This window comes from uncultured Microscilla sp. (genome assembly GCF_947493425.1).
Classification (GTDB): domain Bacteria; phylum Bacteroidota; class Bacteroidia; order Cytophagales; family Microscillaceae; genus Microscilla.
Genome location: NZ_CANLRP010000015.1, coordinates 1 through 57,671, shown reverse-complemented (window position 1 = coordinate 57,671; position 57,671 = coordinate 1). Strand labels below are relative to the sequence as shown.

47 protein-coding genes (1 of these 47 running past the window's edge) are annotated in these 57,671 nt (G+C 40.5%); 28 read left to right on the top strand and 19 right to left on the bottom strand.

Annotated elements, in window-relative coordinates:
• Together Q0954_RS06600 and Q0954_RS06595 are read left to right on the top strand one after the other, a co-directional pair.
• A protein-coding gene (locus Q0954_RS06600) for a GEVED domain-containing protein (protein WP_299455215.1) crosses the window boundary here: on the top strand, nt 1–893 show its 3' end. The gene continues 3,190 nt to the left of window position 1, outside the view; the window shows 893 of its 4,083 coding nt (coding positions 3,191–4,083); its start codon lies beyond the left edge, outside the window; its stop codon occupies nt 891–893.
• A gap of 206 nt (nt 894–1,099) precedes the next feature.
• On the top strand, nt 1,100–1,546 hold the full coding sequence (locus Q0954_RS06595; protein ID WP_299455213.1) for an SRPBCC family protein: 447 nt from the start codon (nt 1,100–1,102) through the stop codon (nt 1,544–1,546).
• Nucleotides 1,547–1,687: 141 nt separating this feature from the next.
• On the opposite strand, the gene Q0954_RS06590 is transcribed toward Q0954_RS06595, so the two are convergent.
• From Q0954_RS06590 to Q0954_RS06575, 4 genes are all read right to left on the bottom strand, one after another.
• Nucleotides 1,688–3,994: a T9SS type A sorting domain-containing protein gene (locus Q0954_RS06590; RefSeq protein ID WP_299455211.1), complete on the bottom strand. Its 2,307-nt coding sequence runs from the start codon at nt 3,992–3,994 to the stop codon at nt 1,688–1,690.
• Between the two features lie 759 nt (nt 3,995–4,753).
• Nucleotides 4,754–5,743, bottom strand: a complete 990-nt coding sequence (locus Q0954_RS06585; protein ID WP_299455209.1) for an OmpA family protein — start codon at nt 5,741–5,743, stop codon at nt 4,754–4,756.
• Nucleotides 5,744–5,747: 4 nt separating this feature from the next.
• Nucleotides 5,748–6,479, bottom strand: coding sequence for a hypothetical protein (locus tag Q0954_RS06580; RefSeq protein WP_299455206.1), 732 nt, complete (start codon nt 6,477–6,479; stop codon nt 5,748–5,750).
• 3 nt (nt 6,480–6,482) lie between these two features.
• Nucleotides 6,483–7,298, bottom strand: a complete 816-nt coding sequence (locus Q0954_RS06575; protein ID WP_299455203.1) for a DUF5683 domain-containing protein — start codon at nt 7,296–7,298, stop codon at nt 6,483–6,485.
• Nucleotides 7,299–7,504: 206 nt separating this feature from the next.
• On the opposite strand from Q0954_RS06575, the gene Q0954_RS06570 reads away from it, so the two are divergent.
• The 4 genes from Q0954_RS06570 (at nt 7,505) to pfkA (ending at nt 11,958) form a co-directional block, all read left to right on the top strand.
• Nucleotides 7,505–8,407, top strand: coding sequence for a DUF5777 family beta-barrel protein (locus Q0954_RS06570; protein ID WP_299455201.1), 903 nt, complete (start codon nt 7,505–7,507; stop codon nt 8,405–8,407).
• Between the two features lie 55 nt (nt 8,408–8,462).
• A complete protein-coding gene (locus tag Q0954_RS06565) occupies nt 8,463–9,020 on the top strand; it encodes a YceI family protein (protein WP_299455199.1) in 558 nt (185 codons plus the stop codon).
• A 458-nt stretch (nt 9,021–9,478) separates the two neighbouring features.
• Complete coding sequence (locus Q0954_RS06560; RefSeq protein ID WP_299455196.1) at nt 9,479–10,117, top strand: DUF6515 family protein; 639 nt, start codon at nt 9,479–9,481, stop codon at nt 10,115–10,117.
• Nucleotides 10,118–10,986: 869 nt separating this feature from the next.
• Nucleotides 10,987–11,958 carry a 6-phosphofructokinase gene (gene pfkA, locus Q0954_RS06555; protein ID WP_299455194.1) on the top strand — a complete coding sequence of 324 codons (972 nt, stop codon included), beginning with the start codon at nt 10,987–10,989 and terminating at the stop codon, nt 11,956–11,958.
• A gap of 214 nt (nt 11,959–12,172) precedes the next feature.
• On the opposite strand, the gene Q0954_RS06550 is transcribed toward pfkA, so the two are convergent.
• Complete coding sequence (locus Q0954_RS06550) at nt 12,173–12,556, bottom strand: hypothetical protein (RefSeq protein ID WP_299455191.1); 384 nt, start codon at nt 12,554–12,556, stop codon at nt 12,173–12,175.
• Between the two features lie 179 nt (nt 12,557–12,735).
• On the opposite strand from Q0954_RS06550, the gene Q0954_RS06545 reads away from it, so the two are divergent.
• From Q0954_RS06545 to Q0954_RS06520, 6 genes are all read left to right on the top strand, one after another.
• Complete coding sequence (locus Q0954_RS06545) at nt 12,736–13,632, top strand: archaemetzincin (RefSeq protein WP_299455188.1); 897 nt, start codon at nt 12,736–12,738, stop codon at nt 13,630–13,632.
• A gap of 313 nt (nt 13,633–13,945) precedes the next feature.
• Nucleotides 13,946–14,101 (top strand): hypothetical protein, encoded by a 156-nt coding sequence (locus Q0954_RS06540; protein ID WP_299455186.1) that lies wholly within the window; start codon nt 13,946–13,948, stop codon nt 14,099–14,101.
• 963 nt (nt 14,102–15,064) lie between these two features.
• Nucleotides 15,065–17,899: an SBBP repeat-containing protein gene (locus Q0954_RS06535; RefSeq protein WP_299455184.1), complete on the top strand. Its 2,835-nt coding sequence runs from the start codon at nt 15,065–15,067 to the stop codon at nt 17,897–17,899.
• 96 nt (nt 17,900–17,995) lie between these two features.
• Nucleotides 17,996–18,520, top strand: coding sequence for a helix-turn-helix domain-containing protein (locus Q0954_RS06530; protein ID WP_299455182.1), 525 nt, complete (start codon nt 17,996–17,998; stop codon nt 18,518–18,520).
• 32 nt (nt 18,521–18,552) lie between these two features.
• A complete protein-coding gene (locus Q0954_RS06525; RefSeq protein ID WP_299455179.1) occupies nt 18,553–19,050 on the top strand; it encodes a transposase in 498 nt (165 codons plus the stop codon).
• The gene (locus tag Q0954_RS06520; protein ID WP_366916718.1) at nt 19,011–19,265 is read left to right on the top strand and encodes a transposase; all 255 of its coding nucleotides are present in this window, start codon (nt 19,011–19,013) and stop codon (nt 19,263–19,265) included. Before Q0954_RS06525 ends, Q0954_RS06520 begins: the two co-directional genes overlap by 40 nt.
• Here the strand turns inward: Q0954_RS06520 and ettA are convergent.
• Nucleotides 19,262–20,932, bottom strand: a complete 1,671-nt coding sequence (ettA, locus tag Q0954_RS06515) for an energy-dependent translational throttle protein EttA (protein ID WP_299455177.1) — start codon at nt 20,930–20,932, stop codon at nt 19,262–19,264. The genes Q0954_RS06520 and ettA overlap by 4 nt on opposite strands.
• Nucleotides 20,933–21,075: 143 nt before the next feature.
• On the opposite strand from ettA, the gene Q0954_RS06510 reads away from it, so the two are divergent.
• From Q0954_RS06510 to Q0954_RS06485, 6 genes are all read left to right on the top strand, one after another.
• Nucleotides 21,076–22,884: a DUF349 domain-containing protein gene (locus Q0954_RS06510; protein ID WP_299455174.1), complete on the top strand. Its 1,809-nt coding sequence runs from the start codon at nt 21,076–21,078 to the stop codon at nt 22,882–22,884.
• A gap of 173 nt (nt 22,885–23,057) precedes the next feature.
• Nucleotides 23,058–23,279, top strand: coding sequence for a DUF2795 domain-containing protein (locus Q0954_RS06505; RefSeq protein ID WP_045113568.1), 222 nt, complete (start codon nt 23,058–23,060; stop codon nt 23,277–23,279).
• A gap of 88 nt (nt 23,280–23,367) precedes the next feature.
• Nucleotides 23,368–24,294, top strand: coding sequence for a glycoside hydrolase family 75 protein (locus Q0954_RS06500; protein ID WP_299455170.1), 927 nt, complete (start codon nt 23,368–23,370; stop codon nt 24,292–24,294).
• A 190-nt stretch (nt 24,295–24,484) separates the two neighbouring features.
• Nucleotides 24,485–25,261, top strand: coding sequence for a prohibitin family protein (locus tag Q0954_RS06495; RefSeq protein WP_299455168.1), 777 nt, complete (start codon nt 24,485–24,487; stop codon nt 25,259–25,261).
• 667 nt (nt 25,262–25,928) lie between these two features.
• A complete protein-coding gene (locus Q0954_RS06490) occupies nt 25,929–26,144 on the top strand; it encodes a hypothetical protein (RefSeq protein ID WP_299455166.1) in 216 nt (71 codons plus the stop codon).
• A gap of 438 nt (nt 26,145–26,582) precedes the next feature.
• Nucleotides 26,583–26,804, top strand: a complete 222-nt coding sequence (locus Q0954_RS06485) for a hypothetical protein (protein WP_299455163.1) — start codon at nt 26,583–26,585, stop codon at nt 26,802–26,804.
• 208 nt (nt 26,805–27,012) lie between these two features.
• On the opposite strand, the gene phbB is transcribed toward Q0954_RS06485, so the two are convergent.
• From phbB to Q0954_RS06470, 3 genes are all read right to left on the bottom strand, one after another.
• The gene (gene phbB / locus Q0954_RS06480) at nt 27,013–27,759 is read right to left on the bottom strand and encodes an acetoacetyl-CoA reductase (protein WP_002697155.1); all 747 of its coding nucleotides are present in this window, start codon (nt 27,757–27,759) and stop codon (nt 27,013–27,015) included.
• A gap of 252 nt (nt 27,760–28,011) precedes the next feature.
• On the bottom strand, nt 28,012–29,664 hold the full coding sequence (locus Q0954_RS06475) for an ABC transporter substrate-binding protein (protein WP_299455157.1): 1,653 nt from the start codon (nt 29,662–29,664) through the stop codon (nt 28,012–28,014).
• Between the two features lie 112 nt (nt 29,665–29,776).
• Nucleotides 29,777–30,736, bottom strand: a complete 960-nt coding sequence (locus tag Q0954_RS06470; RefSeq protein WP_299455154.1) for a CAP domain-containing protein — start codon at nt 30,734–30,736, stop codon at nt 29,777–29,779.
• Nucleotides 30,737–31,106: 370 nt separating this feature from the next.
• Between Q0954_RS06470 and Q0954_RS06465 the strand changes: the two genes are divergently transcribed.
• Together Q0954_RS06465 and Q0954_RS06460 are read left to right on the top strand one after the other, a co-directional pair.
• Nucleotides 31,107–32,054, top strand: coding sequence for an acetyl-CoA carboxylase carboxyltransferase subunit alpha (locus tag Q0954_RS06465; protein ID WP_299455152.1), 948 nt, complete (start codon nt 31,107–31,109; stop codon nt 32,052–32,054).
• Nucleotides 32,055–32,230: 176 nt separating this feature from the next.
• Complete coding sequence (locus tag Q0954_RS06460; RefSeq protein ID WP_299455149.1) at nt 32,231–32,989, top strand: patatin-like phospholipase family protein; 759 nt, start codon at nt 32,231–32,233, stop codon at nt 32,987–32,989.
• A gap of 189 nt (nt 32,990–33,178) precedes the next feature.
• On the opposite strand, the gene Q0954_RS06455 is transcribed toward Q0954_RS06460, so the two are convergent.
• On the bottom strand, nt 33,179–34,702 hold the full coding sequence (locus tag Q0954_RS06455) for an AAA family ATPase (protein WP_299455148.1): 1,524 nt from the start codon (nt 34,700–34,702) through the stop codon (nt 33,179–33,181).
• A gap of 127 nt (nt 34,703–34,829) precedes the next feature.
• Here Q0954_RS06455 and Q0954_RS06450 point away from each other — a divergent pair, with 127 nt between their 5' ends.
• Complete coding sequence (locus Q0954_RS06450; RefSeq protein WP_299455145.1) at nt 34,830–35,714, top strand: hypothetical protein; 885 nt, start codon at nt 34,830–34,832, stop codon at nt 35,712–35,714.
• On the top strand, nt 35,692–36,249 hold the full coding sequence (locus Q0954_RS06445; protein ID WP_299455143.1) for a hypothetical protein: 558 nt from the start codon (nt 35,692–35,694) through the stop codon (nt 36,247–36,249). Before Q0954_RS06450 ends, Q0954_RS06445 begins: the two co-directional genes overlap by 23 nt.
• Before the next feature lie 36 nt (nt 36,250–36,285).
• On the opposite strand, the gene Q0954_RS06440 is transcribed toward Q0954_RS06445, so the two are convergent.
• Nucleotides 36,286–37,014: a glycosyltransferase family 2 protein gene (locus tag Q0954_RS06440; RefSeq protein ID WP_299455140.1), complete on the bottom strand. Its 729-nt coding sequence runs from the start codon at nt 37,012–37,014 to the stop codon at nt 36,286–36,288.
• Nucleotides 37,015–37,126: 112 nt separating this feature from the next.
• Entirely contained in the window at nt 37,127–37,879 is a 753-nt protein-coding gene (locus Q0954_RS06435) for an ABC transporter ATP-binding protein (RefSeq protein WP_299455137.1), read from the bottom strand.
• Between the two features lie 346 nt (nt 37,880–38,225).
• Between Q0954_RS06435 and Q0954_RS06430 the strand changes: the two genes are divergently transcribed.
• The 3 genes from Q0954_RS06430 to dnaJ all read left to right on the top strand — a co-directional run bounded on the left by Q0954_RS06430 (nt 38,226) and on the right by dnaJ (nt 42,784).
• Nucleotides 38,226–40,448, top strand: a complete 2,223-nt coding sequence (locus Q0954_RS06430; RefSeq protein ID WP_299455135.1) for a LysM peptidoglycan-binding domain-containing protein — start codon at nt 38,226–38,228, stop codon at nt 40,446–40,448.
• Nucleotides 40,449–40,998: 550 nt separating this feature from the next.
• Nucleotides 40,999–41,604: a nucleotide exchange factor GrpE gene (locus Q0954_RS06425; RefSeq protein ID WP_299455134.1), complete on the top strand. Its 606-nt coding sequence runs from the start codon at nt 40,999–41,001 to the stop codon at nt 41,602–41,604.
• A gap of 16 nt (nt 41,605–41,620) precedes the next feature.
• Nucleotides 41,621–42,784 (top strand): molecular chaperone DnaJ, encoded by a 1,164-nt coding sequence (gene dnaJ, locus Q0954_RS06420; RefSeq protein ID WP_299455131.1) that lies wholly within the window; start codon nt 41,621–41,623, stop codon nt 42,782–42,784.
• A 78-nt stretch (nt 42,785–42,862) separates the two neighbouring features.
• Here the strand turns inward: dnaJ and Q0954_RS06415 are convergent, their stop codons facing one another.
• From Q0954_RS06415 to Q0954_RS06385, 7 genes are all read right to left on the bottom strand, one after another.
• On the bottom strand, nt 42,863–43,726 hold the full coding sequence (locus Q0954_RS06415) for an NAD(P)H-binding protein (protein ID WP_299455128.1): 864 nt from the start codon (nt 43,724–43,726) through the stop codon (nt 42,863–42,865).
• A gap of 368 nt (nt 43,727–44,094) precedes the next feature.
• Complete coding sequence (locus Q0954_RS06410; RefSeq protein WP_299455246.1) at nt 44,095–44,859, bottom strand: helix-turn-helix transcriptional regulator; 765 nt, start codon at nt 44,857–44,859, stop codon at nt 44,095–44,097.
• A 134-nt stretch (nt 44,860–44,993) separates the two neighbouring features.
• Nucleotides 44,994–46,460 (bottom strand): DUF4350 domain-containing protein, encoded by a 1,467-nt coding sequence (locus tag Q0954_RS06405; protein ID WP_299455126.1) that lies wholly within the window; start codon nt 46,458–46,460, stop codon nt 44,994–44,996.
• Nucleotides 46,461–46,465: 5 nt separating this feature from the next.
• Nucleotides 46,466–47,203: a DUF4129 domain-containing protein gene (locus tag Q0954_RS06400; protein ID WP_299455124.1), complete on the bottom strand. Its 738-nt coding sequence runs from the start codon at nt 47,201–47,203 to the stop codon at nt 46,466–46,468.
• Between the two features lie 70 nt (nt 47,204–47,273).
• The gene (locus tag Q0954_RS06395; RefSeq protein WP_299455121.1) at nt 47,274–48,230 is read right to left on the bottom strand and encodes a WG repeat-containing protein; all 957 of its coding nucleotides are present in this window, start codon (nt 48,228–48,230) and stop codon (nt 47,274–47,276) included.
• A 157-nt stretch (nt 48,231–48,387) separates the two neighbouring features.
• Entirely contained in the window at nt 48,388–53,604 is a 5,217-nt protein-coding gene (locus tag Q0954_RS06390) for a gliding motility-associated C-terminal domain-containing protein (RefSeq protein WP_299455120.1), read from the bottom strand.
• A 378-nt stretch (nt 53,605–53,982) separates the two neighbouring features.
• Nucleotides 53,983–55,692 (bottom strand): AMP-binding protein, encoded by a 1,710-nt coding sequence (locus tag Q0954_RS06385; RefSeq protein WP_299455119.1) that lies wholly within the window; start codon nt 55,690–55,692, stop codon nt 53,983–53,985.
• A gap of 449 nt (nt 55,693–56,141) precedes the next feature.
• Between Q0954_RS06385 and Q0954_RS06380 the strand changes: the two genes are divergently transcribed.
• The 3 genes from Q0954_RS06380 to Q0954_RS06370 form a co-directional block, all read left to right on the top strand.
• Entirely contained in the window at nt 56,142–56,384 is a 243-nt protein-coding gene (locus Q0954_RS06380; RefSeq protein WP_299455117.1) for a hypothetical protein, read from the top strand.
• A gap of 256 nt (nt 56,385–56,640) precedes the next feature.
• On the top strand, nt 56,641–57,114 hold the full coding sequence (locus Q0954_RS06375) for a nuclear transport factor 2 family protein (RefSeq protein WP_299455115.1): 474 nt from the start codon (nt 56,641–56,643) through the stop codon (nt 57,112–57,114).
• A 158-nt stretch (nt 57,115–57,272) separates the two neighbouring features.
• The coding region (locus tag Q0954_RS06370; protein WP_299455113.1) for a helix-turn-helix domain-containing protein at nt 57,273–57,671 on the top strand (399 nt) is incomplete at its 3' end.

The following is a 57,671-nucleotide window of genomic DNA, read 5'->3' as shown; positions in this document are numbered from 1 at the left end:
TATACACCTCAGGTGGTACTCAAACTACAGTGATCGCAAACATTGCCATTGCTGCCGGAATAAACAGAACTACCCGTATGCGGATTGCCATGAAATATAATGGAGCAGCAAATAGTCCTTGTGGAAGCTTTCCTGACGGTGAGGTAGAAGACTACACCGTAAATATTAGTGAAATTATTGATATTCCTGCTCCGGATTATTGCACGGCTTCTGCTCAGCAAACCGATTCAGAACATATCACTCAGGTACAGCTAGGCAGTATCAACAATACTTCTGCGTCAAGTGGGTACGCTGACTATACTACACAGTCTACTACAATGACCCCTGGCCAATCTTATGCCTTGACAGTAACCCCAAGTGCGAGCTGGTCAAGCAGTAAATTGAGCGTATGGGTAGATTGGAACCGTGACGGTGATTTTGACGACAGTGGAGAGGCTACTGTGATTAACGGAAGCGGTCCTTACAACATCAACTTAAATGCCCCTGTTGGAGCCGCCTCAGGCGACGTCCGCATGCGTATCCGCTTATCTTATGGCACCTCATTGAGCACTGCTTGTGGTGATGGCTGGACTGGTGAAGTAGAAGATTATACCATCAATATTTCGGGAGCAAGTGGCGCACAGGCTGGAACACACCAAGGATTTACCATTGGACAAGGTGCACAGGCTTATCCTAACCCAAGCATCAATGGAAACTATACTGTGGCCATACCTGTCAATGCTCAGGAGAAGTCATTGATTAGAGTATTTAATATGAGAGGCAAGTTGGTGAAAACCAAAAGCATTGAGCATAAACAAGCCAATCTTAGTTTACAAGGTTTGCCCAAAGGATTGTATCAAATGCAGATTACCAACGGAACAAGTGTGTATACTAAAACATTGATTTATCAATAATCTTTGTCAGGTACAAGCACATAGTAGCTTGTATCTGTTTTTATAAAACCTTACCTCAATAGTACTCACACGATTTTTACCATCGATAACAACAGGTTGTTGACCATTGTCAGCAACCTGTTTTTTTGGTAACAAATAAGATTTACCTCCTGCTTGCACCTTGCTTGCCTAATTGTTTAGTTTGCAATAGCTAAACCCTAAAAAACATGAAATACAATACTGAAATAGACATCAATTTACCTTTAGACAAGGTAGTAGCCCTGTTTGACAATCCCGATTGCCTCAAAAAATGGCAGCCTACTTTGCTTAGCTTTAGCCTGATAAGTGGTGAACTAGGGCAACCTGGGTCTCAGGTGAAGCTAGTCTATAAGCGAGGTAAAAAAGGGCGGATGGCAATGATTGAAACCCTGATCAAGCACGATTTGCCAGAAGAACTATTGGCCACTTATGAAGCCCCCGGAGTACTGAACCATCAAAAAAACACCTTTATTGATTTGGGCAACGGCAAAACCCGGTGGCAGTCAGCTACTGAGTTTAAGTTTTCGGGAATGATGAAAGTTGTTGCGTTTTTATTAGGTAAGAAAGGTTTTCAAAAAGAAACCATGAAGTTTCATCAATTATTCAAAGACTTTGCAGAAAGCAACCCCGAATAGGAGAGGTTGTTATAAACAAAAACCCCTGAAATAATACATCTCAGAGGTTTTTACTCAAGTATTGTAATCTGATTTACATAAACGTTACCAACTTTTTGTGTGAATGGTTGCCTATGTATAAAAATAGCTTTATTTGCGATACTATTTTTTGATCAGTTGTTCTTGATAAACTTGCCCATTATGGTGTACCTTAAGCAAGTAACTACCCGCAGGCAAATGCCCTAATTCAAACGATGCCTTGGTTTTTCGGCTAAATTTCTGAGCATAGACTACCTTGCCATGCAGGTCTGTCACCTTAAGGTGAGTATTGCCTGCGGCAGCGCTCTTTAGTTGTAAAGTAAATCGATTTTTGAAAGGGTTAGGAAATACCTTGACCATTCCCACACTGTTTAAATCAAGTGCTTGCTTGCCAGTAATACCTGGGTTTGTTGTGGTGTGGCGAGTAGTATTGGTGGTAGCCCTCAGTGGAATAGTAGCTACTTCGCCTTGTACCCATACACTATAGCTACGGGCGGGCAAATCTACATAAATACGGTTTTGACCATCTACCACCGCATAAGGATAAGCCGAACGCCCCAATACATCAGTAAAACGAGTGCCTTGTGCCATGGGCTTTATCTGGTGATCTACCCTGAGTGGTTGGTCAGAAAAATTGATTGCTACAATAACTTCTTTCCCTGCTTTGCCACCACTTAGTTGATAAATCATCGTTTTATTTGCTGTTCCCGAAAAGTAATTTACTTGGGTATAAGGCGAGCCGAAACGATTGAGGTATTCTACCTTGTTTGCCCCAAAAATATAGCTTTTATGCACCTTAATCAGTTGGTTTATACGAGCTTTCATAGGCGCCACGCCCGTTGGGTGGTAGTTAAATTTACCGGGTTGATAGCCATAATAATCGGGATAAAAAATAGTAGGTACACCCAACTGGTTATTACTCAATACAAAAGTATACGCCAACATCGGGTCGTTTTTAATCAACATATTAAAGTTGGTATTGGCAGCATCAATCGGGCTACGGAAATCGTGGTTGTTTACAAAAGTTACAATATTAAAACCACTCAACCCCTTGGCCTGTAGGTTCTCATTGTATAGTTGGCGCACGTCATAATCGGGTAAATCACATGCCTGACGCAAATGATCGCGAAGCAAAAAGTCAAAAATTTTGGGTTGGATAGCGCTCTTGGTGTCTTTATCCATACTATTGAGTACATTGTTTATCCAGCCCTTCAGCTCATCAGGGTTGGTACCATACCACTCGCCCACCACCATACCAGGGTCAATGCCATTGTCATGCAAATAGTCTAGCAAATCGCCCACAAAAGCAGGCGTAAAATGTTTAATAGCATCCATACGCAAACCACGAATACCTACCTTTTTCCAGTTCCATTTAGTCCAACGAAACAATTTACGTTGAGTAGCAGGCACAAATTGGTCGTAGTCATAAAAGAAATACATTGCATCCCAATCACCGCGCAAATCGGTAGGCGTACCATTAGGTTTAAAATGCCTCCAGCGCATACCACCTCTGCCACTGGGCAAATTGGTAAAATCGGTATAGGTTTGGTAGCGCATATTTTTCTCAATGTCCTTATTACGTGCCGTGTTCCACACCTCATAAATATAATGGTCGGTATAGTCGCCATTGGGGTTGCTCATATAAATATACAAAGTGTCCCCATCACAATGAAAATCATCTTGGTTGATAGTGAGCACAAACTCATCTGCTTGGCATCCGCCTGCATCTAATGTAGCAAACATATCTCGCCCCAGTTCTATAGTGTCTGCCGCCCCAGTGCCTGGGCAATTATTTTCCGACTCGTTGAGTCCATTCAAGCCTCCATAGCCTTTTTTATTGGTTTGCATATACAGCTTATAGGGCTTGTTATGAAACCTGGGTGCACCAGTTTTTGATGAAATCTTAAAATAATAAGTACCCGCTCTGTTTTTAGATTTCCCCCCCAATGGAATGATACAACGGTAACGATCAGACGGGAAAGGGTTGTTTTGATTGGGGTTGCTGTAGCGCTTAATATACTGTGCTACTGCCCGGTTGTTTTCAGGACGTCCCCCGTCACGATGATTGTAAATCATATCGCCCACCGGGTTGATACCATAACGACGTAACACCGCAATCATCGCATCTAACTCAAGGCGGGTACCTAGCCCGGTAGGGCCTTGTCCATACTCGCCCAGGTCATATAAATCTTGAGGATCGTAGCCGTTGCTGCGGTTGCCAAAACTAGCCCTTACATGAGGTGGAATCCATAAATAGTTAATGCCAGCCGCGCTTAGTTCGGCAGCCTTCAGGCGCAGTGTATCTGTCCATTTGTATCCATCTGCAGTTTTGGGGTAGTCCCAGTACCAACCCTGCATCATAATGTCTTGCGCTTGAGCCCACGAAAAGCCCATCACGAATAAAAACGTAGTAATCAATCTGAAATTCATACGATCGAATGTGATTTGTTAGTGAAGCCGCCTAAACATAGTAAAGCAACTTCTTAAAAAAAATAGGTACTTAACAGCCAATTTATCTTACTTTTTAACCTTTAAACCTTTTACCCTGATGTTTCAGTGCTATCAATGTTGCAAGAAGACTACTACCAAATATTGAGTAGTATTTATCTAATAAAACCATTGAATGGTAGTTGATTTTTGTTCATTTTTGGTGTAAAACTTACAGGTTGACAATGCTTTGTTTTCGAACTTTTTGCCAAATCTAGGAGGGTTTTTAGCATAACTCTACCTCTTTTTTGTCAAAACATACTACTATATTGAAAGTATTGAAGCGTAATGCAATTTTTTATTTCAATTATATTGTAAGATGTTTTTGAAAAAACAGGTAGATATTACTATAAATAACTCTATATTTATATTTTCAAAGTGTTTAAACTTTTTATTTATCAATATAGTGTTTTTAATAAAAGCAAATGCTTATATAGAAGAGTAGGGAAGGGGAGAGAATAAATTTGTTTAATGAACGATAAAATTATCGAAAGCAATGCCATAAGGAATGGTGTAAAAATAAATTTCTATAGTTTAATAAAATATTTTGTTGCTAGACGAGGCAAAAAATCGGCTAATAGCATCGCTATTCGGCTATTTTTTAACAAAGTATAGCAACAAAAGATGAGGTTAAGAATGTAAATTTATTTTGGTACCATTCCTAAAAGTCTTTGACTAAAAACTTAAGAAGCAACACACGCTTTACTTTTTCATCACAATCAACTCAAACCTACGGTTATGGGCTTTGTTGACTTCGGTATTGTTGGGTACTATAGGTTTTAGTTCACCCGCCCCCCTGGTTTTCAAACGTCGGGCAGCAATGCCTTGCTTCATCAGGTAGTTATACACACTTTTTGCCCTTTGCTGCGACAACCTCAGGTTGGCAAGCCGGGTACCATCACTATCGGTGTGGGCTTCTATCAATATATGAGAGGTAGGGTGATCTTTAAGCAGCTTCACTACGCGCTCCAATTCTTCAAAAGAATGGGTGTTCAGTCGGGCAGATTTTTTGGCAAAAGTGATATTGTACAGAGGAATCTTGGCGCCCACCTTATAAGGAATGAGGCGTATATTGATTTGATCTTTTGTCTCTTGTGTGTGTTTTTTGTTAATAGTAGTGGCGTAAAAAGCATAAGAGCTTCCATTCTGCACCTCTAGGTCATAAGTATCGCTTGCCCTGATACGCACCACATAGTTGCCCGCTCTGATGTCTTGCGCGCTGATGAAAATCTTTTCATTGCGATTTTTGTTATTCAGCACTACCCCTACAGCCACATTTTCGTTGGTTTCTATATCTTGCACCGATATTTTAAAAGCTTTTTTCTGGGGGCGTAACCCAATCACTTGTTGTATATTATAACCCAACTCCCGGTTGGTAAGGTCAAGCACAATGGTAGTATCGACAAAACCTGCTACCCTTACGTTTATCTGGTGGGTTTTATACAAAGGCAGTTTTACCTGCCCCTTGCCTTGACGCAAAGCTACTTCTGTTTGGTTGTTAATAATCAGCTTACCCGAATCAACGACTGAAGTGTTCAATTCGGCATCGGTCAAAGTAAAAGAACAAACTGCTTGCGCCAAATCAAAATTATACGTTTTGCTGATGCTTTCTATAGGGGTTTGTGCCAAACTATTTAGGCAAATACCTGACAATACGATGAGGCATATAAAAGTGCTGAAAATTCGTGTCATTTGATCAACGTTTGGTAGTAAAAGTAGTCACATCAAAACTGTAGGCAATGTTGCCATTATCACCCTTGGCATAAGCTCGTACAAAATACTCGGTGTCAGGCAGTAAGCCCGTTAAAGTAGTACTGAATGCCCCTGCTTCAGTAGGATTTCCCAGGTTTATAGCCTGGTCGGCAACGGTGGGTTGCACATTAGAATCTGACCAGCAAAACCCATACTCGATGACTTGTTCGGGGTTGCGTGATACTATTACCCCTAACGTTGCGTTGACTTGTGCCGAAGTGCTGGTCACATTATCTACATTGTTCATACGCACAATCAAGCCTAAAAACTCTTCCAGCGTAAGCGTGGTAAAACTCAACTCATTGCCGTATACTACCTCACCATTGCTAAACTCTATATAAGTTCGCACATAGTAGGTAGTATTGGGTTGTAGCGAAGTGATCTGGCTCACAAAAGCCACTAATGAATCAAGATTCGTGCGTTTGTTTAAGTTTTGGGCAATAGTAGGGGCAGGCACTGAATCCCAACAATGTCCAAAACGTACCACTTGATTTCTTTTGTCTTCGGGTAGGTCTACCAGATTACCCGTTGCCAAGGCTTCTTCGAAACTAATCTGAGAAACTTCTCCTGTATTGATGATTACCTGACGAGATAAGTCGAACACCTGGCATGAGCCAAGCCACCACAGGCTCATCAGTAAGTAACCAGTCCAGTATATTCTTTGTGTTTTATACATATGCTAAAACTTTACTTTGACCCCAAGCGTGGGCTGACGGTTGTTAAAATCATAAGAGGTGATAATGCCAAAATTTTGATCCATTTGCTGGTTTTTTTTGATCAATCGTTGTTGTTTTTTACGGTTCTGGTTGCCTTTTATTGCCACCCACACCATATCGCCCAGCCAAACTACCCCAGCAGCCAACAATGCCCCCACAAAAATACGTTGCTGTTGGTTGGCTGTATTAAATAAGTCTTCAGCACTACTTGCTGTAGTGGCCTGTTGGTACTGGTTGTAGGTGTTGGTTGATGCCACCTTTGCTACTATCCCTGTGGCAATGAGCCCATACGTAAGCACGGCAGGCACAAACCAAAGTTTGCGATGAATAGAAGCAGGTTGGTATACTTTTTTACGCCCCAACCCAGGCAATAATAAAGAGTAAAAAGCAGCATTACCTTTACCCAGCCCCAATACGCTGGATTGATAACTGCCCGATATTCTAAATTGTACATTTCTACCTGTAAAGGGAAGGGTATCTTTGGCGTAATGCCATACTATTTTTTTTTGTCCTGGCAATATTCCTTTGCCTACATGACCATTGGTGTGCGTTAAAGGCCCTACATAAGAAACCCCCTGGTTTTGGGTATAGTATAGTTGTAATTGGTATTGGTGGGCGCCATTGGCAACAGGTGTTCCAGTATCTTCGATGAGGTAAGGAATAGTGATGGTTTGTTGTGCGGTATCTAATATAGCTTCCTGTTGCACAATTGTTTGTGCCCAAAGTTGTGCTGCCCAGCAACTACATAAGATAAAAATGGCTATGCGATGGTATATCATCAGTCATGATTGTTTTAGAAAAAAACTAAAATTTAGCTGAATTTTTTAAAAAAGTATTGCATCAAAATAAATTATTTAACAAAGCAACCTTTATTTTACATTTGCTGTAATGTTGGCAAATGTAACGGCTGTCATAAGCAAAAATACTCATACATTTTATACTAAGAAGTAAAACTACTTTAAACAAACCCTTTATTACCATTTTTATGAAAAAACCATACTTGCGAAATTTTGTTTACCACTTGTTTATTGCTCTGATAGTCACTGGCGCTACTGTGCAGGCACAAGACCTGGACAATATACTGGATGAAAATACCCAGGCTAAAACCCAGTTCGTAACAGGGGCTTTCAAAGACATTAGAGTAGTAAACTTACAGTCAACCGAAACTGTTGCCCCGCGCGATCTTGTTTTTAGAATTTCTCACCGATTTGGCACGCTCAACTCTGGCGGAGTAAACTTATGGGGTTTAGACAACGCCTCTATCCGACTGGCGTTAGAATATGGTTTAAGCGAACACCTCATGATTGGTGCAGGCAGAAGTAGCGCCTCTAAAGATTATGATTTTTTTGCTAAAGCCAAAATTTTACGTCAATCTAAAGGTAAACGCTCAATGCCTGTGTCGTTATTGTTTATGAGTAGCGCGGTACTCAATGGGCAAGAAGACCCTCCAGGGTTACAACGAACCACTGCCCAACGTATGTCGTTTGTGCATCAACTCATCTTGGGGCGTAAGTTCAGCGATAAGCTGTCATTGTTGATTGCCCCCACCTTTATCCACCGCAATCTGGTAGAAACCCCCAACGATTTGAACAACCTTTGGGCACTGGGGTTTGGTGGGCGCTTTAAGCTGAACAAACGATTGGCGTTGAACGCCGAGTATGTAGTAAGAAATCCACCTTCTGACGAATTGAAAAGGGCGCGCTTTGACAATTTCCAAGACTCTTTTTCTGTAGGGTTTGACATAGAAACCGGGGGGCATGTATTTTCGTTGCACCTCACCAACTCCCTCTCTATGATAGAAAAAGGTTTTATTGCTGAAACCACCGAATTATGGGAAAAAGGAGGGATTCACTTTGGCTTTAATATTAGCCGGGTATTTTCTCTGTAGTTTTACCCTATACTACAAGACTAACTTAAAAAAACAACAGCAAAATTTTATACCAATGAAAAAAACTAATTGTATTTTCCTTACGCTGGCTTTAGTGCTGGTGTGGGGTGTAGGCGTACTGAAGGCACAAGACCGCTTTTTTTTACAGAAGTCAAAAATCACGTTTGAGTCTGAAACTCCTGTAGAAACCATCAAGGCAGTAAATGCCAGCAGCCAAGGTGTAGTAATTACTGGCAAAAATAAGTTTCTGATACGTGTGCCCATTCAAGCATTTAAATTTAAGCGAAGACTACAGCAAACCCACTTTAACGAAAACTATATGGAAAGTAACAAGTACCCCAACGCAGTTTTCAGAGGACAGCTTGATGGCAATTATGATTTGACCAAAGAAGGGACTTACCAAGTAAAAGCAAAAGGAAAACTGGACATACACGGGGTAAAAAAAGACCGTACGGTACCCGCTACCATTATTGTAAAAAATGGATTGGCTAATTTTAAGGCTCAGTTTATAGTAAAACCAGCGGATCACGGAATTAAAATACCTAAAGTAGTGGCAGGCAAAATAGCCAACGAGATTAAGGTAAATATACAATCGGAGTTGAAAAAGAAATGAATTGACGAAATAACGTTTCTGATGCGATATATCGTTTAAAAAATAGCTATTCTAATAATCAAAGTTGTTCGTGAAAAGTAAAAATATATAAAATTATTTAATTGATAGTCAGAGAGTTAAAAGTTTATTTCTAACTATATTCATTTTTGGTCTTTGGTTTGAATATATATTAACCAAAGATATTTAATAAGCTTTGTGGTTAGGAAAGAAAAACGAGATTCTATTAGGGTCTCGTTTTTTACTTTAGAGCTTGTTTAAATTTTCGTATTTAGCGTGATTTCTGATGAGCACAAAAATCGCGTACAGCACCTATTAGGTAAACCGAGCAAACTCTGCCAACGGCTAATTTCAAACAAGTTCTTAGCAGCATTCTTTTTAAATATTTTTATAAAAAATCCCCCTCAATTAAACCTTGACTTTTTCAAACCATCTAAGCAAGCAAAACACTTAGATCACTTATGAAAAAGATTATTTTCCTCATCACTTTATTTATTATTACTACTGGGGTGCAAGAGGCAGACGCTCAGAGAAGACGCACACCCCGCCATCGTCATAAAGTAAGGCATCATAACAACAGAATACATCGGGCTAAACGTCGTCAAACTCGACGAATCATTCGTCGGACAACATTTCGTAGAGCAAGGCTGGTATACCGGGTGCGTCCTCGCCGGGCCATTGTTAGAACATTGCCTGTGGGCTATTTAACGTTCAACCATCGTCGCAATCGGTTTTTCTTCTACCGAGGACGTTACTACAGACCAGCACCTGCAGGTGGTTATGTAGTGGCGGTTGCACCAAGAGGATTAAGAATCAGGGCATTGCCAGTGGGGTATCATCGCGTGGTGGTTAGCTCACGTCCTTATTACTATTACCAAGGCACCTACTATACTCAAGTAACCGATCAGAACAACCAAACTGCTTATGAAGTAGCCGCACCACCTGCTGGAGCTGTAGTGCCTGATTTGCCCAACGATGTAGCTCAGGTAACCATTGATGAGCAAGACTTGTACGAATATGACAATACACTTTACCGAAAGGTAGCCACCGACGAAGTAGAAGGCTATGAAGTGTATGGCAATGTGAGTGACAAAGACTAACGAACGAATTATTCTATATAAATATGGTTGCGCAGTGCATGCGTGCATTGGGCAACCATAAAAAAATAGACAAGCCTCAACGAACCTTGTCTATCTGATACTATAATATATACTATGGTTAAAATATATTACAAACACACGATGTTGTAATGTCTTATCTCAGCGATTGCCTTCATTTTACTACCTACACATCAATTACTTCTCCTCATTTATCATTGTATAAAATCTCCATCTTTTGATGCTACTCATTCCTGAAGGTTAACTCCATGGTTTTAGCCATTTTCCACGTTACAATTTTAGGAAAAATAAGATTAAATTTATGCTGCTATATTGCATATAATTATGCTATATTGAATGTAATAGGGTTTTTAATGAAATATAAAGTAAATTTGGTGTTAGTAATGGAGCATTTAGAAGTTATAGTCTTAAACTCCGTTTTTCGTGCCCTGCTTGATCTACAAACCTTTCAGTTCCCATAAATGATTGGGGTATCAGTGGGTTACTTTTTATTTGAAAATTTTGAATAAAGGTTTAAATCTGTGTTTTTTATAAATGTTTGACAGATAAACCCAAATTATCACATAAAAAAATAGCATTTGCTTATATAAAAGGTGTTTTAATGAGAGGTTGTGGTGTATAAAGTTAAACTTAAACAAAAATGGTTTTGAGGATGGATTTTGACTAATTGTCTGAATACCAACATTAATCAATCCTGTAAATCCTAAAATCACTTTAATCCTAGTATAAATTGTTAGAGAGAGGTTATTTTTAGATAATCACTTTCACTATTGTATTATATCAAGATAGAGTGTCTTGAGGTTAAGTAAATCAGATTCCACACGAGTTTTTAAACCCTATTGAATTAGACAATGAAAAGAATTGCAGTATTTACCTCTGGTGGAGATGCGCCAGGTATGAACGCCTGCATACGAGCAGTGGTGCGTTCTGCTACCTACCACAATGTAGAGGTTTTTGGCGTAATGAGAGGCTACGAAGGTATGATTCGCGGACGATTACATCGCATGGAATCAAGCGCAGTGAGCAATACCATTCAAAAAGGAGGCACTATATTAAAATCGGCGCGTAGCCAGGAGTTCAAAAACCACGAAGGCCGAAAAAAAGCCTACCAGCAACTCCGTCACTTCGACATCGAGGGTCTGGTAGCCATAGGAGGAGACGGTACTTTTACCGCTGCCAAAGTCTTTCATGAAGAGTTTGGGTTGCCCATCATTGGTTGCCCTGGCACCATCGATAACGACATCTATGGAACTGACTATACCATTGGCTATGATACTGCCGTAAATACGGCACTGGAGGCCATTGACAAAATACGCGATACAGCCGATTCACACAACCGGGTTTTTTTTATAGAGGTGATGGGACGCGACTCAGGCTATATAGCAGTACAATCGGGTATTGGTGGTGGTGCCGAAATTATAGTATCGCCCGAAAACAGCAATACTACCGAAGACATTATCAATGCTTTACGTAAAGGAAAACTGCACCATAAAGCCTCTGCTATAGTATTAGTGGCCGAAGGAGAAGTAATGGGCAATGCTACTAAACTTGCCGCTGAAGTACAGGCGGCTACCGAAGGGCTAGACATACGAGTAACCACTCTGGGGCATATTCAGCGAGGAGGATCACCCACTGCAAGTGATCGTATCCTTGCCAGTCGTACAGGTGTGGGTGCGGTAGAGGGCTTACTCAAGGGCAAGACCTCGGTCATGGCAGGTATTCAAAATAACCACTTGGTATACACACCATTTGATGAAGCCATCAACAAGAAAAAACCTATCAACCAAGAGTTGCTAAGGATGGTGAAAATTTTGAGCATATAATTCAAGTTGCGAGTTACAGGTAGCCCCGCAAGCGGGATTTCGCAGGTCCTTAGATACCGATGCATCGGCGCTCAACAAGCTACAGGTAACTGTTTTTGAAGAGCTAAAAATATCCAAGTACCTGATATCCAGAATGTTTTTTTGTTACAAAACTTTTTACCAATGGTTTAAGTATCTTGCTCAGCCCAACTTAAAAAGGGGAATCATTGCAGGGCTAATAATTACTCAGAACCTTATGCTTTACTTTTGTCAACTGTTTTCCCTCAGCAAAAGCAAGTCCACCCACTACTATGATTTGTAGTATCAAAAATGCTTTACCTAACATAGAGGCATTGCCAAAGTGTAGGTAAAGCAAGCCCACACTAATAAGTGTCCAAAGCCAATTGGCGTATACCAATACAAGTACCAAGCGAGCAATGGTGCTTTTCATAAGAGCCAGCCCTAGTGCGTTGAGCGCATATAATAACGTAATTGCTGACACCCATACAATAAACAAATAAGGCAGACCCAATAGAGTGGTAAGTTGGTGGCTAAATATAAGTCCAATGACACCAGTAGAAAAGCCTGCCACAAAGTCAGCCCAGAGGATGTTTTTCAAAACTAGTGGTTTTTTTATTTTGTAACTCATCGTATTTTACTTTTACCCAATTGTTATTTTATAAACTTGGCCTATCATTAGACGAATAGTATTGCCTAATAATAGGAGGTAAAAACTGTAAACTCAAGTTATTAGAGTTAATATTGACCACTTTCTTTAGAAAGAAACACTTTTTTATAATGGTAAAAAAAATAAGTAACTTGTTGATCACCATAATTTTTGCAGCGCAAGCTGCTTATGGACAGCTCACCAATAGTGACAATGTGCTATATGAAAAAATACGCAAAACTGCTTACTTACATGTACCAGTACCTAAACCTGGTTACCGTGATTGGCTTACCTTACATAAAGAGACGGGGCAAAGCTTTAAACAATACAGTGTTTTGGCGCGAAAGACCAAAAAAAACACCGCCAATATCTTTTACATTCAACCCATTGGCAAGTTCAATGACAAACAACAGGAAATACTACAGCTAACTGGCAAATACCTGAACATATTTTATCAGTTGCCTGTCAGGTTTTTGCCTTTGATTTCCCCCCAAGAAATTCCAGCACATGCTCGCCGCAAAAACCCTCATACCAAACAGCCCCAAGTCTTGTCTACCTATTTGTTGTCTGAGGTGCTCAAGAAAAACTTTCCCAAAGATGCTGCTTTGGTCATAGGTTTTACCAGCGAAGACCTATACCCTGCTCCCCAATGGAACTTTGTCTTTGGGCAAGCATCGCTTAGCGATAAAGTAGGTGTGTGGTCAATGAGCCGTTTCGGGGATCCTTCGTTGACTGCTAACTATAATTTATGCTTGTTGCGTACTTTCAAAACTGCCACCCACGAAACCGGGCACATGTTGGGTATTTATCATTGCATAGCCTATCATTGCAACATGGGCGGTAGCAACCACTTGCAGGAACTAGACAAGAAACCTGTATGGTTTTGCCCCGAATGCCTCACCAAAATTTGCTGGAAACAAGACATTGATCCAGCCAAGCGTTACAAAGATTTGGAAAGGTTTTGGTGGGCACAAAAGTTTCGTGGCTTCAAGAAGTTTTACCGCAAGGCAAGCAAGATAGTCAGGTAACCCTTAGCAAATTGAAAAAAATGTAGTCTTTGTTTATCAAAATATAGAAATTAGCGTTTGAGAATAAAGTTGGACAGGAAAAATAAAAAACAACAAGCAATGAAAAAAAATAAAATATATATACTCATTTTAATCTTTGTATTACCCCTATTTTTAGAGTCATGTCGCCCTTATCGCGATCGTCGTCCGTGGATGCCCAAAAAGCACAAAAAGCAAAACCTCTCGTCGAAACCGCGTCGTCGATAGTAACCAAGTCAAATTACTTACTAATCAACGCCCTATGAATTTTCAAAGAGTTATAAAATATAGCCTCATGATGTTGTTTTGCTTTTCGCTCAGCCTAACGGTAGAGTCTTGCACTACCAAGTCGAGACATAAACGTTACCGCTCTGCCAAGCGCAAAACCCGTAAGCGTCACAAAAAAATTCCTCGCAAGGGCAGAATCCCTTGCCCGATTAAAGATTGTTAATACCTGAAAGCAGGAAAAATAAAAAAGCCCTTGTTACTTGTTGTAGCAAGGGCTTTTTGTGGCTTTATCATGTTTGGGTGGAGTTAATTAATTTTGTTATAAAAAAGACATGCTCCATATTATCCCAGTTTTTTGAACGTTTGCTAAACCTATCTTCTCCATTTAGAATAAGTGAAGTTCATGAAGTAGTATCCAATGGCAAGATAGAAAAAATACAAATAGCCGTTGAGTTTGCAATCTTGGAATGATACATAAATCATAAAGTTTTTAAGATAACAAAGTCTACAAAAGCAAGCAAAAAGTTTCATAAAACTACCTTGCGAACGTTCGTTTGAAAAAATCACCCATTTAACAAAACTCCTCTTTTTTACAGTTTTTGCCAATGCGAGTCTATTGAACTGAAGGGTTTCCAAACCAACCACAGCTCAATATTATTTCACCTGGCCAACAGAAAAGGGTATGCGAAACTGGAGGGTTTTTCTTGCTATATATATATTTGGTAAAAAGAAAAGCGGTACATTTGTCGAAATTAGCATACCATTTTCCTTCGTCTTATTAAAATAGGATGCCTTACAATGGTGTGCCCCGGAGAATTTACAAATTACGCTTTTCTATCATTGTGTGATACCAAATATAAGCCGTTGTTCCTAAAATGCGTTGCTTGTAAATACTGTCTTTGCAGCTTTATGTACGCTTCATTTGAGATAAGACAGCCTTCCAGACACAATATTTTCAACCCTTGAGCCTACACTACTTTTAAGTGTAGTAGTAATCTTATTGCAAATTATTTTAATACTTGTATGTACCAAGACAAAATTAAATATACCTAATATGAAAGTATAACTATCATATTATGAGATAGTTATCTTTACTTGTAGCTAATTGCACCGATATTCATCGGTATCTAAGGACTTGCTGCTACTTATTGTTTATCAAAACTACCACATTTCCATTTTTAATATCATGAAAGTACAATCACTCAGGCCACACAAGTTTCTAAAACAAATACAAAAGATTTTATTGCTGTCATGCTGGGTTGGCATATGCAGCGTACAAGCCCAAAACTATGAGTGGGCACTTGGTGTAGGCGGAACAGACCTCGATGCCGCCAATGATGTGGCCGTAGATGCCAGCGGCAATGTATACGTTGTAGGGAATTTTCGCAGTACCAATGTAGATTTTGACCCAAGTGCCGGAAACACGGCAAACTTAACCGCGGATGTCATAGACGTTTTCATCGCCAAGTACACAAAAAATGGTGACTACCTATGGGCGCACAAAATAGGAGGCACAAATACTGACGACGGGTTAAACATTGCCGTAGATGCCAATGGCAATGTATATATCACCGGAAATTTTAATGGTACTGTAGATTTTGACCCGAGTGCCGGAGGGGTGGCCAATTTGAATGATGGTGACGGAACTGGATTTTTTGCCAAATACGACACCAATGGTAATTATGTATGGGCACATAATATAGGTACCAGTAGTAAAGGCATTGCCGTAGATGCCAGTAACAATGTATATGTTATTGGGAATTTTTTTGGCACGTTGGATTTTGACCCAAGTACTACAAACACAGCAAACTTAACGGCTAACTCCATAGATATTTTCTTTGCCAAATACGACACTGATGGCAATTATATGTGGGCACATAAAATAGGAGGCAGTGGATTTGACTTCAAGAATGGGAATAGCATTGTAGTAGATGGGAGCGGCAATGTCTATATCACCGGAGACTTCAGGGGTGCCAACGTAGATTTTGACCCTAGCGCCGGAAGCACCGCCAATTTAAGCAGTAATGGGGAGGCAGATGCGTTCTTTGCCAAGTATGATAGCAATGGTAATTACCTGTGGGCACATAAGATTGGAGGAACCGCTTATGACGGTGGCGGGGTGATTACAGTAGACGGGAGCAGTAATGTTTATATCACTGGCGCTTTTAGTAGCTCCAATGTAGACTTTGACCCCAGCGCTGGAGGCACTGCCAACTTAAGCAGTAATGGAAGTTTAGATATTTTCTTTGCCAAATATGATAGTAATGGCAATTATGTGTGGGCACATAGTATTGGAGGAACAAACAAGGACTCTGGCAGAGGTATGACGGTAGACGGAAGTGGCAATGTCTATATCACTGGTTATTTTCAGGGATTCGATGTAGATTTTGACCCCAGCGCCGGAGGTACTACTTTGCTAAGTGCCAACCGTAGTACATCATCAAGCATTTATGCCGCCAAATACAATAGCAACGGAGAGTATATGTGGGCATATGAAATAGGAGGAGACAATTCTAATAACGGTGCTGGTATTGTACTGGATGGGCAGGAAAATATAGTCTTTACCGGACACTTTTCTGAGGTTAATGCAGACTTTGACCCCAGTGCTGGAGGTACTGCTCCCCTGAATAACCAGGGGCAATACGATATTTTCATCGCCAAATACTGCCAATCAGCACCACTAGGGGCGGGTAGTATTACAAGCTCGGCCACTACAGTGTGCCAAAGCCAGACCAGGGTTATCTATACCGTACCTGCCATTGCCAACGCTACGGGGTATTCCTGGACTTTGCCCGCCGGAGCCAACATTGTAGCTGGGGCAAACACCAACAGCATCACCGTAGACTTTAGTGATGCGGCAGTAAGCGGCAATGTAACTGTCAGCGGTACCAATGCCTGCGGAAATGGGGCCACCTCAACGGCGGTAGTCGTGACCGTTAACCCTTTACCTGCCAGTGCAGGTAGTATTACAAGTTCGGCCACTACTGTGTGCCAAAACCAAACCGGGGTTACCTATACCGTACCTGCCATTGCCAATGCTACGGGTTATTCCTGGGCTTTGCCTGCCGGAGCAAACATTGTAGCTGGTGCAAACACCAACAGCATTACCGTAGATTTTACCGCTGCCTCAAGTGGCAATGTGACCGTAAAGGGAACCAATGCCTGTGGAGATGGTGCAATTTCGACTGCCTTGGCGGTGGCAATTAGTACTCCGATTGCTCCGGCAGTGAGCCTCACTTCAGATGCCAACAATAATGAAATCGTTCAAGGTACCCAAGTCACCTTTACCGCAACCCCCTCCAATACAGGAACTGCTCCTACCTACCAATGGCAAATAGATGGCGCAAATATAGCGGGGGCAACCAACGATACTTATGTAACCAGTACCCTAAAAAATGGTGAGACAGTATCGGTAATTGTGACAGCGAGTGAACCCTGTGTAACCACATCCACAACCTCGGCAAGCTTATCGATGAAAGTGGTAAGCCTTCCAGATCAACCTTTCAATCTAACAGGAGTGGCTACTTTGAATGAAGTAGTGTTATCGTGGCAGACAACAGGAACAGGCAACGAAGCAGGTTTTCACATCCTCAGATCAATCGATGACAGCAGTAATTTTGTAAATATAGTAACGCTTGGTGCAGACATAAGAACCTATACAGACATCGGTCAATCGCCAAACACCCCGTTGTATTATAAGGTGGTAGCTTTTAACATAGCAGGCGAAACAGAATCAGCTATATTTAGTCTTCTGCTGACAGGTACCGACGGAGAACTGACCAACGTATATCCCAACCCGTTTTCCAACACATTCAGCGTAACATTAGACCCTTTGTTTCAGGACAAAGTAAATGTAAGATTGTTAAACCTTCAGGGGCAGTTGATAAAGGATTTTGGCTTGCTGGATACTGATACACTATCTCAGAAGTTGTTTGATGCTTCTACGATTTCCTCAGGAATATATATACTTGAGCTTGTCACAGACAAACATAGAGTCACTGTACGGGTGTTCAAAAAGTAGTTTTTTGATCATTCATAAACTCAAACCTAGTGCACTTGGAATGAAAAAAATATAATATTAATTACTATCTTTTGTTGGTAACCAAATTTAACAATAATGAACAGAGGCAAAGCATTAGCCAAGTTAGATCTTAGCACTCGCCAGCATCAGCTTTTGAGTAGCTACCTCAATAAGCGAACAGTTCCTAAACATTATGAACAACGCATTCGTATTATACTGCTTGCTTTTGATGGCTGGAGCAATCGTAAAATACATCAGGAATATAGTCTTAACGTGCTGACGGTGTCTAAGTGGCGTAATCGCTGGTTGTCTCACTATGCTGATTTGTGTGCTTATGAGCTAGAAGAAAAGACTACTGATGCTCTTTTGCTTTCTAAGATGCTTTCACTGCTTTCTGATGAGGCTCGCTCAGGTACCCCATCACGCATTAGTTTGTCTGAAAAAGAGAGTTTGGTGGCATTGGCTTGTAAAAAGCCCGAAGATTTTGGAATACCTTTGAATCATTGGAACCGGGAAGCTTTGGCCAATTTGGCTATGGAAATGGGTATTGTTCAACAAATTTCTCCACGCTATGTGAGTGAGATTTTAAAAAAATCGGGCAATTCGTCCTCACAAAAATAGATGATTGGGAAAGGTTTAAGTTTCGGGTGGTAATGATTTGCGACCTGATTCTGGAAGCCACCAACCCTGCTCAACCACTTTTAAACAAGCATCTAATAAGTGTAGATGAAAAGAGCGGAATCCAAGCCTTGGAACGAATCATTACTTCAAGTAATGGCAGCCAAGGCCTGGAATATGAGTACAAGCGTCATGGTACTACCTGCCTAATGGCTGGGATGGATGTAGAAAATGGAGCAATCTCTCACCATCAGCTTCAGGATACACGTGATGAACAGGACTTTTTGTCTTTTATCAAGGTGCCGATAGAGAAATACCCACCAAATGATGAGATAATCATCATTGCCGACAATTTAAATACCCACACGTCTGCTTCTCTAACCAAATGGGTAGCAAAACAAATAGGTGTTCGGGGAGATTTGGGTAAAAAAAGAGGCAGAGGCATTTTAAAGTCTATGGCGAGTAGGAAAAAGTTTTTGGCAAAGGCCATCGGATTAGATTTGTTTTTACACCAAGGCATTGTTCCTGGTTAAACCCTATTGAAAACTGGTTTTCTAAAATTCAAAGGCAACTCATCAATCGGACAAGCTTTACATCTAAAAGTACGCTTTGTCAAACAATAGAAAGGTATATCAATTGTTATAATCAGCATTGGTTAAAGCCTTTGAAGTGGAAGTTCAAAGGCTTTATAAAAATATTAATATTATACCAACTTAATGCCTATTGCACTAGCTTGCGACTATTCTAGGTCAACTTCTTATACCTAATTCGCTTAGGACCTTCGTCGCCCAAACGCTTCTTACGGTTAATCTCGTAGTCAGAGTAGTTACCCTCAAACCAATATACCTGAGAGTCACCCTCAAAAGCCAATATATGTGTAGCAATACGATCTAAGAACCAGCGGTCGTGAGAAATGATCACCGCACAACCACCAAAATTTTCTAAGGCCTCTTCCAAGGCTCTCAAAGTATTCACGTCCAAGTCGTTGGTAGGTTCATCAAGTAAAATCAAATTCCCCCCTTGCTTGAGCGCCATTGCCAAGTGTACCCGGTTGCGTTCTCCACCTGATAAGTCGCCTACCTTTTTTTGTTGGTCGGTTCCTGCAAAGTTAAAGCGACTTACATAAGCCCTTGCGTTCATTTCTTTGCTCCCCAATTGAATAATCTCATTGCCTCCCGAAATGGCTTCATACACGGTGTGCTCAGGCTTCAGGTCATTGTGTTCCTGGTCTACGTAAGCAATATCTACAGTTTCGCCTACTTCAAAACTTCCCTCATCAGGGGTTTCGTTGCCTGTAATCAGCTTAAACAAAGTAGTTTTACCTGCACCATTGGGACCAATGATTCCCACGATTCCGGCCGGAGGAAGGTTAAATGACAGGTCTTCAAATAATAGTTTGTCTCCATAAGCCTTCGACACACCATTTACCTCAATTACCTTGTTGCCTAAACGTGGTCCAGGTGGGATAAAAATCTCAAGCTTGGCTTCCTTCTCGCGGGCTTCCTCTCCCAATAGTTTTTCATAAGCACTCAAACGCGCCTTCGATTTAGATTGGCGTGCCTTGGGCGTCATTCGTATCCACTCAAGCTCTCGCTCCAGCGTTTTGGAGCGTTTACTTTCAGTCTTTTCTTCTTCCGACAAACGTTTTTGTTTCTGATCCAGCCATGACGAATAGTTTCCTTTCCAGGGAATACCTTCTCCACGATCAAGCTCCAAAATCCAACCTGCCACATTGTCCAAAAAGTAACGGTCGTGAGTCACAGCTATTACCGTACCTTTATACTGTTGTAGATGTTGCTCTAGCCAATGCACCGACTCAGCATCTAAGTGGTTGGTAGGTTCATCTAACAACAACACGTCAGGTTCTTTGAGCAACAAACGGCACAAAGCAACGCGTCGTTTTTCGCCTCCTGACAAATGTTCTATTGTAGCATCAGCTGGTGGAGTACGCAAAGCGTCCATGGCTCGCTCTAACTTAGAGTCAAGTGACCAAGCATCGACATTATCCAGTTTTTCTTGCACCACTCCCTGGCGTTCTATGAGCTTGTTCATATCGTCATCGCTCATAGGTTCGGCAAACTTTAGGTTGATTTCGTCAAATTCTTTTAATAAATCTACCACTTCTTGCACACCTTCTTCTACGATTTCCCGTACTGTCTTTGTAGGGTCAAGTTGAGGCTCTTGTTCGAGGTATCCCACCGAATAACCTGGTGAAAAAACCACCTCTCCCTGATAGTCTTTGTCTATACCGGCTATAATTTTGAGCAACGAAGACTTACCAGAGCCGTTTAACCCCAAAACACCTATTTTGGCACCGTAAAAAAAAGATAAATAAATATTCTTTAAAACTTGCTTTTTAGGAGGATATATTTTATTTACTCCTGCCATTGAAAAGATAATAGTTTCTTTACTCATCTTTTATGTGTAGTTTTACATCTAATACTCTAAAAACTAACAATTAAGCATTTTTTGGTGAACATTTCACTAAACTTGCATAATTATCGAATAATGATCGTTATGAAAAATATAACAAAAGCCAAACTTAGCCGATGGAAGAAATGAACACAACCGATACCACAGCGCACGAATATGGCTACATTCGTGGCAATGAGATTTATTTAAAAGGCTTTTTAGACTTTCCAGACAGACAAATTGGACAAGTAAAAGAATCAGAAGAAGCCTCCATCAAATACTTTGAAAAAAGATTTGACCTGGCAAAAAAGAAAGTGCAAGATCTTGAAACTATGATAGATGAGGCGCAAAACAAAGGTTCATATTTAATGAAGCTTGTTCATATGCGTAAATATCTAGCACAGTTTGATGGTTTAGGAGATTATGTAGCCCTGTTTAAAAAATTAGACGAGCTTGAAGCAGAATTAAGAGAGCTGATTGCCGTTAATAGAATCAAAAATCTCGAAATTAAGAGAGCTTTGATTAGAGAAACTCATGACATTCTGGAAGATGTACAAGATTGGAACGACGCTACCGAGCTGATTCGTGAGGTAAAACTCAAATGGATCAAAACGGGAGCCGTGAAGAAAGACTTCCAGGAGAGTATTGAAGAAGACTTTAACGAAATGGTGAGGGTTTTCTTTGACAAACGCAAAGATTTCTACAAGAGTAGAAACAATGAGGTAAAAGACCGGGTGCGTATGTACCGTGATATTGTATATCGCGTAGAAAAAATGAAAGACTCTGATCGTTTTGATGAGACCTTTGAGCAGTTCCGTGATTTGCAGCAGCGTTGGAAAACCATAGGAAAAATTCCACACAAACGTGCTGTAGAAATGTGGGACAAGTTTAAGAAAAGCAACGACTACTTCTTTAAGCGTTATAAGTCTTACAAAGCCTTGCGCGAAGAGCACGCCGAGGATGAAGCACCTACAGAGGAGTTTCGTGATATGATCGTGCGCAAAATGTGTGTAAGAGCTGAAGATTTGCTAGAAGATCCTGACATAGACTCTAGTGCTGATCAGGCAAAGGAATTGTTGATGAGCTGGAAGCGAATCAGTGGCATATTCAAAGGCATTGATCGCCACATGAGTAGCCAGTTCAGAAATGCCTGTGACCGCATTTTTGAGATAAAATACCTCATGAGGGTAATCAAAAGAAAGTATCCTTACTTTGATGATAAGCCCCGTGAAGATCAATTACGCATCAAAATTAGTTTTATGCGTGAATTGATTCGTCGTGATGAGCACGATGTACAGTTTGCTGAAAGCAAATTGAGCCAGAGCCAAAACCAGTACGACAACCGTGGTGGTGGTTATAACAACAACAGGTACGACAACCGTGGAGGTGGCGATCGCTACAACAAATATGACAACCGCGGTGGCGGAGGAGGTTATAACAAGTACGACAACCGTGGAGGTGGCGACCGTTACAATAAGTACGACAATCGTGGAGGTGGCGACCGTTACAATAAGTACGACAACCGCGGTGGCGGAGGTTATAACAAGTATGACAACCGCGACAAATACGATAATCGTGGAGGTGGCGACCGTTACAACAAATACGATAACCGTGACAAGTACGACAACCGTGGAGGCGGTGACCGTTACAACAAATACGATAATCGTGGAGGTGGCGACCGTTACAATAAATATGACAACCGTGGAGGTGGCGATCGTTATAACAACAACCGTGGAGGTGGCGACCGTTATAACAACAACCGTGGAGGTGGAGGTTATAACAACAACAGGTACGACAACCGTGGAGGTGGCGACCGTTATAACAATAATCGTGGCTATCAAGACAAAGATGAACGCCAACTTCGCAACACGCTTGCCATTCAGAAGCGTAAAATTGAGGTGAAAAAACAAATTTTGGCAGAAATGGAGGCTGAATTGGCAGACTTAATGAATTAAAAATGTAGTTAAAAAGCCTGTTTAAAGAACGTATTTATACATTTTAGTCAACAGGCTTAAAAAAACTACTTTTTTTGTCAAAAAAGAATGGAATTTGTTAAAACAAATTTCTCTGTCAGATAGTATCTGAAAATAAATAGATGTAGAACAATAACCTTTTTCAATTTCTATATATGTACTGGACATTAGAATTAGCTTCATATTTAGAAGATGCTCCGTGGCCTGCCACAAAAGAGGAGTTAATAGACTTCTCTCTTCGAACAGGGGCTCCTATGGAAATCGTGGAGAATCTTCAACAAATTGAAGATGACGGTCAACCTTATGAGAACATTGAGGAAATCTGGCCAGATTACCCAACAAAAGATGATTTCCTTTTCAATGACGATGAATATTAGCGTATGCTTATAACTTCGTATGATTTTAAGAATAGCTATTTATAGACTTCGGTTTATAGGTAGCTATTTTTTTTGCGTATTTTTAAATATGAACCCTCTAAGATTTGCCCTGTTATTTCATTTCATTACGTTGTCAGGGTGGTTGGTATCCTGCACTGAAGCAACCACTTCAAGCCAGCCAAAACAGCAAACCGATACTCTGGAAGCCACACCTTATGGCAAACTTTACCCACGGTCTAACCAGCCTCTTGTAAACCTACTACCCAATGTACCTGACATATTGCCTGATATGGGTGTGGCTACTTTCCCAAAGCAAAAAAAACGTGCAATGACTCGGTTGCCTTTTGTTAAAAATACTTCTCTGAGAAAGTTATTAGTCATTGATAAAAAAACAGTATGGCAAATTCAACCCTGTCAGGCATTGTTATTTGGCAGTGGTATGAGCATTGACGCTGATGGTTCGCCAAGGGCTTATCACCCTAAAAACACTGGGATTGACGACTTGAAACACGCAGGTAAAGGAGGGAAATGGTGGGCAATTGCTACAAAAAATGGTAAACCAGTAGTGCAGAAAAGTGGTTATTATGTATCTATGACCAGTCTGCAGGATTTTAGGTACACTCCCTGGGATCAGCGGAGGTATGTCAATGCTGAGACAATGCCTTATATAGTATTGCCTCCCAAGGTAAAGCAAAGGGGAAGGGTAAAGTTGGGTGACGTAGCAGTAGTGTATAACACGCGTAACAAGCGTTGGGCGTATGCCATATATGCTGATACAGGCGCCAATTCCAGAATAGGGGAAGGTTCTATAGCTTTGGCGCGTTTATTAGGTATAAATGCCAATGCACGTACTGGAGGTGTAGCAAACGGGATTATTTATGTAGTTTTTCCTGGAAGTGGTCAGGGTAAACCAATGACCTACTCGACTATCCAATCAATTGGACAGCCTTTATTTTATCAATTGGGTGGGGTAAGAGGCTTGTTGTCCCTTAGTAAGGGTGCCCTAAAGCCGTAGTCTTTGTGGTCAGCAAATAGAGACGTTATTTTCAGCCTTTCTTGCCAAGTCATCAATTTTGTATAATAAACCTTTTTTTTCGTATAAAATTTAATCTTTTATCACTTGGTATAAGTTATATTTAAAGTAACACAATTTTAATTGCAAGTATTACTATTATTTATTGAAGTGAAACTTAAATATATACACTATGAGACAATACACTTTAGTTATTTTGAGTATTATGGGCTTACTGTTTAGTTCCTGTGTTGTGGTAAAGCAAGATATGGTAGGGGTGAAGACTAAGTTTGGCAAAGTCAAGCCACAAACTTTAGAGCCTGGGCTTTATTCCGTTAACCCGTTTACCACTAAAATGTTAACACTCCCTGCCAGGTCTATTAATATGGAGCTGAAAATAGATTTACCAAGTAAAGAAGGGCTTACTATTTCTTCAGACATATCTATACTTTATCGCATAAAAAAAGAGGATGCGGCTAACATACTTAAAAATGTAGGGTATGGATATGAGAAAACCCTCATCTTACCAGTTTTTAGATCGGCTTCTGCCGATGTGTGCGCCAGGTTCTTTGCCAAAGATATGCATTCAGGAGAGCGGTCAGTAATAGAAAATAAAATTCAAGAGCGCATGAAAGAGCTACTTGATAAGCGAGGTTTTTTGATAGAAGCAGTATTGCTCAAAAGTATAAGTTTACCTGCGAGAGTATCCAGAGCTATTGAACAAAAACTTGCTGCTGAGCAAGATGCTATGAGAATGCAGTTTGTTTTGCAGCGTGAGCAACAAGAAGCCAAAAGAAAGCGAATTGAGGCTGAAGGAATAAAAGACTTTCAAAAAATCATTTCAAACGGATTGACAAAAGAAGTACTTCAGATGAGAAGTATTGAAGTGATGAAAGAATTGGTGAGGTCTGGCAATTCTAAAGTAATTATTACTAACGGAAAGACTCCTTTGTTTTTGGATGATAAATAGCCTTGATGTTGCTAATAAAAGGGGATAGTAACAGCTCTGGGGGAACTCTTGATTTTATTTTTTTTGAACAAAAAAGCTGCGGAGTTGTTATTTTAGTAACATATAACTTTTTTAAAAGCTTATTTTTGATAATAGAGAAAAGCTGATTAGTGGGTTATTTGAGGCATCATGTAAGGGTTTGGTTAAATGATAAGTAATTTACTTAATTAATAATGTTAATTTAATATTTTTATTACATTAATAAATTGTTAATTTTGTGACAAGATTGATAAGCACTTAGTCAAAGTATCTAACAAAATGACCGAAAAACAAGCAATAATTATAAGGAGAGTATAATACCTAAAAAACTATTCATGGCACTATACATTTGTAAAGCTTCTGTAACCAAAGACATTACAATATAGAAAGTATAGGAGAGCCTGAAATACTATCAACCCTAATGCTGTTAGTACAGTAGTGGATGCGCCAGTAAGTAGAGCAAGCCTGGTAAAAGAAATAGAACTAAAGGTTATCGGTGAGGTAACCCAGCAAGATATATAAGATTATAGCTAACCCGGTTTCAGAGGCTGTAAAATCTGAAACAGTAGCCAAACCTTTACCTTTAATAAAAAGGAAAAAGAGGCTACATCAATCAAAATAAAATTTTAAGAACATAAAATCCAAAAAGATGAAGAAAGCTATCAAAAAAGCAAAATCTAAAGCTGAAAAAGCAGTAAAAGAAGCCAATGCTAAAATGCAAGAAAAAATAGCTGATGCCAAGAAAGAGGCCAAAAAAGCTAAAGCTGACGCAGAAAAGAAAGTAGAGAAAACAAAGGCTAAATTAAAAGCAGAAGCTAAAAAAGCTAAAGCAGAGGCAAAAGCTAAAAAGTCAAAGAAGAAATAATAAAAACAAGCCCTAAAAGCGTAAAAAACAGGCAATTCCTATTGCCTGTTTTTTGTCGAACTCACCTGGGTGATTTAGTATGTATAGTTTCTTCAATGATTAGTATACGTGTTGTCCATTGTTGATTGTATAATTGACACCTGTTACAAAACTAGCCATCAAGCTAAAAGGAAAACAGTAAAAAAATCACTTGAAAATACCATTATCACCGTAGCGAGTGCCCCCGTCTGGTGATCGAATCGCCATGATTTGGACATAAAAGAAGTTTTATGGGGGAAGTAGGGTAGAGTAGTCAGAAGAGAATAAAAAAGTTAATTTTATTCTAGTAATCAAAATTACAGCTAAGCATTGTTTCACAAGCCCTAAAAAGTGAAACAGTAGTCAAACTTCAATAGAAGTAGGCTACAATAATTAAAACAAAATCAAAGTCTAAAGAAAATGAAAAAAGCCAAAGAACAAATTAAGAAAGCCCAAGCCAAAGCAGAACAAAAAGCTAAAGAAGCAAATGCTAAAATGAAAGCAAAAATAGCTGATGCTAAAAAAGAGGCTAAAAAGGCTAAAGATGAAGCTGAAAAGAAAGTAGAGAAAGCTAAAACTAAAGCTAAAAAAGCCAAGGCTAAAAAGTCAAAAAGCAAAAAAACCAAAGCGAAAAAGAAGTAATCAATATAAGTTCTAATTATAAAAAAAACAGGCAATTCCCATTGCCTGTTTTTTTATGCATATCCTTTAAAAAGTATACACCAAGATGGTGTAATGGCAGTTCTTTGTATTGCAGAGTAACACTTTGAAGCAGTACACCAGTCAAATATAATATTTGGCGGCTTAAACGAGTTTTTTAGCTTTACTTACAACATAAAATGGTAAGTTCTTAGTATACGTGTTGCCCACCATTGATTGCATAATTGGCTCCAGTGACAAAGCTTGAATTTTCAGAAGCAAGGAATGACACCAAGTGTGCCACTTCAAAAGTGCCACCCAAACGTCCTACCGGAATCTGGTCAATTATTTTTTGGCGTACATCTTCGCGTACAGCCATCACCATATCGGTACCAATATAACCAGGTGATATGGTATTTACTGTAATGCCTTTTTTGGCTACTTCCATTGCCAGCGTTTTGGTAAAACCGTGGATACCTGCTTTTGCCGCAGAATAATTAGCTTGCCCAAACTGTCCTCTTTGACCATTTACTGACGAAATATTGATAATTCGTCCGTAGCCTTGGTTACGCATATCGGCAATTACATGGCGTGAACAATTGAAAACACTGGTAAGGTTAGTACCAATCACAGCGTCCCATTGATCTTTTGACATTTTGTGAAAAGCAATGTCGCGGGTAATACCTGCGTTGTTGATTAATATATCGATGACTCCTACTTTCTCCTTGATTTCGGTAATCATTTTTTCAACGGAATCAAAGTCACACACATCGCCCAAAAACATTTCTATTTCAAAGCCTTCAGCTTTCATTTCAGCTGCCCACTTTTCGGCTTTTTCAGGGTTACGATAGTTAGCAAGCACCCTGTAGTTGTCTGTAAAAAGTTGTTTACACATAGCAGTACCCAGACCACCAGTTGCACCAGTAACAAGCGCTATTCTTTTGTTATTTGCATCCATATCAGTTTACTTTTGACTTAGGTTATCTATTTGAGAGTGATACAAATGTATTAAAGTTTTCTAATCTTTTCTTACATTGTAATAAAAAAAACTTAAAAAAATATTGGAATAATCGTATGCTTGTAAATATTACATTTTTTGACGTAATAGACTAATTTAAAGCTTTTTGTGTATTAGAAAAGTTACATTTAAATAAAATTAATACAACCAAATAAATGCTTTGATAAGTGCAATTAAAACTTGATAAAATGTTTATTTTTGGTGTACACCTTCCAAAATCAAATTATTCATTGGGTTGGTCTCCAAGCCTTCAATGTTATTTTGTTTAAGCCATATATTTTCATCGTAATAGAGTACAATTACTGCGGCCTCATCCATGATCATTTGATCCATTTTGCGATAAGCGCTGTGTCGGGTAGATGAGCTTTGGGTAGCACGGGCTGCTTCAAAAAGTTGGTCAAACTGAGGGTTTTGATAGTGGGTTTTGTTAGGCCCATGAGGAGCAAAGTTTTTGCTGTAAAACATTGCCAGGTAATTTTCCGGATCAGGATAGTCGCCCAACCAAGAGCCTCTAAACAACCCTGCTTTGCCTGCATCTACTTTTTGTTGATGTTTCGAGAATTTTTGACGGTTAATTACTACGTTGACCCCAATATAACGCCATTGTGATTGAAGGTATTCAGCCAGTTTTTTGTCGGCTAGGTGAGTATGCAAAGTAATGGTTGGCAAACCTTTACCCTCTGGGTAACCCGCTTCTTTCAGCAATTTACGTGCTTTTACAATGTTATACCGATAACCCTTGGCACGAGTACTGTAAGAAATAACTTCGGGTACAATGCCATAGTGCCCTGGAATACCCACTTGATTTCGTAGCTTATTTACCAGTCCTTCGCGGTTAATGGCATAACTTAATGCCAGACGTAACTTTTTGTTTGTCCAAAGCTTTTGTTCGCCAGGGTGTTCAAATGCAAACCCTATGTATTCAGTATTCATATAAGGTGCCTTTTCTACGGTAAACTTCCCCAACCATTTTTCTTTGACAGTGCCATCTTCATCTAGTAAAAGGTCAGCACTACTCTCTATGGTGCCAGTTAGAAAATCGAGTTTACCTTGAGTAAACATTTTAAAGGCTTTTTTGCGATCTTCTATAAACGAGATGCGTACCTCATCCATCAACGGAAGCTTTTTACCATCGTAGCTAAACTTCCAGTAAAGGAGGTTTTTTTTGAGCAACAACAACTTGTTGGGTTTCCAGAGTACAAACCTGAAAGCTCCAGTACCCACGGGGTTTTTGCCAAACTCTTTGCCGTATCTGGTCACTGCTTCATGAGGTACCACAAAAGTGTATGGCATAGCTAACAATTGGGGTAAATGATCAAAGCGTTGGTGAAGGTATACCCTGAAACTATAGCGACCAACTGCTCGAAAACAAGTGTCAGAAATAGAGTTGTTAGAGTTGCGTAATACTTTATCTTTAAATATCCAGACACCAGGGCTTTTGGTTTCTGGGTTTAAGATACGTCGATAAGTATACACAAAATCGGCTGCTACTACCTCCCGTCTTGCATGGTTGGCAAATACACCATGGTTATGAAACTTGATGCCTTTTTTAATATGAAAAGTGTAAGTTTTACCATCTTCTGTTACTTCCCATTTGTTTACCAAGTCAGGAGCCACCCGGTTGCTTCTTCCAAAACGAAACAAACCATTATAAAGCTGAGTAACCGCCCAGATATTAGCTCTTTTATTGGCAAAAGCTGGGTCGAGTGAGGTAAGCCCTCCGGTTTGATTGTATCTAAAAATTTTTGTCTTGCCAACTTGGGCTATAGACACATGTGCAAGGTGGATGAATACAATGCTGAACACAAAAGAAGTTAAGTACTTATTAGATTTTTTTAATAGCATAAGGTCTAAATTCTTAGTGAGTGGTTATTTGTTGAAATATAAAAAAAAGTCGGTGTTTCCACCGACTTTAATATATAAATAAAATAATAAAGAGATTGTTTTTGGTTTCAGGCTATTTTGCTTTAAAAATAGTTACTTCATAACTAAAATCTTTTGTTTCGCCGCTTACCAGCTTTACCCCAGTAATATTCACCTTGTAGGTTACATCATCGGCAGAGGTAATGTTTATATTTTCAGGAACCCATACCATTGTACGATCACCAAATCCACCGTTGTTGAGTTTTTCTTGGGTTAGATTTACTGTATTGCCACTGGCATCAGTCATAGTTACCTTGGCATTAGAAAAGTCGGCCGAGGGAATAGAAAAAGACCAGCGTGGGTACACTAAATCTTGAGGCATAAAGCCTTTGGGCGGGTAAGCCACAAAATCGGGCATATTTAAGGGTACAGGACCTATGTCACCAATTACCCACAAAGCGTTGCTTCGGTCGGTGTCTCCGGTACCTACTTCTTGTAGCTTGGGGTATAATATCCAGCGACGATGCCCCACAAAATAATTGCCTGAACCAGCATCTCTAATGTAGGCATCGACTGCTCTAGAGCCTGCCGAACCTAACGATAAGTTAGATTTGCCAGAGGCTTCACGCCCGTCAGCAGTATAACACGACCAGGTAGTAGGCGGGGAGTGAGAAAGAGAGTTGTTGGCGCGTGACATCAAGGCAGCTTGTTGGCATTTATTACTTTTTTCGGCGTTTAATACCACGTTGCCAGGTAGACCTACCAGCTTGCGGTAAAAATTGAGGCGTTGAAGTACCTTATTTTGAGTATTGGTAGGAGTAATACCTGCATTACAGTTACTTACATTGCCGCTCCAACCGATTTCGGTAAGAATGGAGGGTACATACTCCTCATTATAAAGTTTGAGAATAGCATCTTTTTGTGCAGTTCCACCAGCAGTGGCAGTAGTGTCTGTTCCGGTGTTATCTGGAGACACCTCATCTATTTTGGCGCAAGATGTTTGCAATACTATTACAGCAAATAATGCGACCCAGGTAATACGTATATTTGACATTGATATATAAATCGTTTTCAGTTATGCAGGGATGAGTGTTGAATAGGTTATAACAACGAATTGAAAACCCACTTAAGTGTAAAAATACATATTTTCATATTTCTTTTACTGAATACGTAAGTTAAGTCCCGATATTTACCGATTTAGGGCTTTTATTTTGATAAATGTGCCCAAAAACACCCCTATTTAACTTTCATTATAGAACTTTTATAACTGGGCGCTGTTTTTGAAATATTTGTAATTATCTGATTTTCAGTTATTTATGTTTGTATAAGCAATGACAAAAAAGATAAACTAACTTACATTTCTTTGGGCATCACTTTTTTATCAACTATCTTTGCTCACCTTGAGGCAAACCAAAAAAGAGATTATGCTTTTAGATTTTGAAAAACCCATTGCGGAACTAGAGCAAAAGTTGGATGATATGAAACAACTTGCGGTAGAGAGTGATGCCAATGTAGCAGACGCTATCAAAGTGCTCGAACAAAATATATTAAAAGTAAAGAAGGAGACCTACACCAACCTCACCCGTTGGCAGAGGGTGCAGCTGTCTCGTCATCAAAACCGTCCTTATACTTTGGACTATATCCACGAGATGTGTGACAACTTTGTAGAGTTGCACGGTGATCGTAACATTGCTGATGATAAGGCAATGGTGGGTGGTTTTGGTGATGTAAACGGACAAACTGTCATGTTTATAGGACAGCAAAAGGGGCGCAATACCAAACAACGGCAATACCGAAACTTTGGAATGGCTAACCCAGAGGGGTACCGTAAAGCATTGCGTTTGATGCGGCTTGCTGAAAAATTTGATAAACCTATAGTAACCTTGATCGATACTCCGGGAGCTTTTCCTGGAATTGAGGCTGAAGAAAGAGGGCAGGCTGAGGCGATTGCGCGCAATATCAAAGAGATGTTTACTCTCAAAGTTCCTGTGATATGCATTGTGATTGGCGAGGGAGCATCGGGTGGAGCTTTGGGTATAGCAGTAGGCGACAAAGTAATGATGCTGGAAAATACCTGGTATTCAGTAATTTCTCCTGAAAACTGCTCTACCATCTTATGGCGTAGTTGGGACTACAAAGAACAAGCAGCCGAGGCATTGAAGCTTACTGCTGATGATATGAAGGGCTTCAAACTAATAGATGAAATTATTCCCGAGCCTTTAGGAGGGGCACATGCTAATCCTAAATCTACTTATGAGACTGTAAAACAAGTGATTTTGAAAGAAATCAAAGCATTGCAAAAACTTTCCACCGAAGAGCTGGTCAATCGGCGAATAGAGAAGTTTAGTGGAATGGGTGAAGTACAAGAGTAGTACTCTTTATAGTTTAAAAAATAAAAATAGTGTAAAACTTTAGGGTTTTACACTATTTTTTTTGCCAAAAATTACGTTGATTTCTTATAGTCAGTAATTGATGGTTGGTATTCTAAAGACTTGTCCTTGTGAAGACTATCAACTACTGATTCAACTATTAACTAAAAAATATTACAATGAAAATAGGCATTACTTTGTCAGGGGGAGGTTTGCGTGGAGTAGGGCATTTGGGCGTATTGCAGGCGCTGGACGAAATGGGTATAAAAATCAATCAAATTGTAGGTGTAAGCTCTGGTTCTATCATGGGAGCCATGTATGCCCAGGGTTACGCCCCTAAAGAAACCCTTGAAATACTAAAATCAGCAAAACTATTACGTTTTGTCCGCCCCAAGTTTAGCCGTGGTTTGCTCAACATCGAAAAAATTGAACCTTTGCTACTCAAGTACTTGCCTCACAACTCGTTTGAAGCACTGAAAATTCCTTTAACAGTGGCTGCTTCTGACATTCACCTTGGCGAGTTGGTGTATTTTACCCAAGGCAACCTAGTATTACCATTAATGGCATCGTCTTGTATTCCTGTCATGTTTAGCCCCATTCATTACAACAACCGAGTGTTGGTAGATGGTGGCCTGGTAAATAATATGCCTGCTGAACCTATCAAAAACTGTGATTTTCGTATAGGGGTACATTGCAATCCTATAGATATAGAACAGCCAATAAAGTCTACCCGAAAAGTGCTGGAACGTACTATGATTATGATTGGACACAAAGGTATGCAATCACAGATCAAGCAATGTGATGTATTTATAGAACCTCCCGCACTTGGTAACTATACTACTTTTGAGCTCAAAAGAGTAGACGAAATGTTTGAGGCAGGATATGCCCATACGATGGCAATGCAAGAAGAAATAATGGGGGTGTTGGCTAGTAAATAAGTAGTGGTTCTGTCCAGATAGATTAGGTATATATTGGTACTATAATCTTGCTCATAGATAGCAGGGGTTAGTCATCACCACATTGTTTGGCTATATTTAATTATAACTTGTTCCTTGGTTACAAAAAATACGGCTCACATTTTAGAAGGTACAGCTTATTTATTGACTCCTCGATGTTGTTGGTATCTGTTAATGCACCTTGCCCAACAATTGCGGGCGTAAATTTTTCACAGAAAACTGCTTTTGTTGCAAGGCCTCTAACAAGTCGTCAGGCGATACTTTCCAGTGATTGCGCTTGAGTGCCATAATACCCAAAAAATCTTTAACTGCCATAATTTGTGCTCCTGTAACGGGTTGGGAACGCGTCTCGTTGGGCGATAGGCTGGCTTTTGCCTGAGTGTGAGCAATGAAAGACAAGTCAATGCCAGGCGCCAGCTCAAAAGGTGTCAACGCCTTTTGCCATAGCTGTAGCAAGCAAGCCTTATTGGGGTAACGAAATTGAATAGAGGTGTTGAACCGACGCATGAAAGCCTGGTCTATGTTTTGGAGGTTGTTGGTAGCTACCAGCAAAATGCCAGGGTAATCTTCCATTGCCTGAAGCAAATAGCCCACCTCTTGGTTTACATAAGTATCTTGAGCAGTGCTGGCATAGGCACTACGGTTAGAAAACAAGCCCTCACCCTCGTCACAAAATAAAATATGATCATAATGCCGGGCAGTGTCAAAGACCTGGCGAATTTTTCTTGATGTTTCTCCTACAAACTTGCTTACCATCTGACTAATGTCAATTCGCCACACTTCCCTCTCAGTTTTTTGTGCCAATAACCTGCCCAACATCGTTTTGCCCGTACCTGATGGTCCATACAACAAACACTTATAGCCCTTGTTATCTGTCCCAAATGATGGGTGGGTGCGTAGTGTGTGGTAGTGTGTGGTCCAGGCGAGCAACTCGTCTACTTGAGCCTGAGTACCTGGAGGCAAAACATAGTCTTTCCAGCTTTGTTGGGTGGTCAATTGCTGTGCTGGAAAACGATGGCTCAATGCGGGGCGATAAGGCTTGCCTGAAGTAAGTAAGTGCAAATATTCTGGGACCATTACCAGCGTACCATTGATGGTGGGTTCATCATTAGGCACTTTGCCCAAAGCAAGAATACCTGCCTGGGTAAATGGATGACCAGGGGCAAATAGTTGGTGCTGAAGCAAGAGCTGTTGCTGATAGTCAAACCCTGCCAATAAAAATAAAGCGGTTTTGCCTGTAGGCAAAAAGTGAGGGTAGGCAAGCCCAATATTACCTGGCAACTGAGCAATGTTATCTTTGAGGGCTTTTACCCAGTGGTCGAGTACATCGGGTAATACATGGGGATAGAGTGCCAGAGCAAGCACTAAACGTTCGGTTTGGTCAAAATCAAATTTGCGAATAAGCTCAGCATAAGCTCCTGTGCCCTGATTCAAGTCGGGCATGGGTATAGGCTCAATGGGGATATCGCTTTGCCCATAGCGGCGGTAGAGTTGGGCAATTTCTTCGTCGGTCAGGGCTTCGCCTACCTCTGTCAGTTTCCAGTCTTCTTCTGCGGCTATTTGGTCAAACAATGAGTTGCTTTCCAGTAATATAGCAGCATTTGCCTGCAATTGCTGCTGAAACACATTACCCGCCCAGGCAAGCTCGTGTTGCAAGACTTGATAATTCTCCTCAAAATTGGTCGAATCCTCCATTTTTTTCGTATTTTGATACAAGTTCAAACCACCCCAATATACTTACATTATGCGGTCAAGACAAACAAAGTTAGAAAAGGAATACGCCACTCGTTCGAGTACGAAGGACGCGAAAGCTGTGGGTAGGATGATGAATGTGATGGGGAGTAAGGTGCACAATGAAGAAGATATGGCGAGGTCTGCATTAGCCAGACAAGACAGCAGGCATTCTGAGTTTAGGTCGGCAAACATCTTTGGTAAATATGATAGCAAGAGTGGGTTGTCTGATAGATATTATGACTCTGCCGGAAATTATATAACACAAGGTGGTGATGGTAAAACTGATTATATAAAAATTGTAGAAAAAGAAACTATTACTAAAGCCAGGGCTCATTCACAAAAAAGATATGGAACACAATGGTTTGAAGATATTGCTACCTCGCCTAAACAAGCAGCAGCTTATCTTTTGGGCTTTGCTACGCTTATTAATAACACAAAGCTTTCATCTCAAGTCATCTCAAAAATATATACGCCTATTATAGCAGCTATGCCAGAAGTTAACATAAAACTATTGCATAACGGTGAACTGTCGGTAAATAATGGTACGGTTGTGTCCAGTAAAAGCACCAACTATAAATTGAAGCCTGGAGGTTATAACAACCCCTCTCGAGGTGCAGGGGTAGCAAATACAGATAGAAGAAAAGATTCAGCTCTCTGGCTTCCTAGAAATAAAGGTTATACAGATAAAGGAACTGGTGTAATCAAAGTGACAATTGTAGCCAGGAGTGGTTCTGTGAATGCAGACTTGAATACAGTATCAGGTGCGCAAAACACATTGGGAATCCATGAGTTTCTAGGTCATGGAGTGAAGGGGTTTGGCTTTAATGACAAAGAAGAATATGACCCTAACGGCACTCACTATAAGGCGTATGACTTGCAAAGAAATCATTCAACCTGGAAGAAAGTACCAGCATCTTTTAGAAAAGATTATTTAGAAAGGGCAAAAAAATATGAAGTACAAAGGAAACGTTAAAATAATTTTATTTTATGTTGTTATTTTTTTGACGAGTGCTGGTTGTAGTCAGGTCAAAAAGGGGCAAGTGATGATAATGATTTATCAAAATCAAGTAGATAGTTATGAGGAAGATAGTCTTGTAAATAATATCATCCCTCCACAAGTTAACTTGGTGGGATACATTATCAATTACTCTGACTCTACATTGCTTGTGCCTATCAATGGGTTGAAAAAAAAGGAATATAAAAGTAAATTGGTAGCAATACTTGAGGGTGACACTCTTGACTTCTATGTTTCAAGACCTGAAAAAGTCATAGCATCACAAGATTTGCAAGGTCTTTTTTTACAAATAAACCAAGAAGAGGTAAAAAGAAAAAAGTATGATCAACATAGATACCCTTTTTATAGAGATTATATTGTTGACTTTATCCGTTATGGTGATTTTAAATTTATTTACGACCCTGCGGATGCCAAAAAAACACCTCCGATTGCAAGTGAGATTCTTGTGATACGAAAAAAAAACTCACCTATCATCTTCTTGGACTCTTTCTAAAAAAAATGGTAAGAGTTAAATGTGTCTTGGATTTATCTACAAATACCTAAAAATAGTCCAGAGTATTTTATAGCCTGCCATAAAAGTACCTTTAATAGTACCACTTACCTTTGACACGCCAATGCGTTTTTTGTAATCTACTGGTACTTCGGTTACTTTTAGTTTATACTTGGCGGCTTTAAGCTGCATTTCTACAGTCCAGCCGTAGTCTTCGTCTTTCATACCTATGGCCAGCAATTTGTGAAACTTAATGGCTCTGAAAGGGCCAAGATCGGTAAAACGCATACCATAAAACAAGCGAATGAGCCGGGTAGCAAGCCAGTTGCCAAAAATCTGTTGAGGCATCATGGCTCCTTTTTGTCGTTTTCCCAATGCCCGTGAGCCAATCACCATGTCTATGTCTTGTTCTATAATAGGTGCCAATATATCGGGCATTTGCTGAGGAAAATCAGAGTAATCGCCATCGATAAATACTACAATCTCTGGCGGCATTTTTTTTTCTCTTGCATAAGCAATGCCCTTCAGACAAGCCGCTCCATATCCTTGTTGGCGCTGGTTGAGCACGGTTGCCCCAGCGGCTTGAGCCACCTCAGCAGTGTGGTCAGTTGAATTATTATTTACTACAATTACCTCCTCTGTCAACCCCTTGGGTATATCGGCAATTACTTTGGCTATAGAGGCTTCTTCGTTATAAGCTGGTATTATTACGATAATATTTGGCTTCACTTGATCTTTCCGCTTTCTTGTTTTTTTGTTCACCTCCAAAATGTTAAAGTCAGGTAAAAAGTTCCATACAGTTTACCTGAGATTCTACTGAGAATTTAAATTCACCTTAAGCTTTGGCCTGAAGAGGACCCCCCTCCTAAGGTGGAGTGTACTATAAGTGTTGACGCAAGTCACGCAATAGCTTATTTGAAAATACAAAGTTATTGAGTTCGTCTACATCTGCTTTAGTTATTTGCTGATTGCTCCCTTCCCAAACTTTATATCCTTCATGCAAAAACATAATATATTCGCCAATCTCCATTACCGAATTCATATCATGCGATACTATAATAGTTGTAATATTATATTCAGTGGTAATCTCGTGAATGAGGTTGTCTATAGTAATAGCGGTGAGTGGGTCGAGCCCTGAGTTGGGTTCGTCTACAAACAAGTATTTTGGTTTCATTACAATAGAGCGGGCAATGCCTACTCTTTTTTGCATGCCTCCACTTATCTCTGAGGGCATCCGTTTTGCGGCATTTTCCAGTCCTACTCTTTCCAAACAAAAATGTACTCTTTCGAGTTTGTCGCTACGCGATTCGTTGGTGAGCATGTCCAGCGGAAACATCACGTTTTCTTCTACAGTTTTAGAGTCAAATAAAGCACCTCCTTGAAAAAGCATGCCTATTTCGCGTCGAATTTCGCGCTGAAGATCTTTATTGCCACGGGCAAATTCCCGTCCGTTAAAACTAACTGTGCCTTCATCGGGGCGCAACAATCCTACAATGCATTTAAGTAATACACTTTTTCCGGTACCACTGGCACCTATAATCATGTTGGTTTTGCCCTGCTCAAATACCCCACTAATGCCCTTCAATACATCTTTATCGCCAAACGATTTGGTAATATTTTCTATTTCTATCATAATGAATTTTCTGAGTTAAAAACAAGTAAGTAACGCCGTTTGGTAAGCCAAAACAATGGCATCATTGAGTAGATATACTCAAACTTACTACACCCAATGTTGATTTTAGCTAAAGTGTTTCATTGTATAGCCAACAAAAATCGTCTATTTTAAGTATTATTGGTAAAATCACCTTTATTTTTTAGATTTATTCTATTTTAAGGCTTAAAATAGTGTGTTCAAATGTAATATTAACAAATGCCTAACCCAAATCACACTTAATTTAAAATTTCACTCCAAGCTATACAACCATCCTTCAATCAGGCGCATACGATCTATCATACAAAATTGGTTTATTTAAACAAAAATGACTAAAAATTTAACTCTAAAGGCATTTTTTAAAAAGGTGTTGGCTACCTTTTTATTGGGATTTTATTGTAGCATTGTTCACCAAACTCAGGCAACACCCATTCAGAGTTCTTTTCGCATAGGTGACATTAGAATTGAACTAAGCTATCGAGCCAGGCAACAAGTAAATAAAGAAGCACAACAAATCAGGGCTAGTCCTTATTTCCTGACAAAACAAGTACCATTGGCAAGTTTATACCTACCCTTGGTTAATCAGGAGTTGCGACCTCTGAAAATACCTGCCGCGTTTAAATACCTTGCCTTGGTCAATAATCCACTGCAAGACAGTATTAAGTTTTGGGCAAATGCTCATGAAATGGCACCTCTCCTGGGACTCAGAGTAGGAGCTCAATTAGACGAAAGCCTCAATGTTGTAATGACCAGCCACGCTTTGGCAATTTACTTTCGTAAAAAATACCAACGTAACCAACATTGGGTCAAAACTTTGTTGTCTTATGAAATGTCATCTTACCAAATTCGACGTTTTTTGCGACATCACTATTCACAGCACAGCAAGACCTTGCGACTTGACAAAAATACCCCTATGTTCTTGGTCAATTTTTTGGCTACCTGGAGTGTCTACAGCAGTGCATTGAGCAAGAAAAAACAATATGCAGTGACGCTCATCAAATATGACTTGGTTAATAACAAAACTTTTAACCATATTGGCAAAGAGTTTAGTTTGCCAGCCGCCTCGGTGCAACACTACAATGCCTGGTTTAGGGGGCGGGTAATACCCAATGGTAGAAAATACCATGTGATTATCCCTATGCCTACCCGATCGCCTAGTGGCAACTCTCACGCAATTACCCACACCAAACGCTACGCCAAGGCCTCTGTGATGCGTTATTCACCCACATCAAGGGCAACCAAACCTCTGGCAAATCGTCAGATAAAACACCGGGTAAGTCGGGGTGAAACGCTCTATAGCATTTCACGTTTGTATGGGGTAAGCATAGATAAGGTAAAGCAGTGGAACGGGCTACACAGTAACAAACTCAGTGCAGGTCAACAACTGTATATGTCGGTGCCCAGGCACCTGAAAATTGCTTCGCAACATACCCAATTGCTGGCCAATAATTACAAAAAACACCATACCAGGCAATACGCTAAGAGCACCCAAACCCGCCCTCAACATCGTTTGGCGGGCAGAAAACTGACTACCTACAGTCCGGTACCTGTCAACAAAAATCCGGCAATATTTCATACAGTACAATCGGGCGATAACCTTTATCGAATTTCAAAAAAATACAACGTATCAGTCACTAAATTAAGAACCCTCAACAAAATGAGGAATAACACCGTGTTTGCGGGTAAAAAACTACTTATCCGTCCTGCTCATGCCCACGGGGTTGCCAGCATGACTCATTTACCAGTAAACACCAAGCCACACGGAAGGGTGGAAAGGGCTGCACCTAACTCGCCTCATGTGCCTGCGGTAATGTATGTAGCTGGTATAAAGTTAAAAATTACTGATTATGCCCAGCGTTTGATCCAGTCAGAAGTGAATCAGTTGAGGAGCCACCCCAGGTTTTTTCAGAAAAAACTAGAGCGTATTCAGGTATATATGCCCATCATAAAAAAAATTCTTCGTAAAGAAAACATCCCCAGTGACTTTAGGTTTTTGCCTATCTTAGAGAGTTCGCTCATTGCCAATGCAGTGTCAAGCTCAAATGCTGTAGGGTATTGGCAGTTTAAAGAAGAGTCAGCGTTGGAAGTAGGTATACAAATAGATGAAAATGTAGACGAGCGTTTAAACATAGTAACAGCTACCAATGGAGCCACGCGTTATTTGAACCGAAACCACTTGTTTTTCAAAAACTGGATGTACACGCTTTTGTCCTATAACCTAGGCTTTGCGGGTACCCAAGAGTACCTTGAAGGCTTGTATGTAAACTATAGCCCAACTAAAGTGAAAATGATGACAATTGATGGAAATACGCACTGGTATATTAGGCGTTTTCTTGCCCATAAGTTAGTGTTTGAGCAGCCGCTTAGCCGTTATATTGCCACACCTACTCGACTTAAACACTTTACTTTACGCAACCGAAGCACTTTACAGCAGATTGCCCGTACAAAAAGGGTAGACCTTGCTTTGTTGCGTAAGTATAACCAGTGGCTCAAAACCTGGAAAACACCCAACGACAAGGCATACACGGTGATTTTGCCCCTACAAAACTAGCCGGCTAAATTTATATAGCTTTTCTTGAGACAAGGGTAGTGCTTTTAATTGCTAAAAAAGCCCTGATTTAAAAGCGAGTAGAAGAAAGACTGTGGCGCTGGCTTCTAACTAATTTATAATCTGCTGAAAACGAATGTGCTATGGATTTGTCAGTTGCCTATGGACTGAATCTATTTCTAAACCCTATTTATCGGGGCAGTTTGCTGTGATGAGTTCTACGGAGGGTATAGCACCGATATTCATCGGTATCTAAGGACTTGCGACTTGTAGTATCGATATGCATCGGCATCTAAGGATTTGAAGTTTGTCCCTGTAAAAGTTTCTGTCTGCCGATTTTAATAGCCCGCATGTTAAGAAAAACGATAATTGCTGGCAAGACAGCCTCAGACACCGATATGCATCGGTATCTAAGGACTTGTGACTTGTTGCTTATACCTTGAGGCTATATATGAGGGAGATGGAGCGACTGCCAACTTGTCATAAATCAGGTTTTGGCAAAAAAATTGACTTTTATGCAACCGACTTAAAACGAATTAAACTGAGTGTTGTTATGACCCACAATTCAGAATCAGAGAAAGAACCTGCCACTACCAACCAAAATGGTGAAAACTTGACAGAGCAGGAAGCACAGGTAAATGCTACAGAAGAAACAAGTGCTGACGCAAGCGAAACTAATACCGAAGCGAGTGCCCAACCTCAAGAAGATACACAAGCAAAACTTGAGGCTGAAGTACAGGAAGCTAAAGATAAATATGTACGCTTGTATGCCGATTTTGAAAACTTCCGCCGACGTACTGCCAAAGAAAAAATTGAGCAAATAAAATTGGCGAATGAAGGTTTATTGAAAGATTTATTGCCTATTCTTGATGACTTCGATCGTGCGCTCAAAGCATTTGAAGAAGCAGAAGACAAAGAGGCAATCAAAGAAGGGGTGAAGCTAATTCAGGATAAATTTGGCAAGACCTTGTTAAATAAAGGCTTAAAACCTATGGAGTCGGCAATCGGAAAGGTGTTTGATGTAGAAGAACATGAGTCTATTGCACAAGTGCCCGCGCCGAGCGACGACCAAAAAGGTAAAGTGATTGATGAAATTGAGCGAGGCTATTACTTGCATGACAAAGTAGTAAGATTTGCAAAAGTAGTAGTGGGAAGCTAACAAAAACAACAAAAAGATGTCTAAACGGGACTATTACGAAGTGCTGGGCGTAAGCAGGGGAGCTGCTAAAGATGAGCTTAAAAAGGCTTATCGCAAGCTGGCAATCAAATATCACCCTGATAAAAACCCAGGAGATTCTACAGCCGAAGAAAAGTTTAAAGAAGCCGCAGAAGCGTATGATGTGCTCAACAACGATGAAAAACGTCAGCGTTATGATCGTTTTGGACATGAGGGCTTAGCTGGTGGATTTGGCGGCGGCGGAGGAATGAATATGGATGACATCTTCTCTCAATTTAGCGATATTTTTGGAGGAGGTGGCGGTGGCGGCAGCCCATTTGACAGCTTCTTTGGCGGTGGCGGAAGAGGCAGGGGAGGAGCACGTGCTCGCCGTGGTTCTAACCTTCGTATTAAGCTTAAACTTACTCTGGAAGAAATTTCTGAGGGTGTAGATAAAAAAATAAAAGTAAAAAGGTATACCAATTGTGAGACCTGCGGCGGAAATGGTGCCAAAAATGGTTCATCACTAGACAACTGTGGTACTTGTAATGGCTCTGGTCAGGTGCGCAAGGTAGTGAACACTATGCTGGGGCAAATGGTGTCTAGCAGTACTTGCCCTACCTGTAATGGAGAGGGGAAAACCATTAACGAAAAATGTGGTGCCTGTAGTGGCGAAGGTCGCCAGCTCGAAGAAGAAGTAATACCAGTGAGCATTCCTCCTGGGGTGACCGAGGGTATGCAGTTGTCTATGTCGAGTAAAGGAAATGTACCCCCTCGTGGCGGTGTGCCAGGCGATTTATTGATTGTAGTAGAAGAAACTCCTCATGAGCATCTAACCCGACGTGGTACTGATGTAATTTACGATTTGCAATTAAGCTTTGTAGATGTGTCGCTGGGTATATCGGTAGAGGTGCCTACGATTAATGGTAAGGCAAAGATCAAAGTAGAACCTGGTACCCAAAGTGGTAAAATACTGCGCTTACGCGGAAAAGGCATCAAAGACATTGAGGGGTACGGCAGGGGCGACCAGTTGATTCATATCAATGTATGGACTCCACAAACCCTGACCAAGCAGGAGCGAGAACTTTTAGAGAAGTTGCGTGATGCTAAAAACTTTACGCCTAACCCTAAGAAAAGTGATAAAAACTTTTTTGAAAGAATGAAAGAGTTTTTTCAGGGGTAAAGGTGAAGCAAATTTATGCATACAAAAGCCTGGAGTGAATACAACTTCAGGCTTTGTTGTTTTATGCAGGTGGTGCGCTTACACCAGGGCTTCTTGTGCTTTTTTGAAAGCCTGAGCCATTGCCAAGGCTGAAAGGTGAGGTCTGCCAGTAGCCTGATCAAATTGAGACTCAGGGTTAAAGGTTCCCTGTTGGATTCCATTGTAAATACCACCAATGATTGTTCCCATAAAATCACCTAAAGCCGTTTTACGTTCTTGTAAATACTCTTTGGTAGTCATAGGCCGATAAGATAGGTTGGTACCAAACACCTGATTAATATATTCGGTAAGTTGTGTTTGAGTAATAGGCTCTCCCACCAGGTGATATACACGACCATTGTGCTGCTCTTCTTGTAGCAGATGGCTATAGGCAACGGCAAGCTCGCTACGGCTGGTATAAGCACATTGACCATTTCCTGCACAATTGGCTATCTCACCTGCCTTGATGTAGTGCTCAAGGTACTCAAAATCGGGTTCTATATATAGACCATTTCGCCCTATTACCCAATCTAACCCCGAATTTTGGGTGTCCTGTTCTGTTTGGCGATTACTCTTTACAACAGGGCTAAAAGCGGTTTTTGCTTCTTCACCTACAATACTGGTATATACTATTTTCTTGACCCCATTGGTTTTGGCTGCTTCTATAATATTACGATGTTGTGCTATGCGTTTTTCAGGCACATCCATTCCCGATATAATCAATACTGTATCTATTCCCTTAAGGGCAATATCGAACTGTTCACGGCTATTATAGTCACCTGACCTTACTTCTACCCCCAAATGCTTGGCTTTTGCTGGGGTACGGGCTACTCCTACCACATTGTCTTTGCCTATATCTTTTATAAGTTGTTTTACTATGGCGGTTCCCAATTTTCCACTGGCGGCAGTTACGGCTATTTTCATATCTTACAGGTGTTAAGGGATCAAACAAGAAATAACCTACCCATTTTGTAGCTGCTCTTTTGCCCCGAGACTTTGTTACTTTTAGCCTTTGGCAGAGCCCCGAAACAAGTTCAGTTCACAACCCCGAACTTGATTCGGGGGATTTATAAACTCGGCACAGCAAAGCTGTAGCCTCAGTTTGCAACCGTAGCTCTGCTATGACTTTAAAAAGTGCCGTGTCTCAGAATAAAGTAGCTAGCAAAGAAAGGGTATCCTATTTTTTAATTGCTCCCTAATTTGTTAAAGACTCATTTGTATAGGTACAAAGGTCAGGCAAAAACCAAGAGCAATAAAGGTAAAAGGATGTGTTTCTATGGTAAATGTATTACCTATGGGTATTTAGCCCGGAAATTGGCAGGGGTTTTACCAGTATGCTTCTTGAAGTATTTTAAAAAATTGGTAGGTTCATCAAACCCACAGGCAAAGGCTATTTCTTTGATAGAGTTAGTCGTGGATGACAGCTGCCGTTGTGCTTCCAATACTACTACATCGTCGATGAATGCCTTGGCAGTTTTTTGGGTAAATTGTTTACATATTTCATTTAAGTGTTTGTAAGAGACTGCCAACTCAAGGGCATAATCTTTAGCATTGCGACTTTGGTGAAAGTATTGGGTCACTTGTTGGTTAAACCTGTTGAATAATTCATAATTGCTGCCATAACGATAAACCAATGCTTGTGTTTGGTTAAGCTGAACAAGCTTGAGCAAGTAAATAGATAGGTGTGCCCCAATAATATCGGTTTGAGCAAATTTTTCGGTATCCATCAAGACTTGGCTGATGGTGGTCACTAGTTTTGAGCTTTCCGGCAAACTAAAAAAAGATAAGCTTAAGGGGCACTTATACAGTTGGGCTATTTTGACGCATGCTGATTGAGCTACATACTTAAGCAAAAATGCTTCAGTAAATAGCAACAGGTGCCCCTTGTAGGTTGATTGGGGATCAAAGGCGTGTACTTGCCCTGGCGAAATCACCAAACAATCACCTTGGCACAAAACATAAGTTGTAAAGTCAAGATAATGACAAACTTTTCCCTGATTAATGATCAATATGGCGAAAAAATCAAGCCGATGAGGTTTATAAGGGTCGTGGTTGATGGGGGGGTGGGCAAATAACTCCTCTAACGATAAAAGCTCAAAACCTTTAGGTCTAAGGGGTTTTTCAAGAAACGATATGTTTGGAATATGGTCGATGATCGCCTGGTTTTGTTCATAAGTCTATAGAGGGGGCATTATAAACTGTGTTGCTTTAAAGGCTTTTTACCCCTACTCAACCTTATTCGGTTGCTTCTTTCTTTGGCTTGTTGCGATGTTCCAAAGGCAATTTGTACAATACCCAACACCACAACGCCTAAAAACAGGTACAGCATATCACCACCTGAAGTCATAATATAAGACAATGCCGCTGCACTGCCCATTAAGAGCCAAAAAATGCCAAAAATAATGTGATTATTAAATTGTTTCGAGGCTTTGGTTTCTTCTACTTTACTCAAGTCTTTGCCTTCGTAAGCAGCCTTTACCCTATCTATATGGCTACTCAGGTACAACAATTGGGTATCAGAAATAACCGACTTGGCTTTTACTTGTTTAATCAGTTTAAACAGGGTGGCTATTTCGCGTCGATCACCGTTGGTTTTGGCAGCAAGTTTATTCAAAAAATCATCATCAAATTGGGCAGTAGACAAGTATAAATGGGTGCGTACAAACTCCAGAAAATGAGTAATACGCTTTTCTGCGATGTTTTTATGGTTGCGTCGTTGGTAGTACAATTGCCCTACAGTTTTGGTAAAATCCAGCGTGGTATTAGGCAAAGGTTTGATGATAGGAATGACCCTTTGTTTGCGGCGTCCATCGAAAATGATAAACAACAACAAACCTACCGCAGTTAGCCAAAAGGCCCAACGCAACGACTCTCGGCTAAATACAAAGCGCAATCGGTTGTTGTCATGAATACGCCCTTCTTTATAATACTCATCCCAAAACACTGTTTGCCTGGGCAAGTAGCTAAGTATACCTGCCACAAAATGAGCATTGTTGTTAAACACCATATGATAATTGGCAAAAGCCAATGGCGTAGTATTGATATAAAAATGACCGTCGCCATGGGGGTACTTAATCAATATGGGTTGGTTGCGACTGTTGACTGCCAATACTTTTGACTTTGTTTTATTGTATTTTTCAAAATACTCTGTAACCGTCCCTGGTTTGAAATAGTAGGTTTGGTTGGCAAAAGGGTGAGGGGGAGTGAGTTTTAATGATACTGAATCTTTGGTGTTTAAGAAAAAGTAACTGGTTTTAATCTCCAGCTCGTCTGCCACAGCTTTGTTAAACAATCTGGCCGAAATAAAAGCCTCTCCTCCATTGTTCACAAATTTTTTTAGTATTCTAAAATCAGTTGGGTTAGGGTCAAACAACCGATTGATAAAGAGGTAGTTTACATCACCTTGTGCTAGGTGAGTACGTGCCTTAAAATCGCGTTTGAGACTTTCGTAAATAGTACGTTCTTTAGTTTCTATTTTTTGGGCAGGAAACACCTCTGCCAGTTCTTGGTGCAATATATAGGCGCCATAAGGATTTTGGTCGCTAGAAGCGTAGGTAGGGTTCCAGTTAATACGTTTGGGTTGGGCATACTCGGCAAACATAAGTATCATTAGTATGACCACAATCAACAACATAAATACTGAGTTCTGTTTTTTCATAGCATTTATATATGGGTTGGTTTGGACCTGGTTTGGTTTATACGCGCATTAAACTGCTCAAACAGAGGCTCTATTTGTGTAAATAAATTGCGGTCTATATGGAAGTCTCCATAACAAATGTATTCAAACCTCACTGTCAGTTCCTGAAAGTCTGACTTCAGTGAGTCGCCCTGCAGTGCTTGCACATATTCCTGATTAGTTTTGTCTATTTCCCAGTGAATCAACCTTTTGTCTGATAATTTTTTGAGCGATTGGAGATATAGCAAACGAATGGCACGCCTGTAGTTCTGTTTAGTTTTTGCCTCTTTGATCAGTTGGGCAAAATTCATCTCATGGATATTCTCATCCACTTCGGTAAAAGAAATTTTATTGGAGGGCTCTCTCCGAAATATTCCCGTCAAATCGGCATTGATGAGTTTAAGAATCGCATACAACAGAATCAGTGCAATTAATAAATAATACACTTTACTTGCAATCGGGTGTTTGTCGGGGTCACTCAATGGCTCCCAGAAGTTACGCCATAGCCACTCTTTGAGTCTGTAAAGGGCAGAGGGGCTTGCAGGTTTCTGTACTTCTTTGTACTGAAAGCGTGGATCATCTTTGTACTTTTGAATTTTAGCTTTGTCAAAAGTAGGCACTTTTTGAGGGGCACTTGTGGTACTGTCTTGCGCCATTACCCGCCCCAATACAGCAAGCCAAAAGCTTATGAACAGTATACCGTATATTTTGAGTGAATAAGACAATATATATTGTGCGTTAAAATGATGATATACTTACAAAACTAAGGTTTTTAGCCAAAAAAAGAAGGCTGAATCACTTTTCGTCACAATCAACCACACATTTACCTTTTTTGTTGATAAAAAATGTTTGACCATTTAGTACTACCAAAGCAAGCATCTCTTCTTTTTCCTGATTGTATTTGTTTTTATACTTTTTCAGGCGAAAGTCTTCTGCCCGATCATATTTAAAAGGAATTACTTCTTTACCATTGATGTCTACAAAGCCCCACTTGCGCTGTTTCCATACAGCAGCTACTCCATCTTTAAAGTTACGTACCGCATCGTAGTCCAGCTGAATTACCTCTTTGCCTTTGGCATCTACAAAGCCAAACTTGTTGCCCAAGGACACCTTGGCGCGATCTTCAGAAAAGTTTCCTGCCCAATCATACTTCAGTTCTATCACTTCTTTTCCAGTAGTATCTACATAACCATATTTATCTTCTTTCATTACAAAGGCAAGTCCTTCTTTACCAAATTTACCCGCTTGTTCGTACTTTATTGGCTTTACTATTTCTTTGCCGCTAGTGTCTATAAACCCGTACTTATCTTTGACCGACACCCTGGCAAACCCGTGGCTAAAGTGGGCGGCTTCGTCGTATTGTGGCTCAGCGATTTCTTGTTTTTCCCTGTTTATATAGCCCCACTTATCGCCTTGCTTTACCTTGGCAAAGCCCCCGTAAAAACTGTCTTCAAAGTCGTATTCTTTTACGGGCAATATTTTTTTTACCATGGGCTTCTTTTCCAACTTTTGGTTGGCCAGAATAGAATCAATGCTTGTCAATCGTTTTTGGATGTATACATCCTTGGGGTTTAGTTTGGCAGCTTGTGTATAATATATTTGAGCGTTTTTATAATCGTTTTTTGCCCATGCGCTATTGGCTTTGTCCAAGGTTTCTTCTAATTGCTGGGCTTTTTTCGTTTTGGCACCGCCACACTGCACAAATAAAGGCAATAAAGCAAACCAACACAGAGAAAGTAAGATATTCTTCATGAAAGGTGAGTATAGGTTATGTTTTGAAAACGGGAAGTTAACAATAATGTAGAGACTTGAAGGTCATCTGTCCAGAGATTTTACTCAAAATGAGTCTTCACAGCAAGTATTGAACAATAGTACACTGTTTGGTCTGCTTCAATCGGTGTAAGCTTGGTTACTTCATAATTTTTATCCACCCTTTATAACTCACTCCAGTGTCTTTGTAAGTAAGCGAGTAAAAATACAAGCCTGCGGGGGCACTTCCTCCGTTCCAATCGTTTTGGTAGTCATTTCTTCGGTAAATCACATTGCCCAAACGGTTACTAATGATGAGTTTCCAGCCGGATGGGTCTAGTCCTGGAATTTTAAATGTGTCATTTTTACCATCACCATTGGGTGTAATCACATTGGGTACATACAAGTTACAATTGGCACGGTTTACTACTACCGTATCACGGGCAGTACAGATGCCTTCGGTTACTGCTACCCAATATAAGCCAGGGTTGGTAATAGTAAGGGTAGGGTTGGTACTGCCATCGCTCCACAAGTAAGTAGCATTGATGCCATCAATGGCCGCCTTGGGTTGTAAGGTCAGCGAACCTCCTGTACACAAAATAGTATCGTTGCGGGTAGCTAGGCTGGCGTCAGGAGGAGTTATAAAACTTACCTTAATACTACCTGTTGCCTCGCAGTTGTTCAACCGAACAGTTACAGAATAAGTACCTGCACTGGTTACGCTCAAGGTAGCATCGGTGGTGCCATCGCTCCATACATACCCCAGTGCTCCTGGCAAGGTAGCATCCAATACTAGAGTTTGCCCAGCACATACACTGGTTTCTGCGCCACCAAAATCAACCACAGGAGGCAATATTTGCAAGCTGTCGCGCACCGAGCAAGTGCCAAAAGTAACGTCTACCCAATAGGTACCTACCTTATCGGCAAAGTAATAGGGTTTGGTAGAGCCATCTTGCCATACATAAGTGGCGCCTACTTGATAAGCATCAATAAACTCAGTGGTTCCCTCGCATAGTACCCGGTCTTGCCCCAGCGAAAAACCTACCAAACGATATTCTACATTGATAGTATCGCTTACAATACAGTCTCCTTTTTTAACTGCCACCCAATATTTACCCGACTGGGTAATGGTAAAGGTAGGGTTGGTACTGCCATCTTGCCACTCATAGGTTGCTCCGGCAGAAGTAGCATTCAGTAATAAAGATTCATCGTTGCATAAAACCTGGTCGGCACCCAGGTTGACAGATGGAGGGCTGGTGTATTCTATAAATACTGAGTCGCGAACAGCACAAGCCTTGAATGAGACCTCTACCTTGTACCAACCATTTTGGGTAACCACCTTAAAAGGAAGGGTAGAACCGTCATCCCACAAGTAAGTAGCCCCTACATTGTAGGCATTGAGCAAAACCGATGAGCCAGTACAAGGACGTAGAGTATCTTGATCGAAACTAAAAGCTTTTTGGAGTACATTGACATACATGGAGTCCATACGTACACATTGCCCTATAGACACCGCCACTTTGTACCACCCAGTATTGCGTGCCGTGTAGGTAGGGTTGGTACTACCGTCTTGCCACATATAATCAGCAAGTTTATTAAAAGCATTTAAGACAATGGAGTCGCCCTGGCAAATGGTCAAGCTATCGGTAGGGAAATTGATCACCGGAGGAACAGCGTGTTCTATAGTAATGGTATCCGTTTTTTCGCAACCTCCCAGCTTTACTGTTACCCAGTAAGTGCCAGGTTGGGTAACATTTTTAAAAGGCTTATACTTATTCAGGTCAGTACGATCGGCGGGGGTGTTCCACTCATAGGTAGCCCCTTGCACAAATACATCTAAAAATACTGCTTCATTTTGGCACACCATCAAGTTGCGCCCGAAGCCAAAGTCTACATTAAATATGGTTACATTGATGGTGTCAATTACACTACATTGTCCTATAGAAGTTTTCACCCAATACATTCCACTTTGGGTGACTGTCAGGGTGGGGTTTTTAGACCCATCTGACCATTCGTAGGTGGCGCCCTGATTGAAAGCATCAAGCAACAACGGTAAGCCATTGCATACCAGTGTATCTTTACCCAGATTTACCTGAGGTGGGTTGGCAATGTCAATGTATACCGAGTCGGTAGAGGAGCAACGCCCCAGGCTGACCGTTACCTTATACCAGCCTACCGCCGACACCGTAAAAGTAGGATTGGTACTGCCGTCTTGCCACAAATAAGTAGCTGATGGGTGAGGATTCGTTACATCAAGGGTATAAGGAACACTGGTACAAATAATGGTACTATCGCCCAGATTAAAGTTGGCATCAGGGTATGACACCACTACTGTATCAGTTTTTTTACAGTCGCCAATAGACACCTGTACAGCATAAGTACCACTTTGGGTAATTTCATAATAAGGATTGGTGGTGCTGTCTTGCCACAGATAAGTAGCGCCAGGGGTGTATACATCCAAAAATAGATTTTGTCCGTCACACAAAATAGTATCTTTGCCCAAGTTAGTGACAGGCGGAATGGTAAAGTCTATGTCAATGGTATCGGTTACTGCACACTTGCCTCTATTTATTTTTACCCAGTATTTGCCTGGAGTATTGACCACAAAAACTGAGTCGGTAGAGCCATCCTGCCACAAATAGGTAGCACCAGGTTGTGCTGCATCCAGTTTGATAGGCTCGCCAGCACACAGCACCTTGTCCGTTCCAAAATCTACCACCGGAGTTTGTATATAAGTTACATTGATCGTATCGGTTTCTGTTTGGCAACCATTGGTTACCTCTACCCAGTATTTGCCAGAATTAGTTACATTGAGGTACCTGTCACTAGAACCATTTTGCCATAAATAATTGGCTTGGGGGTTTCCGGCATCCAACAACAAAGTTTGCCCACTGCACAAAGTAGTATCGTTTCCTAAACTTACTGGAGTCAGAGGTTGGGTTTGGTCAATAATTAGGATGGTATCTTGGCTAATACAGCCCGTATTTGACATAATGGTGACCCAGTAAGTACCTGGTTGCTTTACAATCAAGCTGTCATTGGTAGAGCCATCGTTCCATAAATAAGCCGTTGCCCTGGGGTTATAAGCTACCAAAGGCAATCCATTGACTGGGTCACACAATACAGTGCTGTCTTTGCCCAGGTTCAATGGTAAGGGAAACTCTATCGTTATATTGATCGCGTCGCGGGTAGTACAACCACCACTGGTCACATCTACATAATACAGTCCTCCATTTCTTGCTATGTAAGTAGGGTCGGTAGAACCATTTTGCCAAAGATAGGTAGCACTTTGCCCCAACAATGTGGCGTCTAACTTGAGGGTAGCGCCAAAACAAAGTACGGTATCTTTGCCCAAGTCTACAGTAGGAGGTGGGGTGTTATTAATTCCTACATTGATGCTTCCAGTAGCGGCACATCCTCCTCCGGCAACCCTCACGGTATATTCTCCAGTTTGGGTAATGGTATATACTGAGTCAGTACTTACTACTGTAGTAGCTCCAGTAGAGGGGTCAGTTACTTTGCGCCAGGTATAAGTAAAGTTTACTCCTTGTACATTTTGGTATACATCCAACCTTAGTGTTTGGTCTTTACACAACACTACATTGGAAGAAGGCAATTCAATCTTAATAACCGATACTTTAATATTGTCCGTTTGGGTGCATCCGTCTTTGGTTACTCGTACAGTATACACACCCTCATCGGCCACTACATATACCGAGTCGGTAGAGCCATCTTGCCACTCATAAGTAGCCCCTGGGGTATATACATTCAGGTTAACTGTGTCGCCCAGGCATACGACCCGGTCAGGTCCCAGGTCGAGCGTAAAAGAAGGATCATTGATGTCTATAGAGTCACGAGTAGTACCACAGCTATTGGTGACATCTACCCAATAGGTTCCCTTTGTATCTACTATCAAAAACGGACGGGTAGAGCCATCAGACCAGGCGTAAGAAAAAGCGCTGGAGTCAGTAGCATCCAATAACAAAGATTTGTCACAAAGTATTCGATCGGGCCCCAGGTCTACTTTAGGAGGAGAGTCGGTAATGACCACAAAGCGCTCAAATGTTTTTTGGGTTCCATTGGTGTAGGTAATGACCAACGTAACAAAATAGGTGCCTGCGGTGGCATACACATGCGTAGGTTTTCGTTGTATTGAAGTGTTGGCTATCACACCAGATGCCGGGTCGCCAAAGTTCCAGTTTACTTCGAGCACGTCTACAGTATCTGTAAGGGTAAATTCGGTAGCTTGTCCCTTACAGGTTTTGTCAAAAGTAAAAGCAATGGTGTTAAAATAACTTTGCACGAAAGTGGGTAAGCCCAAAGAGCCTACTCTGCCGTTGAGACTGACGCCATCTTCTTGATAAATGGCGGCATTGCCTTTACCGTCGGGGTTGTTGATTACATCAAGAGAATAACCGTATTTTGAGCAATAAATTTTACCGTCTGGAGCTAGTTGCAATGCGCCAATGTTGTAGAAGGTAGGCAAAACTACCAACGAGTTGACAATGGCTGATTGGTTATGATTAGATATGTCGTATTGGTAAACATCAGAATGATACCTTCGGCTAATGTATAATTTTTTGCCATCTGGCGAAAAATCTACCCCATAAGCATACTCAAGGTTATCTATAGTTACCGGATTAGACACTGCTCCAGTATTGTTATCAAAGTCAAACAACTGGCATATTCCTTCTGTACCAATGGCTACTGCCAGTTTGTTTCCCATAGCCGATGCCTTGAGGTAGCCGTGGGTATTGAATATAAAGCCTGAGTGGATGAGCCCGGAGTAACTAATGACAGGTTGGGTTTGGAGCCCTTGAGTTGTTATTTGGTAGGCGTGAAACTCGTTGTTATCCCAAGGTTTGGCAATGACCCATACATCGGTACCATTGGCGTGTTGTACGGCAGTAATTTTTTCGGTAGATGGGGTAAACATGGGTACATTCTTGACTACCACATCTCCTTTCCCGGTTTCTTTGGTCATGTCTACCATCGAGTAGGCAAACCCATACTGCCCCAGGTTATTATCTACCGTAAAAATATAATATAAATCTGAGTTTCCTGGGTAAGGAACAATTACCCCCGATTGGGTAGCCGATGGATCTCCAAATAGCCCCGTGCCATTGGGCATCTCCTGATGAAAACGATTCCATACCTTGATACCATCTGTGTAAAACAAGAGTTTACCATCGTTGTCACAAATAGTGGCGCAACCTTCATCTGTAATCAATTTTCCGTCGGTGAGCGCGGTAGGTGGTGTATGGTTAAAATCAAGCCCGGCGCCAAAACCAAAATACCAGATATTTCCTTGTTTTTGAGCCTGGAGCGAGAGTACCGGAAGTATAAAGGCGAAAATGAATATTTTTAAACGTAACATGTACTATTGGTTGGTGTACATTTAAATACAGGTGTCATAAGTATCTATTGTAACCCTTAAACGGTAAGTAAAGGATTGAATGTTCCAATTAATTTAAGAAAACTCTTATAATAATGATATTATTCAGGGAGTAAATGTGTGTAAATGATAAATATCAAAAAAAAACACTGGAAGAGGGTGACCTTTTTCAAAGAAAAATATAAAAAGCGAAACTACTATTTCACCAAATCTTAAAAACTGACTTTAAAAAGAAGTGAGAGGCGTAATTACCATAATTACAGTCTCTTTTTTTTTTGCCCTTACAACATAAAAAAAACCTGATAACAAAAGATTACCAGGTTTTTTCAGAATATTTATACAACAAACATTTTGAGAAATTTATTCCCAAACAACTTTATCTTTTAGCTCATACCATTTCAACAATTGGTCTTGGTAATGGGCTTCCAATATATTTCTTTTGATTTTGAGTGTGGGAGTCAAAATACCATTTTCAACGCTCCAGGGTTCCGACACTACCACAAGTTTATTAAGCCTCTCATAGTTTATAAGTGTTGCGTTTACCTCGGTCAGTGTTTCGGCAATACTTTCGGTCACCTCTGCTTTGGGTGCCTGTAGTCCTATCTCAGACAATACAACCAACATAACTGGCTGTGGCAAATTACGCCCCAACACACATACTTGTTCTATGTGGTTGTTTATTGCAAACTGAGCCTCGATAGGGGCAGGTACAATGTATTCACCTTTGGCAGACTTAAAAGTATCTTTTACCCTTCCAGTAATTTTCAGGAAACCATCCTTATCAAACTCTCCCTGATCTCCGGTATGTAACCATCCTCCTTCTTTCAACACTTTTTTGGTAATCTCAGGCTCTTTGTAATACCCCGTCATTACCCAAGGAGCACGCATGCAAATCTCGCCTGTGCCTTCTTCTATTTTCATATCACAGTTTGGATATGGCTTGCCTATTGTCCCCAATTTGTTTTCATCGACAGGCGTTACAGTACAACATCCACCATTTTCAGTCATTCCATACGCCTCGCGAATATTCATGCCTAACTTTTGGTACCAGGCAATTAAAGTAGAGGGCATTGGTGCTGCTCCAGTGAGTAACAATTTGGTGTTGTTGAGTCCAAGGGCAGTACGTATTTTCTTTTTGACAATGCTTGAGATGATTGGAATGTTTAGCAAAACATTCAACTTACCCTGCGACATTTTTTCTAAGATACCCAACTGAAACTTGGTCCAGATACGAGGTACCGCCAAAAAGTGAGTAGGCGCTACATCTTGTAGGTTTTTGGCAAAGGTATCAAGCGACTCCACAAAAGACACTGTTCCGCCTGAGTACAAGCTGGCAGTTTCTACAATGGCGCGTTCTGCAATATGGCAAAGTGGCAAATAAGAAAAGTAACGATCAGAGGTAGAACCTACCTTAAGTATAGGGGTAGCACCTGACATAGGGGCAATGGCGGTGCGGTAGCTATGCATTACTCCTTTGGGCATGCCAGTAGTACCAGAAGTATATATAATAGTAGCCAGCTCATCAGGGTCGGCCACTGGGTTGCCTTGCAATGGTTCGTGCTTGGCTGTCAGGTCATCCCATTTATCAAAACCATCGGCTTCTGAGGGGCTGTTAGGGTAAGCAATGCAATGAACTCCTTCGGGCACTCCTGCTTTCATTCCTTCCCAATCATCCAGTTTACCTACAAAGAGTATTTTACACTCACTGTGGGTCATTACCTGATTGAGTTGTTCTGCCTGAAGCGTGGGATAAAAAGGTACCGATACGTGCCCACTCATGATAATGGCAAGGTCGTTCATAATCCAGTGTGCACAGTTTTTAGAAACAATGCCTATATTGCTCCGTTCGGGTAGGTTCAGGGCTTGAATGGCAGTAGCCATTCGTCTTACTTGGTTTCCTACCTCGGCCCAGGTATACTCTTTCCAGGTATCACCTTTAGGTTGCCTCAAATATACTTCATTAGGGCGTTTTTGCTCCCAATCGTAGAAGTATTCAATCAATAATTTAATATCCTGCTGGTTTGAGGTAGAGGCGTTGCTGTTTTCAAGTGTAGTCGACTGTTTATCCATATAATTAATGCCAATTTTTCTAATATTCTTACAAATCTATCTAATAAATAATTCAAAACAAAGATTGTTTTGTACCAAGCTTATTTGCCGATCATTTAATAAAATTTTATTTATATCAGCAAAATATTCAAAAAGCTTAATATTACAAGAACAACATAAAACACTAGAAAAAGTTTAAACTGCTGACTATCAGTCATTTTAAATCCATTAGTTACATCTGTACCTAAAGTGGTCATCATGGTAAAAAACAATCCTACTCTGTAAAAGCTATGGGAATAGTTGGGTAAGAAAAATTTATTTATTTTTAAAAAAAATATTGTTTGGTACAAATGCTGGCACTTTGAGCAACCTCAATGGTGGATTGCTATTCATAAAGGAATGGCTCATTTAAAATAGTAAAAACAGGGTTTGGAAAAACAAATATCTACTCTAAAACTAGTAAACAAAATATGAGATTAATCGATAATATACCCCACCCTAAGTGTAGTATCACGCTTTTGACTATGAACCAAAAGTACATACTCAAGTTTGAGCAAAATAACCTGGAACAAACTTATAAAATAAGCGAAATGGATGTGACGGGCGAAGCCGAGGTGCGTGAAATCGCTCAGGATACCGAGTTTATTGAAAAAGTTTTGGCTCGTTTTGAGACCATGGAAGAAGATTTTTATAAAGTGTTGCAAGGCTATTGATGCCGTTAATCATTGCCTGAGCTGTTTTGAGGTGCATAGTCACGCATTTGGTCTAAAACCCAAGCAAAGTAGTAACGGTATGGTTAGTTTTACAATAGTCCAAAGCTTTGCCAGGAGTAAGTTTTCAGTCTGTTTAACTGCGTTGAGTTCATTATAACAAACTGTATTTTGACAAAAAGGATAACCAAACCAAAAAAGCGGTGGACTATTAATTTCATAAACAATTCATTAAATCACCCAACCTAATTTGTAAACCATGTATATCAAAAAAAGCTGGATCACCCTATTTGCAATGATTGCTATCGTGCCTTTGCTGGCCTTTACCAAGCTACGTTATGACAATGCAACTAAAAAAGCAGAGGTAAAGCAACACATTTTAAAATCATATATACACGGGGCGTTCAATGAGCTAAACCCCGAAGCAATGGCCAAAGGTTTTCATCCTGAGTTTGCCATTTTTAGCCAAGGTAGTAAAGATAAGCTTCGTCGCTACCCGATTGACAAGTGGGTGGCAGGAGTAAAAAAGAGAAAAGCCAAGCCAGATTTCGACCCGGAAAAAAACAAGTGGACGCATAAGTTTCCTATGGTAGATGTAACCGGAAATACTGCTTCGGCAAAAGTAGAACTGTATAAAAAGGGAAAACTAGTGTATACCGATTATTTGTCACTGTACAAATACGATGACGGCTGGCGAATTGTAGCTAAAGTATACCATAAGCATAAAAAATAGTTAGTATTTCTTTTGACTAAAATCCCCGGTATAGCCGATCTAAGTTTATTTAACCTGAACTTTGATCGGCTATTTTGTTGTTATACTTTGCGTCGTTAGGATTTGTGCAAATAAAAAAGTAAGCATTAATTGTAAAGTTCTCAAGCTAAACAATATATATGCTTACTTTAGAAGTTCCAGTAAAAGAAATTCCGTTACTAAGGTACGAAAAATATAATCATCCTCTAATAACAGTTCAGAAGCGCGCAGAAATCATCTTGCTTTTGGCTACACAAAAGCAACTTCGCCGTGGAGAAATTGCTTCACAGGTGGATGTTTGTCGTAACACAGTTACCAATACCATCAAGCTTTACCAACAAAGAGGTTTGTCTGGCTTAACCCAAGTAAACTTTTGTGGCAGACAGAGTGAATTGGCTTCTTGGGAAGACAGCTTGCTAGAATATTTTAAGAATAACCCTGTGTCGACTGTATCAGCAGCAGTTGCCAAGGTTGAGGAACTGACAGGTATAAAGAAAAGCCCCAGTCGGGTACGAGTCTGGATGCACAAGGTAGGCATG

Bases quoted from the DNA above. Each gene is read 5' to 3' on its own strand.
- Q0954_RS06595 (WP_299455213.1), top strand. From the start codon at position 1,100: ATGAAATACAATACTGAAATAGACATCAATTTACCTTTAGACAAGGTA.
- Q0954_RS06590 (WP_299455211.1), bottom strand. From the start codon at position 3,994: ATGAATTTCAGATTGATTACTACGTTTTTATTCGTGATGGGCTTTTCG.
- Q0954_RS06585 (WP_299455209.1), bottom strand. From the start codon at position 5,743: ATGACACGAATTTTCAGCACTTTTATATGCCTCATCGTATTGTCAGGT.
- Q0954_RS06580 (WP_299455206.1), bottom strand. From the start codon at position 6,479: ATGTATAAAACACAAAGAATATACTGGACTGGTTACTTACTGATGAGC.
- Q0954_RS06575 (WP_299455203.1), bottom strand. From the start codon at position 7,298: ATGATATACCATCGCATAGCCATTTTTATCTTATGTAGTTGCTGGGCA.
- Q0954_RS06570 (WP_299455201.1), top strand. From the start codon at position 7,505: ATGAAAAAACCATACTTGCGAAATTTTGTTTACCACTTGTTTATTGCT.
- Q0954_RS06565 (WP_299455199.1), top strand. From the start codon at position 8,463: ATGAAAAAAACTAATTGTATTTTCCTTACGCTGGCTTTAGTGCTGGTG.
- Q0954_RS06560 (WP_299455196.1), top strand. From the start codon at position 9,479: ATGAAAAAGATTATTTTCCTCATCACTTTATTTATTATTACTACTGGG.
- pfkA (WP_299455194.1), top strand. From the start codon at position 10,987: ATGAAAAGAATTGCAGTATTTACCTCTGGTGGAGATGCGCCAGGTATG.
- Q0954_RS06545 (WP_299455188.1), top strand. From the start codon at position 12,736: ATGGTAAAAAAAATAAGTAACTTGTTGATCACCATAATTTTTGCAGCG.
- Q0954_RS06540 (WP_299455186.1), top strand. From the start codon at position 13,946: ATGATGTTGTTTTGCTTTTCGCTCAGCCTAACGGTAGAGTCTTGCACT.
- Q0954_RS06535 (WP_299455184.1), top strand. From the start codon at position 15,065: ATGAAAGTACAATCACTCAGGCCACACAAGTTTCTAAAACAAATACAA.
- Q0954_RS06530 (WP_299455182.1), top strand. From the start codon at position 17,996: ATGAACAGAGGCAAAGCATTAGCCAAGTTAGATCTTAGCACTCGCCAG.
- Q0954_RS06525 (WP_299455179.1), top strand. From the start codon at position 18,553: ATGATTTGCGACCTGATTCTGGAAGCCACCAACCCTGCTCAACCACTT.
- ettA (WP_299455177.1), bottom strand. From the start codon at position 20,932: ATGAGTAAAGAAACTATTATCTTTTCAATGGCAGGAGTAAATAAAATA.
- Q0954_RS06510 (WP_299455174.1), top strand. From the start codon at position 21,076: ATGAACACAACCGATACCACAGCGCACGAATATGGCTACATTCGTGGC.
- Q0954_RS06505 (WP_045113568.1), top strand. From the start codon at position 23,058: ATGTACTGGACATTAGAATTAGCTTCATATTTAGAAGATGCTCCGTGG.
- Q0954_RS06500 (WP_299455170.1), top strand. From the start codon at position 23,368: ATGAACCCTCTAAGATTTGCCCTGTTATTTCATTTCATTACGTTGTCA.
- Q0954_RS06495 (WP_299455168.1), top strand. From the start codon at position 24,485: ATGAGACAATACACTTTAGTTATTTTGAGTATTATGGGCTTACTGTTT.
- Q0954_RS06490 (WP_299455166.1), top strand. From the start codon at position 25,929: ATGAAGAAAGCTATCAAAAAAGCAAAATCTAAAGCTGAAAAAGCAGTA.
- Q0954_RS06485 (WP_299455163.1), top strand. From the start codon at position 26,583: ATGAAAAAAGCCAAAGAACAAATTAAGAAAGCCCAAGCCAAAGCAGAA.
- phbB (WP_002697155.1), bottom strand. From the start codon at position 27,759: ATGGATGCAAATAACAAAAGAATAGCGCTTGTTACTGGTGCAACTGGT.
- Q0954_RS06475 (WP_299455157.1), bottom strand. From the start codon at position 29,664: ATGCTATTAAAAAAATCTAATAAGTACTTAACTTCTTTTGTGTTCAGC.
- Q0954_RS06470 (WP_299455154.1), bottom strand. From the start codon at position 30,736: ATGTCAAATATACGTATTACCTGGGTCGCATTATTTGCTGTAATAGTA.
- Q0954_RS06465 (WP_299455152.1), top strand. From the start codon at position 31,107: ATGCTTTTAGATTTTGAAAAACCCATTGCGGAACTAGAGCAAAAGTTG.
- Q0954_RS06460 (WP_299455149.1), top strand. From the start codon at position 32,231: ATGAAAATAGGCATTACTTTGTCAGGGGGAGGTTTGCGTGGAGTAGGG.
- Q0954_RS06455 (WP_299455148.1), bottom strand. From the start codon at position 34,702: ATGGAGGATTCGACCAATTTTGAGGAGAATTATCAAGTCTTGCAACAC.
- Q0954_RS06450 (WP_299455145.1), top strand. From the start codon at position 34,830: ATGATGAATGTGATGGGGAGTAAGGTGCACAATGAAGAAGATATGGCG.
- Q0954_RS06445 (WP_299455143.1), top strand. From the start codon at position 35,692: ATGAAGTACAAAGGAAACGTTAAAATAATTTTATTTTATGTTGTTATT.
- Q0954_RS06435 (WP_299455137.1), bottom strand. From the start codon at position 37,879: ATGATAGAAATAGAAAATATTACCAAATCGTTTGGCGATAAAGATGTA.
- Q0954_RS06430 (WP_299455135.1), top strand. From the start codon at position 38,226: ATGACTAAAAATTTAACTCTAAAGGCATTTTTTAAAAAGGTGTTGGCT.
- Q0954_RS06425 (WP_299455134.1), top strand. From the start codon at position 40,999: ATGACCCACAATTCAGAATCAGAGAAAGAACCTGCCACTACCAACCAA.
- dnaJ (WP_299455131.1), top strand. From the start codon at position 41,621: ATGTCTAAACGGGACTATTACGAAGTGCTGGGCGTAAGCAGGGGAGCT.
- Q0954_RS06415 (WP_299455128.1), bottom strand. From the start codon at position 43,726: ATGAAAATAGCCGTAACTGCCGCCAGTGGAAAATTGGGAACCGCCATA.
- Q0954_RS06405 (WP_299455126.1), bottom strand. From the start codon at position 46,460: ATGAAAAAACAGAACTCAGTATTTATGTTGTTGATTGTGGTCATACTA.
- Q0954_RS06395 (WP_299455121.1), bottom strand. From the start codon at position 48,230: ATGAAGAATATCTTACTTTCTCTGTGTTGGTTTGCTTTATTGCCTTTA.
- Q0954_RS06390 (WP_299455120.1), bottom strand. From the start codon at position 53,604: ATGTTACGTTTAAAAATATTCATTTTCGCCTTTATACTTCCGGTACTC.
- Q0954_RS06385 (WP_299455119.1), bottom strand. From the start codon at position 55,692: ATGGATAAACAGTCGACTACACTTGAAAACAGCAACGCCTCTACCTCA.
- Q0954_RS06380 (WP_299455117.1), top strand. From the start codon at position 56,142: ATGAGATTAATCGATAATATACCCCACCCTAAGTGTAGTATCACGCTT.
- Q0954_RS06375 (WP_299455115.1), top strand. From the start codon at position 56,641: ATGTATATCAAAAAAAGCTGGATCACCCTATTTGCAATGATTGCTATC.